Below are 54,574 nucleotides of genomic sequence, written 5' to 3'. Positions count from 1 at the left end.
AGACGGCCCGGCCGCAATTCCGCCCGATTGGCTTGTTGACTAATGTAATAACATCACATATCGAATCCGCCCCTGCAGCACCGATCATCGCCCCATGGATCGTCACATGAGCCAAACCTGCCTGACCTTCCGCGACCTGACGCTGGGCTACAATAGCCATCCTGCGGTCCACCACCTCAATGGTACGATCCGCAAGGGATCGCTGACGGCGGTCGTCGGCGCCAACGGCTCCGGCAAGTCGACGCTGATGAAGGGCATTGTCGGCGTCCTGAAGCCGATGGCCGGCGCGGTGATCCGGGCGCCCGGCGTACGCGCCGCCTATCTGCCGCAGCAATCGGAGCTCGACCGCTCCTTTCCGGCCCGGGTCGTCGACCTGGTTTCGCTTGGCCTGTGGCCGCGGCGCGGCATGCTCGGCCGTTATACGAGGGAAGACCGCGACTCGGTCAGCAAGGCGCTGATGGCCGTCGGCCTCGGCGGCTTCGAGAAGCGCCCGATCGACACACTGTCGGGCGGCCAGCTGCAGCGCACGCTGTTTGCCCGCGTGCTGTTGCAGGATGCCGAGCTCATCCTGCTCGACGAGCCGTTCAACGCCGTCGATGCCAAGACGGTCGGCGACCTGATCGCGCTGATCAAGCGCTGGCACGGCGAGGAACGCACGATCATGGTTGTGGTCCACGATCTCGATCTGGTGCGGCAGAATTTCCCCGAAACACTGCTCCTGGCGCGCCAGCCGATCGCCTGGGGCGAGACCAAAGAGACGCTGCGGCCTGAGAATCTGTTGCGCGCGCGCCGCTTCCACGAAGCCTGGGAGGACAACGCGCCATGGTGTGAGCCCGGCGAGCATGATCACGAGCACGGTGGCCACGAGCACAGCCATGACCACGAGCATTATCACGGCTCCGGGCCGAGGGCAGCATGATGGAGGTGCTTTACGGTCTGTTCGTCGCTCCTTTCGCCGACTACGCCTTCATGCAGCGGGCGCTTGCCGGTTCGATGATGCTGTCGCTCGGCGCCTGCCCGGTCGGCGTGTTCCTGATGCTGCGGCGCATGAGCCTGTCCGGCGATGCCATGGCGCATGCCATCCTGCCGGGTGCCGCCGCCGGCTTCCTGTTCTATGGCCTGGAGATCCTGCCGATGACGATCGGCGGACTGATCGCCGGCATCATCGTGGCGCTCGGCGCCGGCGCCGTCTCGCGCTTCACCATCCAGCGCGAGGACGCCTCGATGGCGGCCTTCTACCTGATTTCGCTGGCCATCGGCGTGCTCATGGTGTCGATCCGCGGCTCCAGCGTCGATCTCATGCATGTGCTGTTCGGCACCGTGCTGGCGCTCAACAACGAGGCGCTGACGCTGATCGGCGGCATCGTCGTGGTGACGCTGGTCAGCCTCGCCACCTTCTGGCGGGCGCTGGTCGCCGAATGCCTCGACCCTTTGTTCCTGCGCTCGGTCAGCCGGATGGGCAGCCCGGTGCATTTCATCTTTCTCGGCCTCGTCGTGCTCAACCTCGTCGGCGGCTTCCAGGCGCTCGGCACCTTGCTGTCGGTCGGACTGATGATGCTGCCGGCAGCGGCGGCCCGCTTCTGGACCTCGCGCGTCGAGCCGATGTGCGTGCTGGCCACAGTAATCGGCTTTGCCTCCTGCATTGCCGGGCTGCTGTTGTCCTACCATGCGTCATTGCCCTCCGGCCCGGCCATCATCCTGTCCGCCGGCGTCGTCTATTTCGCCTCGATCCTGTTCGGCACGCGCGGCATCCTGCGCGCCCGCATCGTCCATCACCGCCACAGAACTGCCTGATCCCAACAAGGAGAAACTGTCCATGCTGAAATCGATCCGCGCCGCTTTGGCCGTGAGCGTTATAACATTAACCGCCTTTGGCGCATCTTCGGCCTTCGCAGAGCCGTTGAAAGTGGTCGCCAGCTTCACGATCATCGCCGATTTCGCCAAGAATGTCGGCGGCGACCGCATCGATCTGACCACCATCGTCGGGCCGGACGGCGACGCCCACGTCTACGAGCCGAGCCCCGCCGATGCTGTGACGATGGCCAAGGCCGACATCGTGCTGGTCAACGGCCTGCATTTCGAAGGTTTTCTGCAGCGCCTGGTCGACGCCAGCGCCACCAAGGCTTCGATTGCCGTGCTGACCAAGGGGGTCACGCCGATCAATTTCAAACCCGAATTCGCCGAGGCCGATGCCGCCGAAGGCGCGGAAACCGATGGCGGCAAGACGGTCACCGATCCGCATGCCTTCCAGTCGATCGCCAATGCCAAGATCTATGTGAAGAACATCGCCGACGCCTTTTGCACGGCCGACGCTGCGGGTTGCGACAGCTACAAGGCCAATGCAGCCGCTTATACGCAAAAGCTCGAGGCGCTTGAGGGCGAAGTGCAGGCGGCGATCCAGTCGATCCCGCAGGAGAAGCGCGTCGTCATCACCTCGCATGACGCCTTCGGCTATTTCGAGCAGGCCTACGGCTTGACGTTCCTGGCCCCGGAAGGCGTGTCGACCGAGTCGGAGCCCTCCGCCGCCGACGTCGCCAAGCTGGTCAGCCAGGTGAAGCAGGACAAGGCGGCGGCGATCTTCGTCGAGAACATCACCAACCCGCGGCTGATCGAGCAGATCGCCAGCGAGACCGGCATCAAGGTGGGCGGCACGCTCTATTCCGATGCGTTGTCGCAGCCCGACGGCCCGGCCGCGACCTATATCGACCTGATGCACAACAACATCGCCCAGATCAAAGGCGCGATCCTCGGCAGCTGAGCTGTCTAGTCACTCCATCCGGTCGGGCTGAAATTGCCCGGCCGGATTTCTATCTAATGGCTGTTGCCGACCGGGTCCGGGAGTGGCAAGACTGCCGCTAGCCAGATTGTGAGGACACTGCCATGGAATACCGTCAGATCAGCGAGGACTATTCGGTCTCGGGCCAGATCCAGCCCGAGGATGTCGCGACCATCAAGGCCGCCGGCTTCAAGAGCGTGATCTGCAACCGGCCGGACGACGAGCAGCCCGGCCAGCCATCGGCCGACACCGTCAAAGCGGCGGTCGAGGGCGCCGGGCTCGCCTTCCGCTACATCCCTGTCATCAGCGGCCAGATCACGGCCGAGAATGTCGAAGACCAGGCCGAGGCGCTTGACGAACTCGAAAGCCCGGTCTTCGCCTATTGCCGCTCCGGCGCCCGCTGCACCAATCTCTATGGGCTGATCAAGCAGTCGAAGGGGTGAGAGGCCTCACGTTCCGAGCGGAGGAAGTCAAGTTCCGCACTGTGGCGATCCTTCATACCCCCCTCCGCCATATCTAACGAAAAGCCGTCTGGGCTAAATCGGCAGCGCGCCGGTTTCCTTCAATGTCTCAAGCACGATCGCCGTCTTCACGTGCTGCACCGATTCGTGCGGCAGCAGCACGCCGTTGACGAACTCCGACAATGATTTGAGATCGGGCGTCACCACTTTCAATATATAATCCATCTCGCCGGTCAGCGCGTGCGCTTCCTGCACTTGCGGCAGCCGCGCCACCAATTCGCCGAAGCGCCGCGCATTGTCGCGGTTGTGGGTGGCGAGCGTCACCGAGATGACATTGACCAGGGAAAAACCGAGCTTGTCGCGGTCGAGCACCGCCCGGTAACCCTTGATATAGCCGTCCTCCTCCAGCCGCTGGCGACGACGCGAGCACTGCGACGCGGACAGGTTCACCCGTTCCGACAGATCGTTGTTGGTCAGCCGTGCATCGCCCTGCAATAGAGCCATTATCTTGCGGTCAAACTGGTCGATGCGCGCCTCATCCATGGATTTTTCCAAACATATGCACAATTCACGCATTATCTGATCATTTCAAGCGTTTGAATGCAAGCACCATGCACCGCGTCCGCGTTATCATTGTGTTGAGATGGCTTTTCCCGGCCAACAACAGCTTTGGAGGACACTGCCATGGGTCCCTTCCCGCACGACGCACCGCCCGCCACGATCAGCAAAACCAATCCCGCCGGTACCGACGGCTTCGAGTTCGTCGAATTCGCGCATGCCAAGCCGGAAAAGCTCGCCGAGTTGTTCACCCGCATGGGCTATGTGCCGGTGGCCAAGCACCGCAGCAAGGACATCACCGTCTGGCGGCAGGGCGACATCAACTATGTCGTCAATGCCGAACCCGGCTCGCATGCCATGAAATTCGTCGACAAGCACGGCCCTTGCGCCGCCTCGATGGCGTGGCGGGTGGTCGATGCAAGGCATGCCTTCGATCACGCGGTGGCCAAGGGCGCGACGCCCTATGAAGGCAACGACAAGACGCTCGATGTGCCGGCGATCGTCGGTATCGGCGGGTCTCTGCTCTATTTCATCGAAACCTACGGCGAGAAGGGCTCGGCCTATGATGCCGAGTTCGACTGGCTGGGCGAGCGTGACCCGAAGCCGGAAGGCGTCGGCTTCTATTACCTCGACCACCTCACCCACAATGTCTATCGCGGCCAGATGGACAAATGGTGGGATTTCTATCGCGACCTGTTCGGCTTCAAACAGATCCATTTCTTCGACATCGACGGCAAGATCACCGGCCTGGTCAGCCGCGCCATCACCTCGCCCTGCGGCAAGATCCGCATTCCGCTCAACGAGTCCAAGGACGAGACCAGCCAGATCGCCGAATATCTGAAGAAGTATAATGGCGAGGGCATCCAGCACATCGCCGTCGGCACCGACGACATCTACGGCGGCACCGACAGGCTCGCCGCCAACGGCCTGAAGTTCATGCCGGGCCCGCCGGAGACCTATTACGACATGTCTTATGCCCGCGTGAACGGCCATGAAGAGCCGATCGAGCGCATGAAGAAGCACGGTATCCTGATCGACGGCGAAGGCGTCGTCGACGGCGGCACGACCAAGATCCTGCTGCAGATCTTTTCCAGGACAGTGATCGGCCCGATCTTCTTCGAGTTCATCCAGAGGAAGGGCGACGAAGGCTTTGGCGAGGGCAATTTCCGCGCCTTGTTCGAATCGATCGAGCAGGACCAGATCAAGCGCGGCGTGCTGAAGGTGGACGGCAAGGCAGCGTAGCCAACTCGGCCGAGGTGCCTTGTGGTTTGATCAATTATGACCTAAATTCTGGTCATAAGAGGTCTGACCATGAATGTTTCAATTGCCGAAGCCAAGGCCAAATTGTCGGAACTCGTCAGCCGCGCGGAAGCCGGCGAGGAGATCGTGCTCACACGCCACGGCAAGGCGGCGGCGCGTATCGTACCTCCGGCAGTGGCCGAACCCCTGCCGCGTATAGGCGCGTTGAAGGGCAAGATCCGGATTGCGGACGATTTTGATGAACTCGGTCCCGAGTGGGATGAGTACGTGAAATGACGGTCGGCCCGTTTCTCGCCGACACACACATCATCCTCTGGTCGATTTCGGACGATCGACGTCTTAGCGAGCACCACCGCGTCATTCTGGCTTCGGAAGCGGTGGTGTTCGCGAGCGCGGCAAGCGTCTGGGAAATTGCCATCAAACGTTCGATCAGAAAACTTAATGCGCCGGACGATCTGCCAGCGCTGCTTCCAAGGATGCAATTTCAGCCGCTCGCCGTAACCTTCCAGCACGCGAACGCCGTCGGCGGCCTACCCCACCACCATGGTGATCCGTTCGACAGACTTCTGATTGCGCAGGCGCAAGTGGAGAACCTCACCATCCTGACATCCGACCCGCATTTCGCTCGTTACGATGTGGCTTTGGCATGATTATCCAAGCAGTTGGTCTCGCAAGCCCAGCCGCTCAACCTCCGCTTTCCTGAGTTTCAGATCATAGCCGAGCAAGAACTCGTCGAGTTGCGGCGGTTTCACCGAGGTGCCGGATAGCATCGCGTGCACCTGGCCGCGATGATGGATGTCGTGGATGAAGAGATGGGCGAGCAGGTCACCGATCCGTTCCGGTATCATGCCGTCCTCGCGCCGGTCGGTGAGAACGCGGCGCTCGAGATCGTCCGCCGACAGGCGGCCGCAAAAGGCGATCAGCCGCCGATCGGCCTCCGCCTGTGCAACAAAAAGCGCCTTGGCATCATTGAACGGCACAAAATCGTCATGGGCGGCGGCGCCGACGCCGCCCTCTTCGAGAAAATCGAGATAGAGGTGATCGACCGCCAGGATGTGGTTCAGCGTTGCCTTGATCGACGGAAAGAAGCTCGTCCGTTCGGCTTCGAATTCGCCGGGCTCAAGCTGCAGCACGGCGCGGTAGAGCCGGTCGTTGGACCACAGATTGTTGGCTGCCATGCGCCGGAAATGGTTCAGCAGGTCCATGACTTCACGGCGCGACCCGGAATAGCGACACACCCGCCCATAGAAGCGCAAACCCAGCCAAAACAGTCAGCAGCAGCCCGATCATGCGCCGCCGCATGGCTTGCGTTTCCTGGTCCAGCGCGACATTCGTGTTGGTGACGGTGTGGAACATCATCGCCTTGCGCGGAAAGCCGCTGCGGTTGGTCAGGCCGGGCGAGCGCGCCTCGACGCGATAGCTCAGCCGGATCGCCAGGATGAAGATCGCCAGCATGACAAGGGCCCAGACACCGCACAGCAGATAGAATGTCTCGCCCGTCATTCTCTTGCCCCCTCGTACTTCTCGACCTTCTGCTCGATGGCGCCGAAGATCGAATGCCCGCCCCTGTCCTTCATCTCGATGCGCACGCTATCACCAAAGCGCAGGAACGGCGTTTTCGGTCCGCCGGTTTCGATGGTCTCGATCATACGCAGCTCGGCGACGCAGGAATAGCCGGCACCGCCCGCCGAGACAGGCTTGCCCGGCCCGCCGTCGAGCTTGTTGGAGACGGTGCCCGAACCGATAATGGTGCCGGCGGCCAGCGGCCGCGTTTTTGCGGCGTGAACAATCAGCGCCGGAAAGTCGAAGGTCATGTCGATGCCGGCGTTCGCCCGGCCGAACGGTTTGCCGTTGAGATCGACCAGCAGCGGCAGGCTGACCTTGCCGCCGTCCCAGGCATCGCCCAGCTCGTCCGGCGTCACCGCAACCGGCGAAAAGGCCGATGACGGTTTCGACTGGTAGAAGCCGAACCCCTTGGCGAGCTCGGGTCCGGTCAGGCCGCGCAGCGTTACATCGTTGACCAGCATGACGAGCCGGATCGCCGCCCGCGCCTCATCGAGGCTTGCGCCTATCGACACATCGTCGACGATGACGGCGACCTCTCCTTCCATATCGATGCCCAAGGCCTCGTCGGCCATCCGGATCGGGTCGCGCGGTGCGAGAAAGGAGTCTGAGCCGCCCTGGTAGATCAGCGGGTCGGTCCAGAAGCTTGGCGGCATCTCGACGCCGCGCGCCTTTCGCACCAGCTCGACATGGTTCACATAGGCCGAGCCGTCGGCCCATTGATAGGCGCGCGGCAGCGGCGAATGGGCGTCATGCTCGTGAAAGCGGACAGACGGCACCGCATTATTCTCAAGCGATTCGGCCATGGCAGCGAGATGCGGCGCGATGCGATGCCAGTCGTCGAGTGCGGCCTGCAGCGTCCGCACCAGGAACGAAGCGTCGGTAAACCGCGTCAGGTCGCGCGAGACGACGACGAGCTTTCCATCGCGCGTCCCGTCCTTCAATGTGGCAAGCTTCATGCGTCCTCCCTATGCGTTTATTCGTAGTATTTGCCGGCATAGATAATTCTGGCCGCGGCTTTCCAAGGATTTTCATCCGCTAGAAACGCCGGGTCGCCGCGCCGACTGTCTTTGCTCCAGGTGACGGCCCAAGCGACAGCCGACTCAAGAAAAGTGGCTAACGAATTGTTTTCCCAGCCATTCCAGCTGATGTCAGGTCCTGCCGACCGCAACGCCTCCTTACGGTCGGCGTCCTCACGGTCGTTTCGCAGCGCATCGAGGAACCGGACGAAAGACGGCAGGTCTTCCACCCTGTCGAGAAACAAGGAGAGCTGCGCCCAGGATGTCTCCTCGGATTTTCGCACCTCTTCCGAAAGCTTGTCGTTGGCCATCTTCACTCCCCAAGCCCCACAACAAGGCCGTCGCGGGCGATCGTCAAGTCGCCGGCCCATGTTTTCCTGACGGCGGCAATCCAGTCGGCCTCGCCGATCTCGGGATCGTCGGCCGGAATGAGGTGGTTGACGACTAGCCTTTTGACTTTGGCATCACTAGCAATGCGGCCCGCCTCTTCGGCAAAGCTATGGCTGGCAAGCAGGTGTTCCCTCAGCCTTGCGCCGTTGCCGGTCTTCGCGACCAGCCGCTCGATGCCTTCTTCCAGCATGGCCTCGTGGACCAGAATGTCGGCGCCCTCGGCGAAATCCGCCAATGGCGGAAAGAACGCCGTATCCGACGAAAAGACGATGCCTTGCCCCGCATGATCGAAGCGCAGCGCAAAGCAGTCCGTCACCGGCGGGTGGTCGACACGCAGCGCCGATATTTTGAGACCGCGCTCTTCGGCCACCTGGCCTTCACCAAATTCGACGATCGAGACCAGGTCGCGGAGATCCGGCCTGCCTTCATCGGCGATGCGGATCTCGATGTCGAACTCCATCGCCTGGCAAAAGCGCTGCCAATAATGGCCGATGCCGGGCGGGCCGAACAAAGTGACGGGCGCCGCCAGGCCGGCGGTCCAGGCGGTGTGGATGAGAGGTCCGAGTTCCAGAACATGGTCGGAGTGCAAATGCGTGATGAAGATCAGGTCGAGCGCCTTCAGGCTGATGCCGGCATCGGTCAGCCCGCGCGTTACGCCCAGCCCGCAATCGACGACGATGGTGCGGCCGCCAATCTCCAGCAGCGACGAACTCGGCCACGGGCCGCCGGGTCGCAGCGCCGGGCCACCCTTCGAACCCAGAAGCACCAGACGATCCGTCACGCGACGGCGCTCAAGACCAGTCGCCCTCTGGCGTGCCGTTGAAGCGCTTCTTCAGGCCGGCCCAGCAGTCGATGTAATTGTCCTGCCGGGTTTCGAGCTCGGCGCCATAGCGGGTCACCATTTGCGGAAAGCGCGTCTCGAACATGAAGGCCATGGTGTTGTCGAGCTTGACCGGTTTCAGCTCCGCGCGCGAGGCTTTTTCGAAGCCAGACGCATCGGGTCCGTGAGCCAGCATCATGTTGTGCAGGCTGATGCCGCCCGGCACGAAGCCCTCTTCCTTGGCATCGTACTGACCATGAATCAGGCCCATGAACTCGCTCATGATGTTGCGGTGATACCAGGGCGGGCGGAAAGTGTTTTCCGCCACAAGCCAGCGCGGCGGGAAGATGACGAAATCGATATTGGCGGTGCCTTCCTCGCCGCTCGGCGCGGTCAGCACGGTGAAGATCGACGGATCGGGGTGGTCGAACAGGATCGCACCGACCGGCGAAAAGGTCGCAAGATCATATTTGTAGGGCGAATAATTGCCGTGCCACGCCACCACATCCAGCGGCGAATGGTCGATTTCGGTGACATGGAACCGGCCACACCATTTCGCGATCAGCCGACAGGGCGTGTCCTTGTCCTCGAACCAGGCGCAGGGCGTCTTGAAATCGCGCGGATTGGCCAGGCAATTGGCGCCGATCGGGCCGCGATCCGGCAGCGTCAGCTTGGCGCCGTAATTTTCGCAGACATAGCCGCGCACTTGCGGATCGACCAGTTCGACCTTGAACACCAGGCCGCGCGGCAGCACGGCAATCTCGCCCGGCCTGAGTTCGATAACACCCATCTCGGTGACGAAGCGCAAGGCTCCAACCTGGGGCACGACCAGCAACTCGCCGTCGGCGTTGAAGAAATGATCGTCGACCATCGAGCGATTGGCGACATAGACGTGTGCCGCCATGCCGGTCTGGCCGAGCACGTCGCCGGCGGTGGTGATCGAGCGCATGCCGGCGATGAAATCGGTCGGTTCCTTCGGCATCGGCACGGGGCTCCAGCGATACTGGCCGAGTGCGAGCTGATGGTCGCCGACGTTCGGCGCGCTTTTCCAAAGCGGATAATTCGCCGCTTTGAAGCGACCGGTGTGCCTGACGCTCGGCCTTATCCGATAAAGCCAGGAGCGCTCATTGGTGCCGCGCGGCGCGGTGAAAGGAGAGCCCGAAAGCTGCTCGGCATAGAGGCCGTAGGCCGGCCGCTGCGGCGAGTTTCGCCCTTGCGGCAGCGAGCCCGGCAGAGTCTCGGTCTCGAAGTCGTTGCCGAAACCCGGCATGTAGGAATAGGCCATGGAATCCTCCCGAATTCATGGTCTCGGAGCATCGTTTGCGCATCCGCAAGGATGCTCCGAGTTGACCATACCGGTTTCATTTGTAACCATTGAAAATGTAACCATCAACGGTGATTTCGGCATGAGCCGCCAGCATGCCAGTCAGGGCCAACCATGGAAATCCTCGAGCTGGAATCCTTCCTGCCTTACCGGCTCTATCGGCTTGCCGATGCCGTCAGCCGCGAATTCTCAAGGATATACAAGGACCGCCACGGCCTGACCCGGCCCGAATGGCGCACGCTTGCGGGACTTGGACAGCACGGCACGATGACGGCGACGGCGCTCGGCGAGCAATCGGCCATGCACAAGACCAAGGTTTCGCGCGCGGTCGCCGAACTCGAGCGGCGCCGCTGGCTGACCCGCACGCCAGACGAGAAAGACCGTCGCGTCGAGCATCTGACGCTGACCAAAGCGGGGCTTGCCGCCTATCGCGAAATGGTGCCGCTGGCGAAGGAGTTCGAGCGGGAGCTGCTGGAGAGGCTTGGTGCGGAAGAGCGGGCGGCGATTGTCAGTGGGGTAGCGGCGCTGGAGGCAAAACTCACAGTGGGTTGAAATCCTCCATGGGTTTGACCGTCGTAGAAATCAGATCGCTATTGCGGCAGGTAACGCTCCTAGACCGTAGTAGGCGCGTTCGGCTACAATGAAGCCTCTGACACGGCTTCGAAATGCTATCGGATCATCGATGTAGCCCAAGAGAAGCTGCGCCTGCGAAGCCGCATGTCTCTGAGCGCTTTCAAACAGCCGCCTTGCCGTTTCAAAATCACCAGCCAAACCGGCCGCCACCCCGGCGTGGAAGGCCGCCCACTCGCCGTAGGCGCCCGGCTGCAATTCATTCACGAGGATTGTCGCTGTCGCCTGCACGGAAGGGAACATTGATCGGTGAACCCGATCGATTTCGACGGCCTTCTTGGCCACTTGATCAACCGCGAGCAGAAACTGTGCCGGGCTCTCGAACGGAACGAACTGTCCAATGCGCTGAGGACGATCGAAGGTAACTGTTTCAGGGAGCGAACCCCAGAGCCAGTGGACTGCTACGTTAAGGTAAGTGCCTTTGGACCAAGAGCTGGGCTGGAACTCGACTACACTTAGCCAGAAGCCGCGATCGGCGATCCAGATTCGAGACTTCCCTTTGCGTTGAAATCCGGCGGGCTTCAGTACGATCTTTGCCTGCGAGGCAATGATGCGACCGTGCTCACTATCCGCCATCTTGCACCCTTATATGCCTCACCAATCCATCACCACCTTGCCGGAATTGCCACTCTTCATCGCCTCAAATCCCGAAATATAGTCGTCGATGCCGATGCGGTGGGTGATCAGGCCGCTGACATCGAGAGGACCCTGCACCAGCGCGATCATCTTGTACCAGGTCTCGAACATCTCGCGGCCGTAGATGCCTTTCAGATGCAGCATCTTGAAGATGACCTTGTTCCAGTCGATCTCGAAGCCGGTCGGCGCGATGCCGAGAATGGCAATCTTGCCGCCATTGTTCATGGTGTCGATCATGTCGCGGAAGGCAGGTGCGGCACCCGACATTTCGAGGCCGACGTCAAAACCCTCGGTCATGCCGAGCGCCGGCATGACGTCGCGCAGCTTTTCCTTCGACGCATCGACGACATGCTGGACGCCGAGCTTTTTCGCCAGTGCCAGGCGCACCGGGTTGATGTCGGTGATGACCACTTTTCGCGCGCCGACGCACTGCGCCACCAGTGCACCCATGATGCCGATCGGCCCGGCGCCGGTGACCAGCACGTCCTCGCCGACGAGATCAAAGGACAATGCGGTGTGAACCGCATTGCCCAAAGGATCGAAAATTGCCGCGATCTCGTCCGGCACATCGTCGGGGATGGGCACGACATTGTGCTGCGGGATCGCAAGGTATTCGCCAAAGGCGCCCGGCCGGTTGACGCCGACGCCGAGCGTGTTGCGGCACAGATGCCCCCTGCCCGCCCGGCAGTTGCGGCAATGGCCGCAGACGATATGGCCCTCGCCCGAAACACGCTGACCGATCTTGTACTCGGTCACCGCCGCGCCGAAATCGGCGACGGTGCCGACAAACTCGTGACCGGTCACCATCGGCACCGGCACGGTCTTCTGCGCCCACTGGTCCCAATTGTAAATGTGGACGTCGGTGCCGCAGATCGCGGTCTTCCTGATCTTGATCAGAACACCGTTCGGGCCGATTTCCGGCACCGGCACTTCTTCCATCCAGATGCCCGGCTCGGCCTTGGCCTTGACCAGCGCCTTCATCATGTTCGACATTCTTTTGTCCCCAGAACCTTAGTCGCTTGAATCTCTTGATCCGGCCGCTCAGGAAATCACGCCGAGTTCGCGACCGACTGCGGCGAACGCCTCAACCGCGCGTTCGATGTCGGCGCCGGAATGGGCGGCCGACATCTGCGTGCGGATGCGCGCCTGGCCCTTCGGCACCACCGGGAACGAGAAGCCGATGACATAGATGCCGCGCTTCAGCATCCGCGCTGCCACTTCCTGCGCCAGCGTCGCGTCGCCCAGCATCACCGGGATGATCGGATGGTCGGCGCCGGCCAGAGTAAAACCGAGCTTGCCCATCTCGGAGCGAAACCGCGCCGCATTGGCATATAGGCGCTGGCGCAACGCATCGCCATTGCGGATCATCTCGAAAACCCGGATCGAAGCGCCAGCGATCGCCGGCATCAGCGTGTTGGAAAACAGATAGGGGCGCGAGCGCTGGCGCAGCCAGTCGACCACCTGCTTCCTGCCCGACGTGTAGCCGCCGGACGCGCCACCTAATGCCTTGCCCAGCGTACCGGTGATGATGTCCACCCTGCCCTCGACGCCGCAATGTTCGGCCGAGCCACGGCCGTTCCTGCCGACGAAGCCAACAGCATGGCTGTCGTCGACCATGACCATCGCATCGTATTTGTCGGCGAGGTCGCAGACGCCTTTCAGATTGGCGATGATGCCATCCATCGAGAACACGCCGTCGGTGGCGATCAGCCGGAACCGACAGTCGCGCGCCTCTTTCAACCGCGCTTCCAGATCGGCCATGTCGTTGTTGGCGTAGCGGAAGCGCTTTGCCTTCGACAGCCGTACCCCGTCGATGATCGAGGCGTGGTTCAGCGCATCGGAGATGACCGCATCCTCCTCGCCGAGCAGCGTCTCGAACAGGCCGCCATTGGCGTCGAAGCAGGAGCCGTAGAGGATCGTGTCCTCCATGCCGAGGAAGTCAGAAATGGTCGCCTCGAGCTGCTTGTGTTCTTCCTGCGTGCCGCAGATGAAGCGCACCGATGCCATGCCGTAGCCGTACCGGTCGAGCGCCTGCTTGGCCGCCTCGCGCAGTTCGGCGCTGTCGGCGAGGCCGAGATAATTGTTGGCGCAGAAATTCAGCACCTTCTCGCCGCCGACCTCGATCTCGGCCGATTGGGTCGAGGTTATCACCCGTTCGGATTTGTAAAGGCCGGCCGATTTCAGTCCTTCAAGCTCGCTGTTGATGTGGGAAAGGAATGCTTCGGTCATGATCAGGCCCTGTTGAGATCGATGAGGACTGTCGCGCCGCGCGGACGAAAAATCCATCGCAAAAGCGACCGCTTCGGTGGCGGCAATGGCACGGCAGAGGCTACGACGTTCAAATGCGGAGGCGCCGCGAAAGATTGCAATAACCACTTTGCGGGTTTCTCGCCACGGTCGCCGCCGCCGGCCTGCTGCCGTCCCAAACCTGTTAACACTTTGAAGCCAAAGGTTGTCGCACAAGAATTCGTTGGCGAGAGGGTCGCCTCAGAAAATGTCACAGCAGCCGGTGCACGCCGTTTCGGGCAGGCTCATACTCCTGATCAAATCCGGCTACTGGCTGGCTCTGCTGATCATCGCCGCCATGGTAGTGGCCTCCTTCATCCTGCTGCAGCAGATGATGGCGGCCCAGCAGCACAACCAGGCACTGCTCGATGTGGTCAGCACACAAAAAGCCCTATCACAGCGCATCGTCTTCCTTGCCGGCGCGACCGGTACCGCCTCACGCGACCAGCAGCCGGCCCTGGTTAGCGCGCTCAAGCAAGCGACGGTGGAGTTCGAGAAGAACTACGATCTGCTGCTCGAACGGACCGCCGCCGATCCGGCGTCGCCGGCAAGGTTCGATCCGAAATCGATCGAGAGCGTGCTTTTCGCCAAGCCGTACCATCTCGACTATTTCTCGGTCGGGCTTATCGCCAACGGCGAACGCCTGATCTCGTCATTCGAATCGCGGCTCAACATGGCCGGCAATGGTGGCTACAAGGGCGGAGAGGAGCGCGTCAACCTGAACGCTTCCGTTGCCAACGCAACATTGTCGGGCTATGCCGCACTTGGCCAGCGCATCAGCGCCTTTGCAGACCAGCGATCCGAAACACTTCTCGATCTTAACCGCACATTGTTCTACTCGACCATCGGCGTCATCGTGCTGGTGGCGCTTTTCATTTTCAGGCCAATGTCGAATGCCATCCTGCGCAGGACGCGCGAGCTGGTCGATGCGCGCAATTCCATGGCCTTTATCGCCGTGCATGACGGGCTGACCGGCCTGCACAACCGCACCTTCTTGACCGAGCATTTCGATACGCTGATCAATGCTGCGCAGCGACGGCGTGAACGGGTTGCCGTGGTGCAGTTCGATCTCGACCGGTTCAAGCAGATCAACGACACGTTCGGCCACGCCGCCGGCGATTATGTGCTGGTGGCGGCTGCGCAGCGCATGCGTGATTCGTGCCGTACGTCGGATCTCAACGTGCGTCTCGGCGGCGACGAATTCGTTGTGGTCCTCAACGACGCCGGCAGCACCGAGGACATCGATATCGTCGCCAGGCGCATGCTGGCCAAACTCAATGAGCCGATCATTTTCCGGGGAACGACGATCCATCCGGGCGTAAGTGCCGGGATTGCGGTCTACCCGATCGATGCCGACAATGCTCAGGACCTGCTCGTCCATGCCGATCTGGCGCTGTATTCCGCCAAGAAGCAGGGCGGCGGCAATTTGTCGTTCTTCTCCGAGGAGCTGAGACGCGAACTCGATTATCGCAAGCAGCTCGAGCTCGACATCAGGACCGCCATCTCCGAGAAGGCGTTCGAAGTCTATTTCCAGCCGCAGGTGTCGCTGTCGAACGGCGCCATCAGCGGCATCGAGGCTCTGGTTCGCTGGAGACACGCCGAGCGCGGCATGATCGCGCCGGGCGAGTTCATTCCGATCGCGGAAAAATGCGGCTTGATGTCCGAGATCGGCCGCATCGTCATTGCCAAGGCGATCAACGAAGCAGCCGAATGGAACCGCGCAGGCATCGCCTTCGGACGGATCGCCGTCAATGTATCCGGCTCGGAGCTGCGCGAGACAGATTTCGAAGTCTTCCTGTTCGACATGCTGGAGAGGGCTGGCCTGCCAGCGCACAAACTATCGCTGGAGATCGTCGAATCCGTCATTCTCGACGATGAGAAGACCGGTATCGCGGCAAAGCTGCGGCACATTCGCGCCGCCGGCATCCATCTTGAGCTCGATGATTTCGGCACCGGCTACGCATCGCTCAGCCATGTCAATCCAAACGAGATCGATCGGCTCAAGATCGACCGCCGTTTCGTCCAGAACATCAACGAGAACAGCGGCAACACCAAGATCGTGCGTGCCCTCACCGAGCTCGCCCGCGGTCTCGGCATCTCGATCGTCGCCGAGGGCGCCGAAACCGAAGCCGAGCTCGACTCGCTGATGGCGATCGGCTGCGACCAGGTGCAAGGCTATTCCATCGCTTTCCCGATGCCGCCGGACAGCGTGCGCGGATGGCTGATGGCGCGAACGCCCAAGAAGGCCAGGCTGACGGTTCTGCAGGGCCGCCTGGCGTAGGAAAGTCGGAACTACTGCAATGGCGGCAGGTTTCTCAGCGGATTGAGCATCGGCACCCCAAGTGGTGCGAAATGACGCTCGTTATCCGTCAGTATCACCAGGCCGTGAACCTCGGCCGTAGCAGCAATCGCTATATCTTCAAATCCCGGCCGATGAGCCCTTGCGCGATCAAGAATAGAACCCGCGGCATGCGCGGCTCGCAAATCGAAGGGCAGAATCCTTGCGCCGTAAAGGTGCTCGACTGCCTGCCACCAGTCGCGTAGCAGCGCGGCCTTTGTGGTCGCGCCGTCGCGCTCCGCCTTCGCTATCCCCGCCGCGATTTCGGACGCAGTCACAACGGATAGGAACAGGTATTCGCTCGCCATATCGAGCCATGCCATCAGCGCCGCCCGATCAACCTTCCTGGCTGGAGCCATTGCCGAGATGATGTTGGTGTCCAGCAGAAACATCAGGGCTGGTCGCCGCGCTACAACGCAACCTTGCGAGCCGGCTTACGGGAACGAGGCGGAATGTCGTCCTTGTCCCCGGGAAAAGCCGCCAGCAGCCGCCCGAAGCTCGGCACCCGAGACAGCCGCTGATAATCTTCGAACGACAGGATGACGGCCTGCTTCCGACCGTGGCGTGTGATAATGGCAGGCTCTCCTGCAACTGCCTGATCGACGACTGCCGAAAGCGTCGCCTTGGCGTCTTTCAACTGAATTTCGCGCATGTTGCCACCCTCGCATATGACTACCATGGTCATATAACATTGCAGACGGCTTGGAACAAGGGTTGCGGTCCAATCGGTATCAACTGACATTGGCCCGCAACGCGGCCAGCACCTGTGCAAACTCTGCCAGCCTGTCGTCGGACAGTCCTTTCCGCAGCCGCTTGTCGAAGGCTAACGCGGCGGTGCGCAATTGCAGGAACAGCGCTTCTCCGGCTTGGGTCAGCTCCACCTGGTGAACCCGGCGGTTCTCGGGATCGCGGCGGCGCATCAGCAGGCCCTGCGTCTCCATGGCGTTGAGGTGGTGGGTCAGCGTTGCGCCCCGGATGCCGATCATGCCGGCGAGCTCGCGTTGATTGGCCAGCTCCCGCGACTTGACCGACAGCAACGTGACCCAGACCGGCAGCGTGCCGCCTGCCTCGACCAAGGCGGCGTCGAAAGCCTGCGCAACCAGCTTGGCGGTGCGCGCGAGATTCATCCCGATCGGCGGGCGGTCAAAGGGCGTCATGATCCGACACTAGAACAAGGGCAAAGCCTATGGAACCGGCTCGAGCTTATGCGTTGACATCTAATCATTTGATATCTATCGATATGCCTGGCGGTGGGCAAGAGAGGAAATGCGGTCATGCAATATGTCTACATCATCGTCCTCGGCCTTCACGTCATGGCGGGCGTGTTCTGGGCCGGCACTACCATCGCGGTCGCCCGCGAACCGGAGATCAGGGCGGAACGTTTCTTCCGGCCGCAAATGGGCGCAGCCGGCGTGGTTTTCCTCACCGGCTTGCTGCTGTGGTATTTCTTCCACAACGGCTCTTTCGGCTCGATGGAGAAGGTCTTGGCGCTCGGCATCTTGACGGCGTTAATCGCCGCCGGGGTTCAGGGCGCGCTGGTGGGTTCCGCCAGCAGGCAGTTGGCCGGCGCTGATGCGGCGAAGCAAACCCAGTTGCGCGCCAAGATGACAAAAGGCGAACGCATCGCTGGCGGCCTGCTGGTCATCACCGTGTTCTGCATGGCCACCGCCAGGATGTTTTGAGCGTCCTGCCGCAATCGCAAGATCGTACGGTGCCCGGCGATGGCCGGCGGCGTGCGCGGCGCGCAGACCGGACCGGACGTGCCTGGTGGCTCTCCGTACGGAGGTTCGGCTGCGCGCCACCAATCAATCCAAAATATTCCTCAGATCCGCAAGCCGAACCTGATGCCGTCATAGATCGCAGCGTGGATATTGCGTGAAGCTACCGCGTCGCCGATGCGAAAGACGACGAAACCGCCTTGCGGATTGCGCGCAGGAAAGATGTCGCCGCCATTGATCAGTTTTTCGTAATCGATCGCGCCGGCGTTCTTCGACAGCGGCTTCAGCGCGAGGTAGAGATCGTCGAGCGGCAGCGTGCCGTGCTCGACCACCACCTGGTCGACCCGCCGCTCGCCGCGCCAGCCATCGGCGAAGTCGGAGGCGAGCTCGGCGATCAGCTGGTTGCCTTCGCGCCGCACAGAACGTAGCCGTGTGTTGATGGTCACCGTGACACCCTTTTCCTGGAAGGCGCGCATGTAGGGCACATGATTCATGCCGCCCATTTCCGGGGCGAAGAAGCGCTCTGGTGAAACCAGCTCCAGCCTGGCGCCGCTATTGGCGATCAGTTCGGCGGCACCCATGCCCTGATGGCCGCCATTGTCGTCATAGAGCAGCACGTTCTCGGCCGGCTTGACGCTGCCGGCCATGATGTCCCAGCTCGAGGTGACGTGATCGTCGCCCGCCGTCAGAGGCGGGTTCTGCGGCAGGCCGCCGGTGGCGACCACCACCACGTCCGGCGACAGCGCCAGCACATCGTCCTTTTCCGCCCAGTTGTCGTAACGGATCTCGACGCCGAGCCGGTCGAGCTCGGCCAGGCGCCAGTCGATGATGCCGATCAATTCCTTGCGGCGCGGGTTTTGCGTTGCCAGCCGCACCTGGCCGCCGGCCTGGCTCGATGCTTCCAGCACCGTCACCTGGTGCCCGCGCCCGGCGGCGACGCGCGCCGCCTCCCGCCCGCCGGCGCCGGCGCCGACGACGACCACCTTCCGCTTCGGTCCCTCGGTTTTCGGAATAATATGCGGGATATCAGCCTCGCGGCCCGTCGCCGCATTGTGGATGCACAGCGCCTCGCCGCCCTCATAGATGCGGTCGAGGCAATAGGTGGCGCCGACGCAAGGGCGGATCTCGTGCTCGCGGCCCTCCATCACTTTTTTGACGATATGCGGGTCGGCAATGTGGGCGCGCGTCATGCCGACCATGTCCAGCTTGCCGGTGGCGATGGCGTGACGCGCGGTGGCGACGTCGGAAATCCGCGCCGCATGGAAGGTCGGGAATTTCGTCGCTGCCCTGATCTCGCCGGCAAAGTCGAGATGCGGCGACGACCGCATGCCGGTCACCGGGATGACCTTGGTCAGCGCCGCATCGGTCTCGATCGAGCCACGGATGATGTTGAGGAAATCGACCTTGCCGGAGCCGGCCAGCCGCCTGGCGATTTCGACGCCCTCCTGTTTCGACAGGCCTTTCTCGAAATCCTCGTCGGCGACCATGCGGATGCCGACGACGAACTTTTCGCCGACCGCGGCGCGCACCGCGTCGAGCACCATTCCGGTGAAGCGCAGCCGGTTGTCGAGCGAGCCGCCGAAATCGTCGTCGCGCTGGTTGGTGGCCGGCGACCAGAAACCGTCCATCAGATGGCCGTAGGCTTCGAACTCGATGCCGTCGAGGCCGGCAGCCTGGCAGCGCTGCGCGGCCGCCGCATAGTCGGCTACGATGCGCTCGATATCCCAGTCCTCGATAGTCTTGGGAAAGGCGCGATGGGCCGGTTCGCGCACCGGCGAAGCCGACAGCACGGGCAGCCAGTCGGCCTTGTTCCAACCGGTGCGGCGGCCGAGATGGGTGATCTGTATCATCACCTTGCAATCGTGCTCGTGGCAGGCATCGGTAAGCTCGGCGAGCCATGGCACGATGCGGTCGTCATAGACATGCAGATTGCCAAAAGCGGCCGGGCTGTCGCGCGAGACGATCGCCGAACCGGCGGTCATGGTCAGCGCCATGCCGCCCTTGGCCTTTTCGGCATGGTAGAGCCGGTAGCGTTCCTTCGGCATGCCGTCCTCGGAATAGGCCGGCTCATGGCTGGTCGACATCACCCGGTTCTTCAGCGTCAAATGCTTGAGCTGATAGGGCTGGAGGAGCGGGTCGTTGCTGGTCATCGTCTTCCTGCTGTTTCAAATTGTGCTAATGAGCGGCAAATTTTGTTTTTACGCATGTCGCTGTCCCAAAATCGCTGCGCAGTTTTGGGCGACATGCAGCAAGGAACCTGCTCATGACCGATACGAAAAACCTCACCCAGCTCGGCACCAACGTCGAGGCGCCACAGAGCCCTGAAGCGGCAGTCCTGGAAACCGTGCCGTTTTCGCGCGGCGACGGCCCGCCGGCCATCGTTCGCTTCACCTGCCCCGAATTCACTTCGCTCTGCCCAGTCACCGGCCAGCCGGACTTCGCCCATATCGTCATCGACTACGCACCCGATGCGCTGCTGGTGGAATCGAAGTCGCTCAAGCTGTTCATGACCTCGTTTCGCAACCATGGCGCCTTCCACGAAGAATGCACCGTCATGATCGGCCGCCGCATCATCGCCGCGACCAAGCCATTGTGGTTGCGCATCGGCGGCTACTGGTATCCGCGCGGTGGCATTCCGATCGACGTGTTCTGGCAAACCGGCGCGCCGCCGGAAGGTGTGTGGTTGCCCGACACCGGCGTCGCCCCCTATCGCGGGCGCGGCTGATCGGACGGAGCGGCTCACCTGATCCCGGTCCGGCACAGGTTGGTCTCCAGGAAAGGCATCACCGCGTCGCGGTACCGCTGTTGGTCATAGCGATAGAGATCAACATGCCGCGCGCCGTCGAACCAGACCAGCTTTGCGTCAGCGCCTGCCGCATCTTTCAACGCCAGTGTCTGGCTGCGAGCGACAAACGGATCCGAATTGCCTGCTAGCAGCAATATCGGCCGATCAATCGCGCCGATGCGATCGACCGGCCTGACATCATCTACCCCGAAGCCAAGGCGGAGCTGCATCTGCGCCAAGAGGATGGTCGCCTGTATGTCGCGCAACATAGGCAAGGGCGCTCGCAACGCTGTGGTTTCCAGCAAAGTCGCGTAGAGCTGCTCCAGGACATAGGCGTCGGCATGCTCCTGCTGAGCGCCAAATACAAAAGCAGCCGCACCGAGCGACGAGCCGATGGCCGCCACCTTGCGACCGGCGAAGCGTTGCCGGGCAAAGGCGAGGATGCGGCTGGCGTCCTGTCGTTCGATGTGACCAAAGCCTCTGATATCGCCGCCGCTTTCGCCATGTCCCGACAGATCGAACAGCACGATCGAGTAGCCGCTTTCGAAAAGCAGCTTCGCTCTTGGAACCATGGCCAGCTTGTTTGAACCACGTCCGTGTAACAGCACGATTGTTCCGCAACTGTCCTGCCGATCCGCCACCCAACCGGCAAGGTCGGGCGCGCCCTCCCGCTTCAGAACGATGCGCTCCACCGGTAACCCCACAGGCAGCGTGAAGCTTTGCTGAGGCACGCGGGCCACCGCGTGGCTTCCTGCCTCCCAGGTGACAGCGCAGGCCAGGACGCAAACCGCCGCGAATAAAGCAACCACGACAGGACCTCTTCTCATCGATCGGTCACGTGCACTTCGCATCAGTTGAGCGGCAGCCGCCGGTAGCGGCTGGGGCTGTTCGGGTCGCTGAAATGGTGCATCGGCCCGTGTTCGGCAAAGTGCGCTGACCAGCGTTTCATTGCCGCCGGATCGAGTTCGACGCCCAGCCCGTCACCCTCCGGCACGCGCACCGTATTGCCCGTCTGGCGGAAAGGACCGTCCTTGATGACGTCGCCGATCTGCCAGCGAAACAACGACTGCGACGCCTCGGTGATCCACGGTGTCGCCGCCACGACGTGCAGATAAGCCGATGTCATGATGCCGAGATCGTTCGAATAGCACCAGAACCCCTTGCCCATCGCCTCACAGGCGGCGATGAATTTCAGAGTTTTCGACAATCCGCCGAGTGCTGCGAAATTGCAGACGAAGTAATCCGGCGCACCGAGCGCGACTGCCCGTCTGAGATCCGGGATGTGCGTCGAGAACGGAATGCGCGAATGCTGGCGCAGCGCAGCCATCTCCTCGAAGGTCGCGACCGGATCCTCGTAGTTGCGGATGTTGAACGGCTCGATCTCGCGCAGCACCCAGCGCGCTGTGGTCAGCGACCACTGCATGTTGGAATCGAGTTTGATCTGCGCTTTATCGCCAAGCGCCTCGCGCAGCATGCGCACTGTCCCGATCTCGAGCTCGGGATCGCCCATGATCAGCTTGCCCTCGAAAATCGTCGAGCCGTGCTGTTCTCGCATGCCGAGACAGTAGTCGACGATCGCTTCGGCGGTCATCTCGCCGCCGGCTCCGCCGTGAGCGGGGCGAAAGGCGAAATATTCCGAAAACGGAATGTCCTTGCGCACCGCGCCGCCGAGCAGCTTGTAGAGCGGCATGCCGAAGACCTTGCCTCTTATATCCGACAGCGCCAGTTCGACGGCGCCGAACGCCACCGTGGCTGCATTCTCGCCGGTGTTGGCGGTAATCTGCCAGGGCGGCACGCAGCGCGCCTCGCAGTCGGCGATGTCGAGCGGATCGGCGCCAATCAGCGCCGGCGCGATCTCGGCCTTGATCACCTCGCCGAAATGCCACCATGGCGCCTCGCCCAGTCCGACCACGCCTTCGTCCGTCTCGACCTCGATGATCGATTTCGAGGCGCCGCCGTAGAGACCAGCCGTCCACCAGAACGGAGCATCGAGCGGGACGTTGACGTGGGTGACGCGGATGTTGGTGATCTTCATCGGTTCCGTTCTCACTCACACTGGTATTGGCTTAGCGCCCATTCGCCGGTCACCGAGAGCAGGTCCGATATCTTCCAGTCGCCATCGATCTTTTTGAACTTCCATTCCAGCCGGTGCGGATTGCCGGAGACGACAAAAGCGACGACGACCTTGGCCTCGTCGCCCTTGACCGCTTCGATGGTTTTCAGGCTCTTGTCGATCTCCGCCTTGTCGTATTCGGAATTGTCGAGCGCCATGTTGGGATCGAGGCACTCGCCCTGCCCCGATTTCCGCAGCGCATCGCTCTTGTCCAGCACCGACTTTGCCGGGTCGGTGAAATGGCCCCGCTGAGCCGGATCGACCTCGAGCCCGGCATGCTCGTAGAACGGCTTCACCACCGCGGTCGGCGAGCCCGGCTGCACGGCTGCGGCCGGCGCGTTTTCTGCCGGCGGCGAAACTGCCGGCGGAGGTGCCGCACTGTCGGCCGGCGCATTTGCGGGCGGCGCGCCGAATAGGCCCTGAGCGGCGGCGCTGCTCAATCCGGCCAGCAGGCACGCAGTCGCCAAAATCCAGGGACGGCAGCGAAGCACGGCATCACTCCGGCGACTGTCCGGCCAGGCATTCGAGCGCACTCAGGGTCCAGCCGCTGGTCTTCGAGGTAATGTCGGCGACCTTCCACTGGCCGTCGATCTTCTTCAACGACCAGACCATTTGGCGTTTGGAACCATCGCCTTCCGGAAAAAGGTTGAACGTCGCCGTCACCTCGGCACTGTCGCCGTCCAGCGTTTCGGCCAGCGTCAGCGTCTTGGCCACGGTCTTCTCGTCATAGTCCTGCGCATCGAGACCAGGGGCGAAGTCGATGCAGGGAACTTCATCCGGATGGTTCTTTGCCGCATTGTCGTTCAATTCGAACAGTTTCGTCACCGGCGCGGTGAAGCGGTCGCGATATTGCGCATCGGCCTCGAACTTGACCGACGGGACATAAAAGAACTTCACGGCGTTGGCAGCAGGGCCGGCAAACGCGGCCGCCGGCACGGCCATCGAAAGCGCGGCAACAAAAAGTGGCAGTTTCATGGGTGTCCCCGATTGTTCACTGACGGAAGCTATCAGTACCACGCATCTTGCCCGTCGGCCTTCTTGCGGTCCATGAAATCCTGCAACGCGTCCTCTGCTGGCAACTCAGGCGTTCAGCCAGACGTTCTGGAGATCCATCTCGAAGGTTTGGTGGACACCGTAGTTCTTCACCTTCTCGTTCATGTGGCTGAACAGCTTCTGCCAAAACGGCTGAATGATGACGCCCGAATCCTGCAGGATCTGCTCGATATCCTTCATGACCTCGCGGCGCTTCTCGACGTCGATGAGCGAAAGAGCCTGCTTGAGCTTGGCGTCGAAATCAGGGTTCGAGTAGCCGGTTTCGTTCCAGGCCTCGCCGGTGCGATAGCCGAGCGCCAGCACCTGTACGCCAAGCGGGCGCATGTACCAGATGGTCATCGAATAGGGGTATTTCGTCCAGTCGTTCCAGAATGTCGAGCCCGGCAGCACGGTGCGCTTCACCTTGATCCCGGCATCGCGCAGCTGGCCGGCAATAGCGTCGCCGGTGTTCTTCTGCCAATCGTCCTCGACGGTGATCAGTTCATGCTCGAAGTCGTCCTGCCCGGCATCGGCCATAAGCTTCTTCGCGCCCGCGGCGTCGCGTGTCTTCTTGGGCAGCGCGTAGTATTCCGGATGAATCGGGCTGACGTGGTGGTTTTCACCAACAGTGCCTCGCCCGGCGTAGCCAAGTTCGAGCACCGCTTTGTTGTCGACGGCCATCTGGAGGGCGTTGCGAACCCGCTTGTCGTCATAGGGCTTGTTCGTGATGTTGGTGCGGGCAACGAGCGTGGTCGCTGTCGCGACCTCCGATTTGACCAGCCCCATCTTGTCGAGGATGTCTATGAAGTCGGCCGGCGTCTCGAAGTTGAGGTCGATTTCGCCGGAGTCGAATGCATTTATCGAGGCGTTGAAATCGGTTCCGTAGTCGATGAATTCGACGCCGTCGAGAAGCGCTTCACCGCCCCACCATTGGCCATTCTCACGACGCCTGACGACCGCTTTCTGGCCGACCGCATAAGACACCAGTTCGAACGGCCCGGTGCCAATCGGCTTCTCAATCGGATTGGCGCCGTCGGCGTCGAAGTTGCGATGGACCACCAGCGCCGGATAGTCGGTGAAGTTCGGGATCAGCGAGATGTCCGGTTCGTTCAGCTTCAGCTTCACCGTGTTGTCGTCGACCTTGGTGATCGCCCCTTCCCTGGCCTTGCCGGTCTTTGCATCGATCAGCGCACCGACGCGCGCGGCCATCGAATTGCCGGCGGCAGCCTTCTCGCACCAGCGCGTCAGATTGTAGGCCACGTCATCGGCGTTGAAAGCATCGCCGTTGTTCCAGGCGATGCCCTTGCGCACATGCAGCACGTATTCGGTGGCGTCGTCGTTGACCTCCCAGCTTTCGAGCAGAACCGGCTCGAATGTGAACTGGCGGGTGTAGAGTACGAGCGGCTCGAGCCAGCAGCGTGAAATGTTCGCAAGTTCCACCCAGTCGTAGGTGCGCGTGTCCTTTTGCGCCTTCACCGACATCGAAACGTGCAGCGTTCCGCCTTTCTTCGGCTCTTCAGCCAAAGCCCGCTCCGGCACGGCAAGTCCAATCATGCCGTAGGCAAGGGCCGTCGATGCGCCGAAAGCGCTTGCCAGGGCGAGAAACTCCCGCCGGTCGACGCGACCGGCGCGCGCCTCGCTGGCCATTGCTTCGATGGCGCTCGGTACGCGATCGCCGTTGCTTCTGAAGAGTGTCATTTTTTCCTCCCTTATGGTTCGCATCGGGTCTTCGCCCGTGATCAACTAACGCTGTCCGGCAGTTTCTCCTCGCGCCGCGCAATCAAATCTTTGAGACCCTCGGCGATGCCCTCATCGAGCTTCGGCTCCTCATAATCGGCGAGCATGTTGCGCGCTTTCTCGCGGCCGCGGGTGTCGTGGTCCTTTGCTCCTTCCGCCTTCCACTGTTCGAACGAATTGAAGTCCATGATGCTCGGTATGAAGAAGGCGGACTCGAAATGTTCAAGCGTGTGCTGGGTGCCGAGGAAATGGCCCTGCGGTCCGACCTCGCGGATAGCCGCCATAGCCTCCTTGAAATCGTCGAATGGCAGCCCGCCAGCATATTTGTACCAGCCGACAAGCTGCTCGCAGTCGGTGGCAAATTTCGAATAGCCGCAGGTCAGGCCGGCCTCGAGCCAACCGGCGGAGTGCCAGATGTAGTTGGCGCCGGCAAGGATGGCGGCATGCATCAGCATGTTCGCCTCGTAGCCCGCCTGGGCGTCGTTCAGCTTCGAGCCGACATGGAAACCGGACGTGCGCCACGGCAGACGATACTTCCGCGCCAGGGCGCCCATGAGATACATCATCTGGGCCGCCTCCGGCGTGCCGCCCATGGGAGCGCCGGTCTTCATGTCGACCGTCACCATGAACTGTCCGTAGATCTGCGGCGAACCCGGACGCAGGAGCTGTGTGAACGCGACGCCCGCCAGCGCTTCGGCATTGACCTGCGCGACCGCACCGACGGCAGAGGCCGAAGTCGAGGCGCCGCAAAGGGCGAAGGGGGCGAGGATCAGCGGCTGGTTGTGGCGCGCATAGACTTTCATCGCGTCCAGCATGGTGGCGTCCCACACCAGCGGCGAATTGCAGTTGGTGATCGACACCAGAACCGGGTTGTCGCGGACAAAATCCTCGCCGAACACGATGCCTGCCATCGCCATCGTGTCTTCGGCTCGATCCCTGGAGGTCACGATGCCCATGAACGGCTTGTCGGAGTGCTTCAGCGCCGAATGGATGATGTGGAGGTGACGTTTCGGCACCGCGATTTCCATCGGCTCGCAGATGATCGAGCTCGACGAGTGCAGCGCCGGCGCCATGTAGGCGAGCTTGTGGAAATTGTTGAGGTCGGCGAGTGTGCCGTAGCGCCGGTTGTTGTCGAGGTCGCGCACGTAAGGCGCTCCGTACATCGGCACGAAGATGGAGTTGTTTCCACCCACACGTACGGAACGCTGGGGGTTCCTCGCATTGAGCGTGAACTCCGACGGGACCTTCGAGATGAGCTCCATCAGCAGGGCGCGGTCGATCCGGACCCTTGTCTCCGAGACATCGGCGCCCGCCGCCTTCCACATTGCGATCGCCTCGTCGTCGCGGAACTCGCATCCGACTTCTTCGAGGATGGAGAGCGACTCCTGGTGGATCAGCTCAACCGCCTCGTCCGGAACCATCTGATAGACGGGAATCTGGCGGACCAGGGTTGGAAACGACGCTATGGGTGCGCCCCGCAGCGCCTTGCGCCCCAGGCGGCCACCGCTGCGGCGGTTGGTGTGTTCGCTCACTTCAACGGCCGGTGCGTTCATGGAGACTCCATCTTCCTGTCTCGACCAATCTAGCCAGACAAAATGCGGCTGTGACGCTGGAAAATCCTGATCTCTTGTATAAGCTCAGCTTATGCGAAGCTTGCGCCACCTGCTGCCGTCGGCCGGCAGCCTGATCGTTTTCGAGGCCGCCGGGCGGCTGTCGAGCTTTACCGCCGCCGGGCGGGAGCTCGGCATGACGCAGGCTGCCGTCTCCTATGCGATCCGCGGGCTCGAAGAGCAGCTCGGCGCCAAACTCTTCCAGCGCCGCCACCGGCAAGTCAGCCTGACCGAGGCCGGCGACCGCTTCCATGCCGACGTCTCGCTCGGCCTGTCGCACATTCGCAAGTCGGCGGAGGATCTGCGCCAGATCGCCGTCGGCGCGCATGTGACACTCGCCGCCTCGACCGCCTTTGCCTCGTTCTGGATGATGCCGCGCCTGCAGCAGTTTCGCGACGAATTGCCGGGCATCGACCTGCGCATCCAGACCGCCGACCGCGATCTCGACATCATCGCCGAAGACATCCCGCTCGGCGTCCGTGGCGGCGAGCCCAGGGAATGGCCGGATTATCATTCGCTGCCGCTGGCCGATGAGGTGATATTCCCCGTTGCCGGCGTTAGTTATGTGGCACGGTTCGGGCTGCCGGAGCGTGTCGCGGACCTTCAATCGCACCGCCTTATTCATCTTGAAGAGCCGTTTCGCGAGGCCGCGAGCTGGGACGAATGGTTCGCCTCAGCCGGTGTCGACATCGCCGATGCCGGACGCGGCTTGCGCATCAACGACTATGCGCTGGTGATCCAGGCCGTCATGGAAGGACAAGGCATCGCGCTCGGCTGGGGTCACCTCGCCGAGCGGCTGCTGGCATCAGGGCTGCTGGTGCGCGTCACCGGCCACACGATGACGACCGGCAAGGGCTTTCATGTCATCTGGTCGAAGAACCGCGAACTCAGCGACAACGCCCGCAAGGTGCGGGACTGGCTGGCGGCGCAGGCGTGAGGCCGATAAATGCCCGGTCAAACGGTCACGACGATCTTGCCGAATTGCTCGTTCGATTCGAGATAGCGGTGCGCCTCGACGATCTGGTCGAACGGAAAGGTTCTGGCGATTGCCGGCTTCAGCGAACCCGAGCTCAGTCCGTCAAGGATGAACGCCTTGGCGGCCTGCAGCCGGACCGGATCGCGCACGATCTCATGGACGAGATAACCGCGCAGCGACAGTGTCTTGGCCAGCACTGCAGGTAGCGGAAAGGATGTCGGGTCGAGGCTCAAGCCGCCATATTCGATGAGAATGCCACCCGGTGCCATCGCTGCCGTCAGTGGCTCGAAGATCGGGCCGCCGACGGCATCGAACACCACGCGCACGCCGTCCGGGCCGGCGATCCGCTTCAGCCCGGCTTCCAGGTCCTCCTCTGCCGAGGCGATGACGTGGGCCGCGCCGAACTCAAGCAAAGCCCGCTTCTTGGCGGATGTCCGTGTGACCGCGATCGGGATCGCGCCAATCATGTTGGCGATCTGGATCGCGGCGAGTCCGACGCTGCTCGAGGCCGCGGTAATGACAACAAAGTCCTCGCTTTGGAATTTGGCAATGTCGATCAGCGCACCGTAGGCGGTGAGATATTGCATCCACGCTGCGGCGGCTTCTTCCCAGCTCAGCGATGGTGGATGCTTGACGACGAGCTCGGCGGGATATGTGGCAATCTCACCATAGGCAGGCCAGCGGGCCATCGATAATGGCGGCACGATGCTGACGGCATCGCCAGGCGCAAACCCGTCCACGCCTTGGCCGACCATCTCGACGATACCCGCCGCCTCGAGCCCAAGACCGGAAGGCAACGGCGCGGTCTGGATGTAGGTCCCCGAACGCAGCAGCGCCTCGGCGCGGTTTATGCCCAACGCCTTGACGCGGATCTGAATCTCACCGCTCGCGGGCGCAGGCGTGTCAACATTCTCGATGCGCAGGACCTCGGGACCACCGAGCTCATGAAAGCGAACGACACGTGCCATCGGTCAAACTCCAAAATATTTGAACTGAATCAGCTATGCCAGCGCTCATTAGGCGGATAAATGGCCGCTTGAGTAGATCAGCAGAAACTGTAGGTTTTGAATATGGATCGCCTTACGAGCATGGCCGTGTTCGTCAAAGCCGTCGACCTGGGCTCGTTCGCAGCCGCGGCGGCGGCTCTCGATCTGTCCGGGCCGATGGTCGGCAAGCATGTCCGGTTTCTCGAGGAGCGCCTGAGCGTGCGCCTCATCAACCGGACCACGCGCCGCCAAAGCCTGACCGATTTCGGGCGCGCCTACTATGAACGCTGCCGGCTGGTGCTTGCCGAAGCGGAGGCCGCGGATGCACTCGCCGCCGATCAGCTTGCCGAACCGCGCGGAAAGCTGCGTGTCCTCATGCCGGTGCATTTCGGCCGGCGCTGCGTTGCCCCGATCCTGTTCGGGTTTGCGCAGCAATATCCGGCGCTGGAACTTGACCTGTCGTTCAGCGATGCCATCGCCGACCTCGCCGAGGACGGCTGCGATCTTGCCATCCGAACGGGCGATCTGGAGGACCAGGCCGGGGTGATGGCGCGTCGCATCGCGCGCCAGCACATGGTCGTCTGCGCGTCGCCGTCCTATCTCGACCGGCACGCCGAGCCACATGAAATAGATGACCTCGGCAGCCATCACGCGATCATCTACCGCCGTTCCGGGCGTGCCGTTCAGCCGTGGCTGTTTCCGCGCAACGGCCACCCCGCGATTGAGGCCAGGCCCATCAGCAGATTGCGGCTCGACGATCTCGATGCCATCGCCGATGCCGCGGCCGCCGGCATGGGGCTCGCCTGGCTGCCATACTGGCTGGTTCGCCAGCGCATCCAGGCGGGCGCGCTTGTCCTGCTATTGCCGGAACAATCCCGGTTTCTCTACGACGTTCATGCCCTGTGGTTGCAGACGCCTCATCTGCCGATGAAAGTCCGCCTTGCCGTCGATGCACTGGCGGCAGCGCTGCCCAAGCTCATGAGTTGAAGTGCACGAGCGGCCAGTCGCGATCAGCTGCGTGGATTTCCTCAATTCCGCCCTCCCGCATCGACCACGAATCCGCCTATAGTGCCCCATGCCGATCCGCCAGCTTTCCGAAACGATGATCAACCAGATCGCCGCCGGCGAAGTCATCGAACGTCCGGCAAGCGTGGTCAAGGAACTGGTCGAGAACGCGCTGGATGCAGGCGCTACCAGAGTCGAGATCGTCACCGCCGGCTGCGGGCTGAACCTGATCCGCGTCATTGACGACGGCTCGGGCATTCCGGAAAAGGAACTGGCGCTGGCGATTGCGCGCCATTGCACCTCCAAGCTCGCCGACAACATTCACGACATCCGCTCGCTCGGCTTTCGCGGCGAGGCCTTGCCCTCGATCGGCTCGGTGGCACGGCTGTCGATCCGCTCGCGCACCGCGTCCAGTGAAAACGCCGCCGAGATCGGCATCGAGGGCGGCCGCGTCTCCGCGGTCAGGCCGGCGGCGGCCAATCGCGGAACCACGGTCGAGGTGCGCGACCTGTTCTTCGCCACGCCCGCAAGGCTCAAATTCATGAAGGGCGAGCGCGCCGAAAGCTCGGCCATCGGCGACGTGGTCAAGCGCATCGCCATCGCCTTTCCCGCCGTGCGCTTCACCCTGGCCGGCCCGGACCGCTCGACGCTGGAACTGCCGGCGACCGACGACAGCCCGGAAGGCCGGCTGCGCCGGGTGGCGCAGGTGATGGGCGCCGACTTTCCGGACAATGCGATCGCCATCGACGCGACGCGGGACGGCGTGCATCTCGCCGGCCATGTCTCGGTCCCCTCCTTCACCCGCGCCAACGCGCTGCAGCAATACGCTTATGTCAACGGCCGCCCGGTGCGTGACAAACTGATCGCCGGCGCCATTCGCGGCGCCTTCGCCGACGTGCTGCCGCGCGACCGCCATGCCGTCACCGTGCTGTTCCTGGCGCTCGATCCGGCGATCGTCGACGTCAACGTCCATCCGGCCAAGGCAGACGTGCGCTTCCGCGACCCGGGGCTGGTGCGCGGGCTGATCGTCGGCGCCATTCGCGAAGCGCTGGCCAATGCCGGCATCCGCCCCGCCACCACAGGGGCCGCCGGCATGATGGCGGCGTTCCGGCCAGGCGCCGCATCCTATGCGCATGGTGGCCCGGCCAACGGTCACCGCAGCTACGAGGCCGCCTATCGGGCATCGGGCTTTGCCGGGTTCGATCCTGCCCGTTCGCCGCAGCGGCCGCTCAATATGGGCGACGGGTTCGGCGAGGACGAGCAGGCGGCCTTCGACGCCGGGCCGCTGCACAGCGCCGATGCGCGCGCCGGGCAAAACGAAGCGGCGGAAACGCTGCTCGGCACGGCGCTGGGCGCGGCGCGCGCGCAAGTGCACGAGAATTATATCGTCGCCCAGACCAGGGATTCGCTGGTCATCGTCGACCAGCACGCGGCACATGAGCGGCTGGTCTACGAGGCCTTGAAGAACGCCCTCCACTCACGCTCGGTGCCGTCGCAGATGCTGCTGTTGCCCGAGATTGTCGATCTGTCGGAAGAGGATGCCGAGCGGCTTGCCAGGCATTCCGAGACGCTGGCCCGCTTCGGCCTCGGCATCGAGCGCTTCGGCCCCGGTGCCGTCGCGGTGCGCGAGACGCCGTCGATGCTCGGCGAGACCAACGTCCAGCAGCTGGTGCGCGATCTCGCCGACGAGATCGCCGACAACGACACGGTCGACACGCTGAAGGAGCGGCTGGACAGAATAGCCGCGACCATGGCCTGCCACGGCTCGGTACGTTCCGGCCGCCTGCTCAAACCGGAAGAGATGAACGCGCTGCTGCGGCAGATGGAGGCGACGCCGGGCTCCGGCACCTGCAACCATGGCCGCCCGACCTACATCGAGCTCAAGCTGGCGGATATCGAGAGGCTGTTTGGGAGGCGGTGAGAAGGTCGCTCGCGCTGGCGCTGTCTATAACTCGCTAGCAAGGCTGGTTCCACAGGCGGCTTTAATCATCATCTGGGGGTTCGAACTTCTGACGGACAAACTTCCCCTCGATTCTCAAAAACGCACTTCCACAAGGCGCCTCTAAACAAGAGGTAATGAGCGGGTCGTAATTCGCAATTGTATTGACATCGTACAACCCGGAATTGTTGGGGTCGTTGATGTATTCGTCAGATTCATCGCCTGCAAAAAAGCACCATCCGCTATCAACCGGATGATCTGGCGTTTCGCGGTAAAGATAGCCTACTTGCGCGCCATCCACGGTGATGCGGTCGGTCGCAATACAGCTGCCGTAACCAACTGCTATTGGGCGAAACGTCGAACCATCCCTGAAAAACGTCTTAGGCATTCAAAGCTCACTGGTGGCAACCGTACTTCTAGTTAAATCAGCCGCGTACGCCACCAGCAGTCAAGCACTAAAGCTCTCATCTCTTCAAATTCACCACAATGACGCCGCCCAGCGCCAGCGCCCCGCCGATTATGCCGAGCAGCGTCGGCACCTCGCCCAGCCAGAAGAAGCCGATCAGCGTCGCCATCGGCGACACCAGATAGAGGAAGGTCGAGGCACGCGCCGCGGGCAGTCGGGAAAGTGCTGTCGCCCACGCGGCATAGGCGATCAGGCTGGGCACGATGCCGAGAAAGATGACGGCGCCGAGCCCGGCGGTGTCGGCGACCGCCGCCTGTGCCAGACCGCTCGACAGGAACGGCGACAGGCAGAGCGCGCCAAGCACCATATTCGAGGCCGAGATCGTCAGCGGGTGGTGGCTACCAAACAGCGGCTTCTGGACGATGGTGTTGACCGCCGAGCACAGCGCCGAGCCGAGGACAAGCAGCGCACCGCTGTTGAAATGCAGCCCTTGCCCCTCGCCCATGGCGATGATCCCGATACCGGCGAAGGACAGGAATGTGCCGGCCCAGGCCAGGCCCGAGAAGCGTTCGCCGAGCAGCGCCATGGCCATGATGGCGGTGAAGATCGGGCTGACATTGATGATGAAGCCGGCCGCACCGGCCGAAACGGTCAGCTCGCCGAAATTGAGCATCACCGTGTAGAGCGCGACGAAGACGGCACCACCGAAGACAAAGCGCCAGAGTTCATCGAGCCTGGGCAGCGCCGGCCGCTTGACCGCGAGGAAGATCGCCGCCGGAACCGCGGCGATGGCAAAGCGCAGCGCGCCAAGTTCCAGCGGCCCGAAAGCGGCAAGGCCGGCGCGGATCGCCGGAAAGGCGGAGGCCCAGCCGACCACCGTCAGCGCCACCGCGATGGCAGCCGTGGCATCCATGCGCTGTGTCGTATTCAACGTGCCGGTGTAAGCGCTCATCTGGGTGTCCTCGCGATCCAATGCCATGAAGTAGAGAAACGCTATTGCGGGTCGGTTGACAAACGAACAAATCGAGGATCACCTGTGACTATGGATCACAGCTTAGACCCGATGCTGCCGCTCGAAACGCTGCGCGCCTTCGACGCCGCGGCTCGGACCGGCAGCTTTTCGGCGGCGGCCGAGAAGCTCAACATCACTCACGGCGCCGTCAGCCGGCAGATCGCCAAGCTCGAGGGTTGGCTCGGGCTGAAAGTCTTCGATCGCGGCGCCCGCGGCGTCTCGCTGACGGTCGAGGGCAATCGCCTGCATCTGCGCACCACCGAAGCCTTTGCCCTGATCGCCAGCAATTCGGATCGCTGGGTCGAGCCGCGCGGCACGGCGGTGGTGCGGCTGACCTCGATCCCCTCGGTCAGCGGGCTGTGGCTGATGCCGCGCATGGCGGCGCTGGAGAACCACCCGTCCAAGCTGCGTATCGTGCTCGACGTCGACATCCGCCAAGGCGATCTTGCCGACGAGGGCATCGACCTGTCGATCCGCTGCGGGCGCGGTCGCATTCCGGGCCGGATCTCGGTGCAGCTTTTCGAAGAATATGTGTTCCCGGTCGCCTCGCCGGGACTGGCCAGGGAGATCGGTCGCGGAGATCCCGCCCGACTGCTCGAATTTCCGGTGATCAATGATTCCGACGCTTCAGCCTGGCGCGCCTGGTTTGCGGCGCAGGAGATGGACTATCGGCCGCGGCCGCACGACCGCCGTTTCGAGGACTACAACCTCGTGCTCGACGCCGCCGCGCACGGGCTCGGTATTGCGCTGGCACGTCCGCCGTTGACGGTGGACCAATTGAAATCGGGCCGCATCGTCGCCGTAGACGAGCGCAGTGCGCTAAGCCCGATATCTTACTGGCTCGACCGGCCGCTGGGGCGCCCGCGCGCCGCCGCCGCCGAACTCGCCCGGCGCATCGCCGTCCAGGCCGGGCTGCCAGCGGAGAAGATCGAGCAGTTTATCACGGCCGAGGAATGAGAAGCGCGTCGCGTTCGACCGGCCTCATGCGACGCGCTTCAGGTTCTTGTGTTTATGCATGTCGCGCAAAACCGCTGCACACTTTTGCGCGACATGCATTGGCATCCGCTTTGCCGGCTTGTTCGAGCAAGTGTCACCAGAAACAGAACCAGGCAAAGCCAACCGAGCTTGACCTCGCCGCAATTTGTGGCGATGACATCGTCATGAATTTCGGCACCACCCCATGATGAACCGTTTCGAAGGACCCGGCGGCAAGGAAGCCCGCATCCGCTATCTCGACGGCGACTTCCAGGTGACCAGCCCCGGCGCCTTCGTGCGCTGCGCGGTGACCGGCGAGAGCATCCCGCTCGACGAGCTTAAATACTGGAGTGTCGCCAGGCAGGAACCCTATGTGAACGCCGCTGCCTCGCTGCGCCGCGAGATCGAAGCGCATCCGGAACTGCGCCGCCGACGCTAGTCCAGCGCAAATGGAAGCAGCCCCGTTGCGATCCTGCGCCCTCTGCCGCGGCGTCAGGCCGGCAACACCGAAACCTTAGAGGCCATGGAAATAAAAAACCCGCCTCAAGTTCGAGGGCGGGCCACCGGCGAATCATCACCATACCCAAATTACTAGCATAGCTGCCGGCACAAAGCAAGAACAAAATACGTTCGACCGGCGGAAAGCCGCAAATTCCAGTCCCGCATTGCCTCGGTGCTCACGCTTCTGGTCAGCCTTTAAGCCGGCGCTGCCGCCAGGCATCCAGCGTCTCGTCGATGATGCGTTGCGGCACATGGTCGAGCTCGAAGACGGTGTCGATCTCCAGCACATCGAGCCCGTCGAGGAATTCCGGCGGTGCCGCGCCGTGACGCAGGCGGGCAGCGTCCTTGGCGGTGGTAATGAGACCAAGCCCGGCTTTACGTGCTGTCGCCGCCAATTCGGCAAGCTCGTCCGCACTGTAGAAATGATGGTCAGGAAACGGTCGGGTCAGCGCAAGCTCGCCGCCGGCCTCGGCTACGGTGTCGAAAAACCTGTCGGGATGGCCAATGCCGGCGAACGCCAGGAACCGCCTGCCGGCCAGCGTCACCTTGCTGCTCGGGGCAGTGTGCGCCTCGAAGATCGGCCTGCCGGCGCGCGCTGCCTGGCGCACGACCGTATCGGCCGCGGTGCCCTCGCCCATCTTCAGCAAGGCGCTGGTGAAGACCAATTGGTCGACGATCTTTGCCCGCAGCGGCCCGCCGGGGATGACGCGGCCATTGCCGATGCCATGTCGCGCGTCGACGACGACGAGCGCATAGTCGATGTGGATGCGCGCGCTCTGAAAACCGTCATCCATGATCAGGAAATCGCAGCCGAGCTTCTCCAGCAGAAGCCTGGCGCCGGCGGCCCGGTTCGGCGTCACCGCGACCGGGGCGTGTTCGGCTAGAAGCAGCGGCTCGTCGCCGACATGCTTGGCGGCATCGTGGTGCGGATCGACGATATGCGGCTGCGCGAAGGAGCCGCCATGGCCGCGCGACAGGAAACCCGGATTAAGCTGCATGCGCCTGGCCTGCTCGGCCAGCGCGATCGCCACCGGCGTCTTGCCGGTGCCGCCGACGGTGAAGTTGCCGACGCAGAGCACCGGCGCCTCGACCTTTTCACGCGGCGCGTGCCGCATGCGGCGACCGGCGACAAGCGCATAGACGGCGGAGAGCGGCGACAGCGCCGTGACCCGCCAGTCCGGCTCTTCCCACCAGAAGGGCGGCGCTTCCGAGGTCACGTCAGCGCCCGTTCGCGCCCTTCAGGCGCGACTTGACGACCAGCGGCTGGATATAGGGCTCGAGCGACCTGAGCGTATGCGCCAGCGCACCGCGCATCTCGTCGACCGTCGCCGCACCCGCCGCCATCATCTCATGGCGGGCCGCCTCGTTGGTCAAAAGGAAATTAACGGCGCCGGCCAGCATATCGCGGTCGCGCACCAGCTTGGCGCCGCCGCTATCGAGCAGGCGCTGATAGGCCTCGCGAAAATTCTGGACGTTGCGGCCGGCAAGCACCGCTGTCTCCAGCATGGCTGGTTCCAGCGGGTTCTGGCCGCCCTCGGAAGTCAGCGAACGGCCGACAAAGGCAATTTCCGTCAGCCTCAGATAAAGCCCCATCTCGCCGATCGTGTCGCCGAGCAGAATATCGGTGTCGGCGGTGATCCTGTCGCCCTTGCTGCGCTGCGCCAGCTTCAGGCCCATGCCGGAAATCTGGGCGGCCAGTTGCCCGGCGCGATCGGGATGGCGCGGCACGATGATCGTTAAAAGCCCGTGGTGGCGCTTGTGCAGCATGGCGTGAACTTCGGCGGCGACCGCCTCTTCGCCGTCATGGGTCGAGATCGCCGCCCAGGTCGGGCGGCCGCCGATCTGGCGTTTCAGCGCCGCCAGTGCCCGCTCGTCGGCCGGCGGCGGCGCGGTGTCGACCTTGAGATTGCCGGATACAGTGACCGGCCGGGCGCCGAGCGAAAGGAAGCGCTCGCCATCGAGGTCCGACTGGGCGACGACATGGGCGAGATTTTCGAACAATGCTTCGGCAATGTTGGCGCGCTTCTTCCAGGACTTGAAGGAGCGGTCGGACAGCCTGCCGTTGACCAGAACCTGCGGCACGCGGCGGGCGCCGAGTTCCAGGATGGTCATCGGCCAGATCTCCGATTCGGCGATGATTGCCAGGTCCGGCTGCCAATGGTCGAGGAAGCGGCTGACCGCCGGCTTGAGGTCGAGCGGCACATATTGGTGGATGATGCGGTCGCCCAGCCGTTCTTCGGCGACCTGCGCCGAGGTGACCGTGCCCGTCGTCAGCACGATGTTGACGCCGTAATCGAGAATGCTCTCGACCAGCGGCACGACGGCGATGGTCTCGCCGACGCTGGCTGCATGGATCCAGATCACCGGGCCTTCGGGGCGCTCGCGTCCGGCGACGCCGTAGCGTTCGCGCCGGCGAATGCGATCCTCCTTGCCTCTGGAAGTGCGCCAGGCGACATAAGGCCCGGCCAACGGGTAGGCGGCCGCCCCCGCGAAACGGTATGCGGTCAGGAAGGCGCGCGCCCAGCGCACACTCATTTCGAACCGTCCACAAGGCGATAGGCCTCGGCGGTCGCGGCATTAAGCGAGGCCGTGACCTCCTGGCGCTTGCGTTCCATTTCGGCGGCGTCGGCGTTGGCCGGCACGAAGACAGGCGTGCCGACGACGATCGAGGAGCGGCCGAAGGGCAGGTTGATCGTCGTCTTGTCCCAGCTGCCCTCGATCACCTTGCGGCGGCTGGTGGCTATCGCCGCAGGCAGGATCGGCCGGCCGGACAGCCGCGCCAGAAGGACGACGCCGAGCCCAGCATCGCGCGGCGTGCCGTGGGGAATATCAGCAATCATGGCGACATTCTTGCCGGTGGCGAGCGACTTTTTGAGGGCGATGAGCGCCTTGGCCCCGCCCTTGTCGAGATGCCTTGCGCTTTCGCGCCCGCCAGAGCCGCGCACCGCCTCGATGCCGAATTTCTCGACCATCAGCGCGTTGAGCTCGGCATCGGCGCTGCGCGATACCATGGCAACCAGCGGCCGTCCCTTGGGATAGTAGGCCGGGGTCAGCAGGTGCTGGCCGTGCCAGAGCGCGATGATGCCAGGCTCGAGCTGCGCATAGGCGCCGCCGGAAAACTTGGCCGATCCGTCGACCATGCGGTTGGTCAAGCGGACAAGGCGGACGAAATACGCAAACAGCGCGGCAAGCGCATTCTTGACGAATCGCGACTGCGCCAGCGGTTCGCGGATCTTGCGCCAGAACGTCTTCGGCTTGCGACGTCTGACCGCCGACCGCGGGGCTGATCGCTTGACCGCTTCATGGTTCATCGATGTCAACCGACAGCCTTGTTTTCGGGGTCGAGGAGGCGGTGCAGGTGAACGACGAAATAGCGCATATGGGCATTGTCGACGCTAGCTTGCGCCTTGGCCTTCCAGACGGCGTGCGCCGATTGGTAATCCGGATAAATGCCGACAATATCGAGCGCGTCGAGATCGCGGAATTCGGTGCCGCCCAGCTTCTTGAGTTCGCCGCCGAACACCAGGTGCAAAAGCTGCTTCTTTCCGTCTTCAGCGGCCATGTCGATCCTTCACATATCGTGAGTTTGGGACAGGTCTAGACCAAAGCCGCCGACTTTGGAACTATTGATAGTGGTCAATTGTCCAGCCCGGCGATGACGCCGGCGAGCACGGCGAGGAGTTCGCCGCTGCCGGCGGCGAGCGGTCCGTGACGGATCACTTCGCCGGCATAGAGCGGCGCGCGGCCATGCCGATCGAGCAAGGCTCCGCCTGCCTCGCGCAGGATGAGATCGGCCGCGGCGATGTCCCAGTCATGTGCGTTGGCCTTGACGAAGGTGGCATCGAGCTGGCCGCCGGCGATCATCGCCAGCCGGTAGGCGAGCGAAGGAATATAGGGCACGCGCTTCAGCCGTTTGTGCCATTTCGCCGGCAGCAGGTCGATCATCGCCTTCGGTCCGGCGATTTCGGCCGTTTCCGCCGGCGGACGCACGCTGATGCGCCTGCCGTTCAGGAACGCGCCCTCGCCCGGCAGCGCCCAATAGATTTCGCCCTTCGCCGGGCAGTCGAGTACGCCGGCAAGCGTTCGGCCGTTCTCGACCACAGCGACGCTGACGCACCATGTGGGCAGGCCCTCGAGGAAGCCGCGCGTGCCGTCGATCGGATCGACGACGAAGGTGCGGCGCGCGACAAGCCTTACCGGGTCGTCGACGGTTTCCTCCGACAGCCAGCCATAATCCGGCCGGGCCGCCAGCAAGGTCTCGCGCAGATATTTGTCGGCGGCGTGATCGGCTTCGCTGACCGGCGAGGTGCCGCCCTTCATCCACACTTGCGGATTGTTGTTGAAGTATTGCATGGCGATGAGCCCCGCCTCGCGGGCGGCATCGCGCAACAGCTGCAGGTCTTCAGTAGCGCCGGCCGAGACGGCCGGGTCAAGCTCCGGCAAGGGTCATTCCTTCGATCAAAAGCGTGGGCGCGGCGGTGCCGAAATTGCGGTCGAGATCGCTCGCCGGAACCATGTTGAGGAACATCGTCTTCAGATTGGAGGCGATGGTCACCTCGGCGACGGGATAGGCCAGCTCGCCATTTTCGATCCAGAAGCCGGAAGCGCCGCGGCTATATTCGCCGGTCACCATGTCGACGCCCTGGCCGAACACTTCGGTGACGTAGAAGCCGGTCTTGAGCGACTTGATCAGCTCTTCCGGCGTATTTTCCCCGGGCTCGATGGCGAGATTGGTCGACGACGGCGAGACCGACGAGCCGCTGCGCGAGCCGCGCCCATTGGTGACGAGGCCGAGTTCCCGAGCCGCCGAAGTCGACAGGAACCAGTGGTTGAGCACGCCCTTGTCGACCATGAACAGTTTTTCGCCCTCGACGCCTTCGCCGTCGAACGGGCGCGAGGCCTGTCCACGGCGCCGGAGCGGCTCGTCGGTGACGGTGATTGCGGCCGAAGCCACCTTCTTGCCCATCATGTCGCGGAGAAAGCTGGTCTTGCGCGCCACCGCGGCGCCATTGATGGCACCGGCAAGGTGGCCGGCAATGCCGCGCGCCACACGCGGATCGAACACCACGTCGACAGGCCCGGTCGCCGCCTTGCGCGCGCCAATGCGGCGTACAGCGCGCTCACCGGCCTTGCGGCCGATGTCTTCCGGCGCGTCGAGATCGGAAAAATGCTGGCGCGAGGAGAATTCGTAGTCGCGCTCCATGCCGGTGCCCTCGCCGGCGATCACGCTGGTCGAGCGCGAAAAACGCGAGGCGACGTAGTGGCCGACGAAGCCGTGCGAGGTGGCGAGCACCAGGCCGCCAAGCCCGGCACTGGCGCCACTGCCGGCCGAATTGGTGACGCCCTTGACGGCAAGCGCCGCCGCTTCGGCGGCAAGCGCTGCTTCCTTCAACTGGTCCGCCGACACCTCGGTGGCGTCGAACAGATCGAGGTCGCGCGGTTTCTTGACCAGCAAGGCCGGGTCGGCGAGGCCCTGATAGGGATCCTCGGGGGACACCTTGGCCATGGCGACCGCGCGCTCGGCCAGCATATTGGGGTCGGATGCCGCTGTTGCCGAAACGCTGGCTACCCGCTTGCCGACGAAGACGCGCAGCGAGACGTCCTCGCTCTCGGACGCCTCTGTGCCTTCGACCTTGCCAAGCCGCACCGACACGCCGGTCGAGCGGCCGCGTACCGCAACGGCATCGGCGGCATCGGCGCCGGCCCGTTTGGCAGCCTCGACCAGGGCCGCGACGCGATCGGTCAGTTTCGCTGCGTCGAGCGTATCGGTCATGCGCATGATCCTGTTATTTCCGGCCGGCTGAAGGGCAGCCGCTGCTGCACCATCTATTGTCCCGATGCCGCTTCTGCAATGGGAGAAGCGGACAATCAGGAGGCATCTAGCCCCAGGTCAGCGCGACCGATCCAGAGATGGTGCGTCCTTCCAGACGCACAAAGGACGGCTTAGATCCGAGGTGGCCGTGACCGAAAGCCGCGACGGCGGCACCGCTGCCGGCGACGAGTCGAAGATGCGGCGTGTGCGAACGTCAGCCTGTAGAGTTGGGATCGGCTGGATCCACCCACGGGCGGCCCAACCGTGTCACCATCGCCGCGTACCCGACGGCACCTGCCGCCCAAAGGAAGATGCCAAGCTCTTTGACAGCGTCTTCGGCGATGTCGACCGCCGAACCCGGGCTAGGAAACAGCTCTCCCAGCTGGTCGATCGCTGCTGACATCGCGAGTAGGAAGCCTGCGGCCACAAATACGATCGAGCCGTCGAATGTCTTCCGTCGCAGCCGAAAGAACCAGAACAACCCGGCGACGGCGTAGGCAATCATCGTAACAATCTCTGGTATCGCGACAAACGGCAGCACGTCCTCATGGATCAACAACAGGTCATCGAGGCCCATGACCAAGGTAAGGCCGCCGAGAAACGTGCAATCCCATCGGTGCGTGAGCAGACCGGCAAACAGGGTCGCCGCGCCGGTGCCGATCCACAGTGAAGCACCTAGGGACGAAATCCACCCCGTATAGAAGCCGACATCCGCGGCTGCAGATGGATCTCGATAGAAGATTGTAGCGTCCAGACCAAGAGTTTGCGCGACGAACAGCGCGGCCAAGAGCATCACAACATTAATCGCCACGGCCGCAAGTATGACCAGGCGCCAGGACATTGTCCATTCGCTGCTATGTTTTGCGTTCAGCGCGTTTTTGTCTGGCATTGTGCCGAAGGCCATTCTGAGTACGACGGCCGATAGCTCCGCGGCGCCGAGAACCCCGCCAGCACTATGCCGGCCCACCATGATCGTGGCAACACACGGAACGGTTGCAGCGTCTCGCACATGACGAGGTCGTCGCGGTGCAGTTCCTGGCCAGCGCCAACCAACGCACCATGCCGCTCGAAATGTTCATCGGCTTGCGCGAAAAGCTCTCCCCGGCAATAGCGCCGCCACGCTGATGATGGGGCTGTCGATAATCCTCCTGGTCGTCGCCAATCTTCTGGCTCGACGGAGCCGGCGGCGGCCTGGACCGACCATCTGATCCTGGCTTTCAAGCCGGGCGAGATCGGCTTGTCCAACCTTCCTCAGGGACCAGCCACCGGCGTCCAGATCACGTCGTCGATCCTGAGCGCGCCGGTGGCGAGCATCACCAGCCGGTCGAAGCCGAGCGCCGCGCCGCTCGCCTGCGGCATGATGGCGAGCGCGGCGAGGAAATCCTCGTCGATCGGGTAGCGTTCGCCATAGACGCGCTGCTTCTCATCCATTTCGGCGGCAAAGCGCCGGCGCTGCTCGGCCGGATCGGTCAATTCGCCAAAGGCGTTGGCGAGCTCGACGCCGCAGCAATAGAGCTCGAAGCGCTCGGCGGTGCGTGGATCGTCGGCGCTCGGCCTGGCCAGTGCCGCCTCCGAGATCGGATATCCGAAAAGAATGGTAGCGCGCCCCTGCCCCAGCGCTGGCTCGATTTTTTCGACCATCACCCGGCTGAACAGGTCGGCCCAATTGTCGTCGGGCGCGGTCCGCAATCCGGCCTGGACCAGGGCGGCATGCAACCGCGCGCGGTCGGTGCTGCCATCGGCTGCAACCGTCGCCAGCAGATCGATGCCGGCATGGCGCATGAAAGCTTCGGCGACGCTCAACCGTTCCGGCCCGGCGAACGGATCGGCCTCACGGCCGCGGAAGCTAAAACGCTTCGCTCCGGCCCGTTCGGCCGCCAGCGCTACGAGCTCGGCGCAATCGCGCATCAGGCTCTCGTAGGTCTCGCCGACGCGGTACCATTCGAGCATGGTGAACTCAGGATGGTGCAAGGGGCCGCGCTCGCGGTTGCGCCAGACAGCCCCGAGGCTGAAGATGCGCTCCTCGCCGGCGGCAAGCAGCTTCTTGCAGGCGAATTCCGGCGACGTGTGGAGGTAGAGCGGCTGGCGCTGCCCGTCCGGCCCGATCGCCTCGGTGGCAAAGGCCGACAGGTGCGCTTCATTGCCGGGCGAGACCTGCAGGGCCGATGTCTCCACCTCGACGAAGTCGCGGCGGGCGAACCAGTCGCGCATCCCGGCGGCAATGGCATTGCGCAGGATCAGCCGCGGCCGGCGGTCGGCGTGGACATGCGGCGTCCACCACGGCGAGGCGGCGGTCATCGGCTTCAGGGGAATTGCACAGAGGGCTGGCGATTGCGGCCAAGATGCGCTAGGCCGCACGCAACGGCCTCTCCAGCCGATTTGCGCCAACAAATTTTATCAGGATGGAAACCCGTGAAGGTCATCGCCAGCTCCTTACGCAAAGGCAACGTCGTCGAAAAGGACGGCAAGCTTTATGTGATCCTCTTTGCCGAAAACATTCATCCTGGCAAGGGTACGCCGGTCACCCAGCTCGACATGCGGCGTATCTCCGACGGGGTAAAGGTTTCCGAGCGTTACCGCACCACCGAGCAGGTCGAGCGCGCCTATGTCGAGGAGCGCGAGCACACGTTCCTCTACCGTGACGGCGAAGGCTTTCACTTCATGAATCCGGAGACTTACGACCAGGTCGCGGTGCCGGAAAGCGTGGTCGGCGACATGGCGCCCTATCTGGTGGAAGGCATGCCGGTGCAGATCTCGCAATACAACAACATCGCCATCTCGCTGGTACTGCCGCAGCGCGCCACTTTCGAGGTGGTCGAGACCGAGCCGGTGACCAAGGGCCAGACGGCGTCCTCGTCCTACAAGCCGGCAACGCTGTCCAACGGCGTGCGTACCCTGGTGCCGCCACACATCAGCGCCGGCACCCGCGTGGTGGTGATGACCGCCGATGGCGCCTATGTCGAGCGCGCGAAAGATTAAGGCGCGAAGTCTGACACGCCTCGCCGAAGGCGTCGCGGCGGCCGGTCATCGTCTACCGCTTTGTGCCAGGGGTTTTCGAGCATTGGGACGCTGAACGCGGACCGAAGCGTCAACGCCCTGCCAGTTCTTTCCTATTGCACGACGCCAGCGGGCAATCTCTGAGCCTCGAGCAACGCCGACCGTCCCTTTCGCCAGGTGCCAGGTGGAATGCCGACGAACTTTTTGAAGGCGCGATTGAAGGCGGCTTCCGACTCGTAGCCGACCTCGGCACCCGCTTGCGCGATGCTCATTTCAGGGCGTTCGAGCAAGCGTCCTGCCAGTTGTAGACGCCAGCGAGCAAGATAGTGCATGGGCGAGACCTCGACATAGTGGGTAAAGCGGCTCGCAAACGCCGTGCGCGAGAGCCCTACTTCGCGGGCGAGCCGGTCCAATGTCCATTCCTCCCTGGGGCGAGCGTGGATGAGCCGGAGCGCCTCGCCGACATGTGGATCCCGTAGGCCTGACAGCCAGCCGCGCGAATCGTCGGGCAGGGTCTCGAGATGGCGGCGGATGATCTCGACAAACATCAGCTCGCTCAGCTTGGCGAGTATCGTCTCACAGCCCGCCCGCCCACTGCCACCTTCTGCCAGCGCCAGCCGAAAAAGGTCGATAACCCAGCTGCTTCCATCGGCGGGCTTGCGGGCGCACAGGATGGCCGGCAATGCGGCCAGGAGAGGATTGAAGGGACGTGCATCGCAGCCAAGATACCCGCAAATGAACCGGGTCCGCTCGTCTCCGCCGCCACCATGGATCACCGCGAACGGCAGGCTCTCGTCAATCGGCCGATAATACATCGCCATATTGGGCTCGCCCCGTGCCCCGGGCGAGGAGCTCAAGACGTTCGGAACACCACCGGGGAAGACAACGACATCACCGGCGTTCACGAGCACCGGGGGCACCGAATCGTCTCCCAGCGCGGCCCAGCACGAGCCCGACATCACGGCATGAAAAGAAATGATGTGCTCTGCCTCCGGCATGATGGCGGCGGCAATGTCGGCCGTGCCCGGCGACTCGCCGACCCAGGGAGAGCTGGCGTCAACGTCGAAATAGATCGCACCGGTGAGGCGAACGGCTCGGAGCACATCGGAAAGGACATCCATGCACTACACCTCCGGAAACGATCGGCTACTCCCTTTGACAACGAGTTTTTCCGCCAGGCATCTCGAACTATCCGGCAATATGGCCGCCCGAGCAACTATCCATCCGGTCTAATCCTACTCTGAACGATCGGGCAACAGAAATGGACGATGTGACATTTGCGGGAACAGCGGACGGGATTAGCGTTTCATCGGCCGGCCGACAGGTCCAATAACAGGGAGGAATGTCATGAACGATGAAGACATCACCAAATTCGCAGCAAGCCTGCGAGGCGAAGTCATCCGCGCCGGCGACGCCCGCTATGACGAGGCCCGCAAGCTCTACAACGGCATGATCGACAAGCGGCCGCTGATCATCGCCCGCTGTGTCGACGTCGCCGACGTAATCACAGCGGTGAATTTCGGCCGCGACAACAATTTGCTGGTTGCGGTACGTGGCGGCGGCCATAATGGACCAGGATTGGGGAGCTGCGATGACGGTCTGGTGATCGACCTGTCGGCGATGAACGGCGTGCGCGTCGATCCGGATGCCCGCACGGCGCGGGTAGGCCCGGGCTGCACTCAGGGCGACCTCGACCATGCCACCCATGCCTTTGGCCTGGCCGTACCGGCGGGCATCATCTCGACCACCGGGGTCGCCGGACTGACGCTGAGCGGCGGCCATGGCTATCTGACGCGCAAATATGGCCTGACCATCGATAACCTGGTCGAGGCCGATGTCGTGCTTGCCGACGGAAGCTTCGTCACCGCCAGCAAGGAGCGGAACCCCAACCTGTTCTGGGCGCTTCGCGGCGGCGGCGGCAATTTCGGCATCGTCACCAGCTTTGTGTTCAGGCTCCACCGGGTCAGCATGGTCTTTGCGGGGCCGATCGCATGGGATCAGCGCCACGCCCGCACCATCATGCAGCATTATCGCGAGTTCCTGCCGAACGCGCCCGAAGAACTCGGGATCTTTCTCGGGCTCAAGACCGTCCTCTCGAGCGCACCCTTCCCGGAAGAGTTTTGGGGAAAGCGGATGTGTCTGCTGATGTGCTGCTACAACGGCCCGGAGGAAAAGGGCAGAGAGGCGCTGGCCCCGCTGCTCGATGCGCTGCCCGCGCCCTGGTTCAACTGGATGGGAACGATGCCCTATCCCGCGGTGCAGAGCATGTTCGATGGGCTCTACCCGAAGGGAATGCAGTGGTACTGGCGGGGCGATTTCGTCAAGACGCTGTCCGACGAGGCGATCGACGCCCATCTCGAGCAGGCGGCGAAGACGCCGAGCGAGCTATCGCTCATGCATCTCTACCCGATCGATGGTGCGGTCCATCGCGTCGGCAAAGACGAGACACCCTGGAATTACCGTGATGCGACCTGGTCGATGGTCATCGCCGGGATCGATCCGGACCCACAGAAAGCGGGGCCGGTGACGCGCTGGACCAAGGCCTACTGGGAGGCCGTGCATCCGTTCGATCTGGGTGGCGCCTACCTGAACTTCATGATGGACGACGAGGGCGATGCAAGGCTCAAGGCGGCTTATGGCGACAACTATGAGCGCCTGGCTACGCTGAAGAAGAAATACGACCCGAACAACCTCTTCCGGGTCAACCAAAACATTCGACCGGCTGCTTGACGGCGGCTCTTGTCAGGCCGGCAAGCGTACCGGCCGGCCCAGCTAAGGCTCGGCCGGTACGATAGCTTGCCGGTCAGGACGCTCTGATCCAGACCAGCATCTCGCCGGAATCGTGGTGTCCCGGGCGAAATACGGCATGGTGACTTTTGCTGCCTCGACCGCCGGTGATTTTTCAAACGCCTCTTTCCTGTCAACAGCCGACAGCGTGACGACGCCGCGGGGCACGTTCGAGAGCTGACTACATTTGAAACCAGGCCAGACGACCGCCGAATGGCGTCCAATGAGCCATGCCGGGCTGCTTTTCAGGCTACCCCGCGTTTCTGATCGTGGTGGGCCGCGTACTGTCCATGCACAAGTCCGGACCTGTTTGGCGACACCCCATCATTGACTGGATCGTTCGCACATGATCGACAAAATGACCCGGAAATGACCGAGATACAAAGCTTTCCTTCAGTTGTGCATCAATAAGCCGCGACAATTTTTTAGCAATCTTTAGGCAAATTCTCAGGTTTATCGACAAACAGCAGACAATTCGGCAGCAGACAATTCGGCACAACGGTCTTTACTGGATTTATGTGGATGGCAATGCATCCCTACTTGACACCGGGACAAGCTGAAGAGCTATGCTGAACATCGGTCGCAAGTTTGCGCAGAGGGAATCTGTTCATGGATTTCATCGAGAGTTGGTTTGGTATTTCCCCTGACGGCGGCGACGGATCGACCGAAGCTCTCTACATACTTGCCGTTGTCGCAATATTGGCGCTCGCATTCCACAAGCACATCGTGCAGTTCGCGCGCGGTTTCTTCGCGCGGAAATAGCCCGCGTACCGTTCGAGCCCAGCTTTATTCGTCTGACCAGAGTACAAACGGCACCAGTCGTCTGACACTCCAATACACTGTTGCCGCGCGAATCCCGTTGTTATCAGAGCGTTGCCCTGCGTTAGCTTCAGAGGGGAAGTCGATGCGAGGAATAGCGGCAATCCTGCGAGCACTGTTCTCCGCCTGGATTCCGGCACTGATCGAGATGGCTCGCCGTTTCTGTCGCCGGTGGCGGCTAGGGGGTGACCGCCGGGTCGACCAGAAAGGATCCCGGGCGCATTGCGTACCGATCGATCACCCTGCTTTCTGCCGGCCTGACCCGCTGATCTACGATCAGTATTATCTGATCGGTCTTGGTCTCGCGGTCACCTGGGATAATCCCGATATCGAGCTACGCCAGGGTGGTGTGCCCGTTCCCGCCGGCAGGTTGCAGGCGGATACCGACTACGAGGTGCGGGTTCGCGTCTGGAACGCCTCCCCGGATGCCGTCGTCGTCAAGATGCCGGTCCATCTGTCCTATCTGTCGTTTGGCATCGGAACCGTGTCGAATCCGATCGCCACCAGGCCGGTCTCGGTCGGGGTGATCGGATCCGCCAGCCAGCCTGGGTTCGTCTCCTTCGACTGGCATACGCCGCGGCAAGCAGGTCACTATTGCCTGCAAGCTTTGCTCGACCCGGCCGATGACGCCAATTTCGCCAACAATCTCGGGCAAGAAAATACCGATGTCGGACTTGCCCAGTCGCCAGCAACATTTCAATTCGAGTTGCGCAACGCTACCCGTCGGCCGCATCGGTACCGGTTCACCGTCGATGCCTACACCATTCCGCCGCTCGGCCCCTGTCGCGACGACCGGCAGCCAACGGAAGAGACCGCCAAGGCGGAGCAAAAGCGCCGGCTGGCGGCACACTTGCCGTCGGCTCATCCCCTGCCGCCGGGCTGGAAGGTCGAGATTTCGCCTGACCTGCCGTCGCTGGCGCCGGGCGAACAGGTGACGATCACGGCGGTCGCTACGCCGCCGGACGGCTGGACCGGCCGGCAAGCCCTCAATCTGAATGCGTTTGACGAGGGTGACCGCGCCAGCGGCGGCGTCACCTTGACCGTCCTCAGCAGCTTGGAGCCGTGATGGCCACCGACGACAAATCCTGGACCAAGTGCACGACCGCCGACGAGGTGATTTCGGTCAACCAGTACATCAGCGCGGCGATTACCAGCGGCATATTCGCAGCCGTGATGGTCGTGGTGGTGGTCGCAATGGGCGAACCGTGGTGCATACCGATCGCGCTGGTGGTGACTGAGATTGTGTGGATTCTCGCTTATTGCGACTGGTGGCTCAACAAACGGCTGGTTTGCCTGGGCGAGCCGGTGAGTATCGTCGGCATGGTCATCAGCATCGAGCCGCCGTCGGAAAAGACCTGGCCAGGAAGCCTGGACTCCGACTACAGCCTCAATTTGCTGCTGCCGAACAACCCGGTGGGCGTCTCCCAGGCCGTTGCCGCCGCCAGTGCCCCGTTCGGCTATCTGATGGCCGAAAACGCAATCACCTCCTCGCACGGCTTTCTGTTCACGGGGAACCCGGCGGAGGACAAGGTGACCGGAGTAAAGTCAGAGGCGCTGCATGTGGAGTTCGAAGGGGCATCGATCCATGACCTGCAGACCGTCAACATCCTCGCCCTGATCGCCGCCCTGGCAGCGCTGGCGCTATGCATGTCGGGCGTCGGCGCGGTCGTCGCCTACGTATTGGCGCTTCTCGCCTTGCTCGCTTCGCTGCTCGGCGCGGCCTTCAGCAGTTCGGACACCGCCAGTCCGAGCGATGCCGGCTTGCCGAGCATCGAGACCAACAAGGGCGACGGAACCGGAGCGACAATCCTGGGGGTGACCGGCCGGTGGGTCTATGATGCCGGACACATCCACGACAGCTTTCATGAAGGCCACAACGAACTGCATCCGGTCCAACAGGCCCAGATTCTGGGACGGCCATGGGACGGCGACTGGCCCGACGATATCGACGAAATCGTTCGAGGCTACCAGGACGGCTACGCGCAGTCCCAGGATCCGCTCACCAAGGCGCAACAGGCCCGGCCCGGCTCCCGGTGGTCGGTCCATCCCTATGTTGACGGCTGCAACGACACCGTCCGGCCAGATCAGCCTCCGCACTAAGCCAGTCAAGCTGTTGTACACGACAGTTCGAATCCTGATACCGCGCTGGTTTACTCGGCCCTTGAGAATCCTTCAGCCTTCGGCAACATGGCGGCAAGGCTGAGAGCATGAGGATGAGCAAGGTCATTTCCGCCGCATCACGGCGTTCGCCGCGCAAGACACCGATGGCGCTGACCGAGGCGCTGGTCGCCCGCACCTTGCGTGCGGTCGAGGATGCCGGGCCGACGCCGGGCATGGTCTACATGACCGATGCCGATTACGCGCGCATTCGCAACGAGGTGCTGGCCGGCGCGCCGGGCGGGCCGGTGAAGCTGTTCGCCTATGGCTCGCTGCTGTGGAAGCCGGCCGGCGAGGTCAGGGGTGGCGAACGGGCCGTGGCGACGGGCTGGCACCGTTCGTTCTGTTTTACGGTGCAGCGCTTCAGGGGCACCATCGAGCAGCCCGGCCTGATGATGGCGCTCGACCGCGGCGGCCAGTGTCAGGGCATGGTATTCGAGATCGCCGAGCCCGTGGGGGCCAATCTCGAAACGCTGCTGCGCCGTGAGATGACCATCCTGCCGGCCGTCAACGTGCCGCGCTGGCTGCAGGTCAGGACGGGCGACGGCACGGGCCAAGCGCTTGGTTTCGTTGTCGATCCCGCCAATCCGCGCTATGCCGGCAAGCTCGAAAAGCGAGCGATAGCGGCGACCCTGGCCACGGCCGTCGGCCATTGGGGTTCGGGCGCCGAATATCTGTTCGAGACCATTCGCCATCTCGACGCCTGCGGCATCCGCGACCGCAATCTCTGGCAGTTGCAGGAACTTGTGGCCGAGGAGATCGGTCGGGCGCTGCGATCGGGCTTCATTCGTCCCTGAGCCAGACCAGCATCTCGCCGGGCTCCCAGGCGAAATCGATGTTGTGCAGGTCGACGAGATGTCCCGCGTGCTCGCCGATGGCAGTATCGAGCATCGTGTGTCCTTCCTTCGGTTCTATGCCAGTGTGTTCGCCCATGCGCCGACAAAGGGCGGCAGCATGATGCACGTCTGCTGCTCGACAGCCTCGTTGCGCAGCCGCTCGGCGAGGGTATCGACTTCCACCTCGGCGGCGGTTGCGGTACCGACTGCCTCGGCCATCGGCAACAGGCTGCGCAACGTGCCGGCAATGTAGTCGTAGATCGGCGAGTCGGGTCCGCTGCCGGCGAGGCCGGCGGAGTTCATCCGCGGCGCCGGCAGCCCTGCGCCGGCGAACACCATGGGCAGCCTGCCACCCATGTCGACCTCGAAACCCGCGCGCTCGATCGTGTCGATGATCCAGCCGCGGCATTTGCCGAACAGCGGCGCCTCTGGAAAACTGCGGGTGAGCGGCATCGCCATTTCCTGGACGGCGACGATGCCGCCAGGCCGCAGGAAACCGGCAAGCCTGCGCAGGGTTGCGGCCGGGTCGGGCAGATACATCAGGACAAGCCTGCCGATCACCGCATCGAAGCTCCCGTCGGGCGAGAATGTATCAAGCTCGGCCGTCGTGAAACGTGTCCAGTAACACTGGCCGGATTCAGTGGCGCGCCGCTCGGCAATGTCCACAGCCTCTGCCGAGCGATCGACACCAAGCACGCTTCCCGCCGGTCCGACCAGCCTTCCGGCCAGCAAGGAGACATCGCCTACGCCGCAGCCAATGTCGAGCACGCGCATGCCGGGTCCTATGCCCGCACTGCGCAGGACATGCTCGGTAAGGTCGTGAATGAGCGCTCCCTGCAGCTCCAGGCGCTTGAATTCGCTTTGCGTGTAACCCAACGCATAGGGACGCGGATCCATGGGGCTCTGATCACGGCCGGTCTTCGGCGCATGTTCGGCAAGCAGATTGTACATGTTTGACTCCATGATCGATTTATCCGGGATTTGTGACCGCTGGGCAGCCTGATGACCGCCCGGGGCCCGACCGTCACCATCGGAGATCGGTGCTACAACGTGATTTCCGGAATCGGGAATTGCGTTACGACTGAAACAGGCGCCCGTGCCTGGCGTACCACGCAAGCGGACAACACCCTGCGCCCGGCGTTCGGACGCCACTATGATTTCGGCGCCCGCGGAACGAACACGATATGCGGCGTCTTCGGCGGACGACCGGGCGGCACATAGTCCGGAACCGGCGTATCGTCTGCCGGGAGCGAAAGCACATATCGGTGGATGGCGCGCAGGTCGGGCTCGCTCATGGCACGCAGGTTGAACCATGGCATGGGCGGGCGCGTCTCGATCGTGCGCGCGAACTGTACCCAGTCGTCCTCATCCATGGTCCGCAAAAATTGGCGAAGATTGGTCGGGTAAGTCGTACCCCACGGCCCGTTGAAGCCGAGCGAATCGCCGATCAGCCATCGATCCTGCGGAACGTTGCCGGCCTTCTCCAGGTACCCTGGCGTGTGGCAGTCGTTGCAGCCGCCGATTTTCACCAGGTATCGACCGTGCTCGATCGAAGCGGTCGCGGACGCCGCGCCGACCTCACCCTGGTTGAGCGTTGCGGCGGTGAATGCTGCGGCCAGGCCAAGGGCGGCAATTGCGATGAGAGCTCTTCGTGTCATCAGCTTCTCCGCTGCTATTTGATGCCGACGATCATCGAGTGAGGCCCGGCGAGATGCTCGCAGCGGACCTCGGCAAAGCCCGCCTCCCGCATCCAGCCCATGCCGTCGGCGCGCGTGTAGTCGAACCCGCCATTGGTGTTGACCAGCATGTTGAGGCTCATCAGCAGACCCGCAGCGTTGTCCCGTCGCTCGTCATCGATGATCTGGTCGTAGACGATGAGCACGCCTTGCTTCGGCAGCGCGGAATGCGCCTTTGCCAGCAGCGCGCGCTTCACCTCCAGGTTCCAGTCGTGCAGGATATGACCCATCACCAGCACGTCGGCGGAAGGCAGCGGCTCGGCAAGGAAGTCGCCGGGATAAAACCGAAGCCGGTCTGCAAGTGCGTGCCGCTCCACATAGGCCTCGAACACCGGCCGCATCGGCGGCAGGTCGAAACCGCCGCCGGTGAGATGCGGATGGGCGCGGCCGACCTCGACCGGAAGCCTGCCTTCGGCTGTGCCGATATCGATGAAGGTACAATGGTCCGCCCAGGGAAAATGCCGGGCGAGCGCCTCCGCCACCTGGAGGCTGCCGCCGGTCATCGCCTGCGCGAACATCTTTACCTTGTCCGGGTCCGAAAACAGCATGTCGAACAGATCTTCGCCGTCCTGGGTGCCGTTTTGCGGTTTGCCCGTCCTGAGCGCGTCGGTGAGCGAGCCCCAGTTCGCGTAAAGCAGCTGACCGGCCCTGGCGAGCATCCCGCCAACATAGGTCGACTTGTTGCAGTCAAGGTAGCGGTCAGTCACGGGCGTGTTGCAGTAGACGTTGCCCTCGCGCTCAAGCATGCGCAGCGCAACCAGTGCGTCGAAGAAATCCTGCGCTCCCCGCTCATGCAGCCCGAGCCGGTTTCTCAGCGTTTCCCCTTCGAGGGGTCCGGCCGCCAACTCCGTGAAAAGGTCAAGTTCGACGGCGCTCAGCAACGTCTTCGATGCCCAGAAGCCGAGGCCGAGTTGCATAAGGCTTTCGGGCGACAGTTCTGCGACGTCATTCGCCTGTTTCGTTACCTCGGTGATGGTTGCGTCCATAAGATTTCTCCTTCCTCAAGAGACCATGACCTCCCAAAAAACCGGTTCCCGGTTTTTTGGGATCATGGTCTGGGCGCGGGAGGACCATCGACTGGCCCGGCTACGGGTCGATTTCAGCCAGCTGGGATTTTGGTTACGGTTGTAACGAAGAAATCCGGCCGGCCGTGATCAGCCTGAATGCAGATGGCGGGCAAGACATTGTGCGACGGCGGCCGACAGCAGCGGCTTCTTGATGACTTCGCTTATGCCGGCCGCCGTCAGTTGGCGCGACCGCAGCTGACGGCCGTAACCGGTCATCAGCACGACCGGAAGGTCGGGCCGGATCTTGTGCAACCGGCCGGAGAATTCGATCCCTGTGATGTCGGGCATGACCTCGTCGGTCAGCACCAGGTCGAAGCGTTCCGGATCGGCGCGGAATGCGCTGAGAGCCGCGGGGCTGCGGTCGAACCCGACCGGCTCGTAGCCGAGCGCGGCGAGCATTTCCTCCGCAAGTTGCATCAGCGGCGTGTCGTCGTCGACGACGAGGATCGTCTCGCCGTTGCCATGCTTGACCGGCACCTCGGCGGCGTCGCTCTCGTCCTCGTTCTGGGTTGCTTCGGCGGCCTCGATCTGCGGAAAATAGATCTCGAAGGTCGTGCCTTCGCCGGGCTTGCTGTTCACGTCGACCGCGCCTCTGTGCGCCATGACGATGCCGTGCACCGTCGACAGGCCGAGCCCGGTGCCTTGCCCTGCCGGCTTGGTCGTGAAGAACGGCTCGAAGATACGCTCGAGCGTCGCCTGATCCATGCCGCTGCCGGTGTCCCTGACGGCAAGGCGGAGGTAGCGCCCGGCAGGCAGGTTGCCGTGCGACAGCATCCGCGCCTCGACGAATTCCGTCGTGTCGAGACCGATTTCCAATGCGCCGCGGTTGTTCATCGCCTGCGCCGCGTTGGTGCCGAGGTTCATCACCACCTGCTGAAGCTCGGTCGGATCGCCCATCATCGCCGCATCCGCGGCTGCAAGACGCGTCTGCACTGAAAGCGTGGCGGGGAACGAGGCGCGCAGCAGGTCGATCGCTTCGGCAACCACGGCTTCCGCCCGCAGCGCGTGATGCTGCCGCTCGTGACGACGGCCGAAGGCGAGGATCTGCTCGGTGACGTCCTGCGCCCGCCTGCCGGCCTGCATGATCTGCTGGACGTAGCGCCGCGCGCGCGACTCCTTCAGCAGCACCGCCAGCGCCATCTCGCTGTAACCAAGGACGGCACCGAGGATGTTGTTGAACTCGTGCGCTATGCCGCCGGCGAGCGTCCCGATCGCTTCCAGCCGTTGCGACTGATTGAGCCGCGCCTGCAGTGCCTCACGCTCGCGTTCGTTGTGCTCGCGCACGATGGCATTGGCGAAAATCTCGGCCGCGGTGCGCAGCAGTGCAATGTCGTCGTCGGCCCAATGCTTTTCGTGCGTGACGGTATCGAGAGCCAGAAAACCCAACCGCTCGCCGGCATGCCACATCGGTATGCACAGCCACGATCGAAACTGGTGCGCCTGCAGGGATGCCTTCTCCCGCCCCTCGGGAAGCTCGCCGACGCGGGGAACGTCGATGCAGCCCTGC

The 54,574-nt window shown here is 63.0% G+C and carries 59 protein-coding genes (1 of these 59 only partly in view); 23 read left to right on the top strand and 36 right to left on the bottom strand.

Features of this window, described 5'->3' with window-relative positions:
- Positions 1-106 precede the first annotated feature (106 nt).
- The 4 genes from aztA (at position 107) to NKH28_RS03800 (ending at position 3,219) form a co-directional block, all read left to right on the top strand.
- Complete coding sequence (gene aztA / locus NKH28_RS03815) at positions 107-919, top strand: zinc ABC transporter ATP-binding protein AztA (RefSeq protein WP_352682126.1); 813 nt, start codon at positions 107-109, stop codon at positions 917-919.
- The gene (aztB, locus tag NKH28_RS03810; protein ID WP_352542391.1) at positions 919-1,794 is read left to right on the top strand and encodes a zinc ABC transporter permease AztB; all 876 of its coding nucleotides are present in this window, start codon (positions 919-921) and stop codon (positions 1,792-1,794) included. Before aztA ends, aztB begins: the two co-directional genes overlap by 1 nt.
- Positions 1,795-1,816: 22 nt before the next feature.
- Positions 1,817-2,758 (top strand): zinc ABC transporter substrate-binding protein AztC, encoded by a 942-nt coding sequence (aztC, locus tag NKH28_RS03805; RefSeq protein WP_352473647.1) that lies wholly within the window; start codon positions 1,817-1,819, stop codon positions 2,756-2,758.
- A 122-nt stretch (positions 2,759-2,880) separates the two neighbouring features.
- Positions 2,881-3,219 (top strand): protein tyrosine phosphatase family protein, encoded by a 339-nt coding sequence (locus tag NKH28_RS03800; RefSeq protein WP_352473646.1) that lies wholly within the window; start codon positions 2,881-2,883, stop codon positions 3,217-3,219.
- A 93-nt stretch (positions 3,220-3,312) separates the two neighbouring features.
- Here the strand turns inward: NKH28_RS03800 and NKH28_RS03795 are convergent, their stop codons facing one another.
- The gene (locus NKH28_RS03795) at positions 3,313-3,780 is read right to left on the bottom strand and encodes an Lrp/AsnC family transcriptional regulator (protein WP_023674409.1); all 468 of its coding nucleotides are present in this window, start codon (positions 3,778-3,780) and stop codon (positions 3,313-3,315) included.
- A gap of 141 nt (positions 3,781-3,921) precedes the next feature.
- Here NKH28_RS03795 and hppD point away from each other — a divergent pair, with 141 nt between their 5' ends.
- From hppD to NKH28_RS03780, 3 genes are all read left to right on the top strand, one after another.
- Positions 3,922-5,037: a 4-hydroxyphenylpyruvate dioxygenase gene (gene hppD, locus NKH28_RS03790; protein ID WP_352542358.1), complete on the top strand. Its 1,116-nt coding sequence runs from the start codon at positions 3,922-3,924 to the stop codon at positions 5,035-5,037.
- Positions 5,038-5,106: 69 nt separating this feature from the next.
- Complete coding sequence (locus NKH28_RS03785) at positions 5,107-5,331, top strand: type II toxin-antitoxin system Phd/YefM family antitoxin (RefSeq protein ID WP_352542357.1); 225 nt, start codon at positions 5,107-5,109, stop codon at positions 5,329-5,331.
- Positions 5,328-5,705 (top strand): type II toxin-antitoxin system VapC family toxin, encoded by a 378-nt coding sequence (locus tag NKH28_RS03780; protein ID WP_352542356.1) that lies wholly within the window; start codon positions 5,328-5,330, stop codon positions 5,703-5,705. Before NKH28_RS03785 ends, NKH28_RS03780 begins: the two co-directional genes overlap by 4 nt.
- On the opposite strand, the gene NKH28_RS03775 is transcribed toward NKH28_RS03780, so the two are convergent.
- Genes NKH28_RS03775 through hmgA form a run of 6 tightly spaced genes read right to left on the bottom strand, consistent with a single transcriptional unit; the run spans position 5,706 to position 10,132 of the window.
- Positions 5,706-6,260, bottom strand: a complete 555-nt coding sequence (locus NKH28_RS03775) for a DinB family protein (protein ID WP_352542355.1) — start codon at positions 6,258-6,260, stop codon at positions 5,706-5,708. It lies immediately after the preceding gene.
- 4 nt (positions 6,261-6,264) lie between these two features.
- Positions 6,265-6,558 (bottom strand): hypothetical protein, encoded by a 294-nt coding sequence (locus tag NKH28_RS03770; RefSeq protein ID WP_352977861.1) that lies wholly within the window; start codon positions 6,556-6,558, stop codon positions 6,265-6,267.
- On the bottom strand, positions 6,555-7,577 hold the full coding sequence (locus tag NKH28_RS03765; protein ID WP_352542353.1) for a fumarylacetoacetate hydrolase family protein: 1,023 nt from the start codon (positions 7,575-7,577) through the stop codon (positions 6,555-6,557). Before NKH28_RS03765 ends, NKH28_RS03770 begins: the two co-directional genes overlap by 4 nt.
- A 17-nt stretch (positions 7,578-7,594) precedes the next feature.
- A complete protein-coding gene (locus NKH28_RS03760; RefSeq protein WP_352542352.1) occupies positions 7,595-7,948 on the bottom strand; it encodes a DUF7660 family protein in 354 nt (117 codons plus the stop codon).
- Positions 7,949-7,950: 2 nt separating this feature from the next.
- Positions 7,951-8,808: an MBL fold metallo-hydrolase gene (locus tag NKH28_RS03755; RefSeq protein ID WP_352617754.1), complete on the bottom strand. Its 858-nt coding sequence runs from the start codon at positions 8,806-8,808 to the stop codon at positions 7,951-7,953.
- 10 nt (positions 8,809-8,818) lie between these two features.
- Positions 8,819-10,132 carry a homogentisate 1,2-dioxygenase gene (gene hmgA / locus NKH28_RS03750; RefSeq protein WP_352977858.1) on the bottom strand — a complete coding sequence of 438 codons (1,314 nt, stop codon included), beginning with the start codon at positions 10,130-10,132 and terminating at the stop codon, positions 8,819-8,821.
- 153 nt (positions 10,133-10,285) lie between these two features.
- Here hmgA and NKH28_RS03745 point away from each other — a divergent pair, with 153 nt between their 5' ends.
- Positions 10,286-10,723 carry a MarR family winged helix-turn-helix transcriptional regulator gene (locus tag NKH28_RS03745; RefSeq protein WP_352473669.1) on the top strand — a complete coding sequence of 146 codons (438 nt, stop codon included), beginning with the start codon at positions 10,286-10,288 and terminating at the stop codon, positions 10,721-10,723.
- Between the two features lie 30 nt (positions 10,724-10,753).
- On the opposite strand, the gene NKH28_RS03740 is transcribed toward NKH28_RS03745, so the two are convergent.
- From NKH28_RS03740 to NKH28_RS03730, 3 genes are read right to left on the bottom strand one after another with little or no spacing between them, the layout of a single operon-like run.
- Positions 10,754-11,377: a DUF4304 domain-containing protein gene (locus NKH28_RS03740; protein WP_352977856.1), complete on the bottom strand. Its 624-nt coding sequence runs from the start codon at positions 11,375-11,377 to the stop codon at positions 10,754-10,756.
- 18 nt (positions 11,378-11,395) lie between these two features.
- Positions 11,396-12,430 carry an L-threonine 3-dehydrogenase gene (gene tdh / locus NKH28_RS03735; protein WP_352977854.1) on the bottom strand — a complete coding sequence of 345 codons (1,035 nt, stop codon included), beginning with the start codon at positions 12,428-12,430 and terminating at the stop codon, positions 11,396-11,398.
- A gap of 48 nt (positions 12,431-12,478) precedes the next feature.
- Positions 12,479-13,666 carry a glycine C-acetyltransferase gene (locus NKH28_RS03730; protein ID WP_352977852.1) on the bottom strand — a complete coding sequence of 396 codons (1,188 nt, stop codon included), beginning with the start codon at positions 13,664-13,666 and terminating at the stop codon, positions 12,479-12,481.
- Positions 13,667-13,931: 265 nt separating this feature from the next.
- On the opposite strand from NKH28_RS03730, the gene NKH28_RS03725 reads away from it, so the two are divergent.
- Positions 13,932-16,004 (top strand): putative bifunctional diguanylate cyclase/phosphodiesterase, encoded by a 2,073-nt coding sequence (locus tag NKH28_RS03725; RefSeq protein ID WP_352977850.1) that lies wholly within the window; start codon positions 13,932-13,934, stop codon positions 16,002-16,004.
- Positions 16,005-16,015: 11 nt separating this feature from the next.
- Here the strand turns inward: NKH28_RS03725 and NKH28_RS03720 are convergent, their stop codons facing one another.
- From NKH28_RS03720 to NKH28_RS03710, 3 genes are all read right to left on the bottom strand, one after another.
- Positions 16,016-16,453, bottom strand: coding sequence for a type II toxin-antitoxin system VapC family toxin (locus NKH28_RS03720; protein WP_352473630.1), 438 nt, complete (start codon positions 16,451-16,453; stop codon positions 16,016-16,018).
- A 17-nt stretch (positions 16,454-16,470) separates the two neighbouring features.
- A complete protein-coding gene (locus NKH28_RS03715) occupies positions 16,471-16,713 on the bottom strand; it encodes a type II toxin-antitoxin system Phd/YefM family antitoxin (RefSeq protein ID WP_352473667.1) in 243 nt (80 codons plus the stop codon).
- A 79-nt stretch (positions 16,714-16,792) separates the two neighbouring features.
- Positions 16,793-17,218: a MarR family winged helix-turn-helix transcriptional regulator gene (locus NKH28_RS03710; protein WP_352473629.1), complete on the bottom strand. Its 426-nt coding sequence runs from the start codon at positions 17,216-17,218 to the stop codon at positions 16,793-16,795.
- Between the two features lie 117 nt (positions 17,219-17,335).
- On the opposite strand from NKH28_RS03710, the gene NKH28_RS03705 reads away from it, so the two are divergent.
- Positions 17,336-17,743 carry a hypothetical protein gene (locus NKH28_RS03705; protein ID WP_023674396.1) on the top strand — a complete coding sequence of 136 codons (408 nt, stop codon included), beginning with the start codon at positions 17,336-17,338 and terminating at the stop codon, positions 17,741-17,743.
- A gap of 140 nt (positions 17,744-17,883) precedes the next feature.
- Here the strand turns inward: NKH28_RS03705 and NKH28_RS03700 are convergent, their stop codons facing one another.
- Positions 17,884-19,929, bottom strand: a complete 2,046-nt coding sequence (locus NKH28_RS03700; RefSeq protein WP_352977848.1) for an oxidoreductase — start codon at positions 19,927-19,929, stop codon at positions 17,884-17,886.
- Between the two features lie 113 nt (positions 19,930-20,042).
- Between NKH28_RS03700 and queF the strand changes: the two genes are divergently transcribed.
- Entirely contained in the window at positions 20,043-20,504 is a 462-nt protein-coding gene (gene queF, locus NKH28_RS03695; RefSeq protein ID WP_023674394.1) for a preQ(1) synthase, read from the top strand.
- Between the two features lie 14 nt (positions 20,505-20,518).
- Here queF and NKH28_RS03690 read toward each other — a convergent pair whose 3' ends face one another.
- From NKH28_RS03690 to NKH28_RS03665, 6 genes are all read right to left on the bottom strand, one after another.
- Entirely contained in the window at positions 20,519-21,304 is a 786-nt protein-coding gene (locus tag NKH28_RS03690) for an alpha/beta hydrolase (protein WP_352977847.1), read from the bottom strand.
- A gap of 110 nt (positions 21,305-21,414) precedes the next feature.
- Positions 21,415-22,599, bottom strand: coding sequence for a mandelate racemase/muconate lactonizing enzyme family protein (locus NKH28_RS03685; protein ID WP_352977846.1), 1,185 nt, complete (start codon positions 22,597-22,599; stop codon positions 21,415-21,417).
- A gap of 11 nt (positions 22,600-22,610) precedes the next feature.
- Positions 22,611-23,168 carry a hypothetical protein gene (locus tag NKH28_RS03680; protein WP_352724502.1) on the bottom strand — a complete coding sequence of 186 codons (558 nt, stop codon included), beginning with the start codon at positions 23,166-23,168 and terminating at the stop codon, positions 22,611-22,613.
- A 4-nt stretch (positions 23,169-23,172) separates the two neighbouring features.
- Positions 23,173-23,652: a DUF3828 domain-containing protein gene (locus NKH28_RS03675; protein ID WP_352724501.1), complete on the bottom strand. Its 480-nt coding sequence runs from the start codon at positions 23,650-23,652 to the stop codon at positions 23,173-23,175.
- Positions 23,653-23,757: 105 nt separating this feature from the next.
- Positions 23,758-25,407 carry an ABC transporter substrate-binding protein gene (locus tag NKH28_RS03670; protein ID WP_352977844.1) on the bottom strand — a complete coding sequence of 550 codons (1,650 nt, stop codon included), beginning with the start codon at positions 25,405-25,407 and terminating at the stop codon, positions 23,758-23,760.
- 41 nt (positions 25,408-25,448) lie between these two features.
- The gene (locus NKH28_RS03665; protein ID WP_352542341.1) at positions 25,449-26,999 is read right to left on the bottom strand and encodes a trimethylamine methyltransferase family protein; all 1,551 of its coding nucleotides are present in this window, start codon (positions 26,997-26,999) and stop codon (positions 25,449-25,451) included.
- A gap of 91 nt (positions 27,000-27,090) precedes the next feature.
- Between NKH28_RS03665 and NKH28_RS03660 the strand changes: the two genes are divergently transcribed.
- Positions 27,091-27,993: a LysR substrate-binding domain-containing protein gene (locus NKH28_RS03660; protein WP_352569797.1), complete on the top strand. Its 903-nt coding sequence runs from the start codon at positions 27,091-27,093 to the stop codon at positions 27,991-27,993.
- A gap of 17 nt (positions 27,994-28,010) precedes the next feature.
- Here NKH28_RS03660 and NKH28_RS03655 read toward each other — a convergent pair whose 3' ends face one another.
- Positions 28,011-29,000, bottom strand: a complete 990-nt coding sequence (locus tag NKH28_RS03655) for a zinc-dependent alcohol dehydrogenase family protein (RefSeq protein ID WP_352977841.1) — start codon at positions 28,998-29,000, stop codon at positions 28,011-28,013.
- A gap of 102 nt (positions 29,001-29,102) precedes the next feature.
- Between NKH28_RS03655 and NKH28_RS03650 the strand changes: the two genes are divergently transcribed.
- Together NKH28_RS03650 and mutL are read left to right on the top strand one after the other, a co-directional pair.
- A complete protein-coding gene (locus tag NKH28_RS03650; protein ID WP_352977839.1) occupies positions 29,103-30,005 on the top strand; it encodes a LysR family transcriptional regulator in 903 nt (300 codons plus the stop codon).
- 88 nt (positions 30,006-30,093) lie between these two features.
- On the top strand, positions 30,094-31,944 hold the full coding sequence (gene mutL, locus NKH28_RS03645) for a DNA mismatch repair endonuclease MutL (protein ID WP_352977837.1): 1,851 nt from the start codon (positions 30,094-30,096) through the stop codon (positions 31,942-31,944).
- Positions 31,945-32,005: 61 nt separating this feature from the next.
- On the opposite strand, the gene NKH28_RS03640 is transcribed toward mutL, so the two are convergent.
- Positions 32,006-32,350 carry a DUF2185 domain-containing protein gene (locus tag NKH28_RS03640; RefSeq protein WP_352541554.1) on the bottom strand — a complete coding sequence of 115 codons (345 nt, stop codon included), beginning with the start codon at positions 32,348-32,350 and terminating at the stop codon, positions 32,006-32,008.
- A 76-nt stretch (positions 32,351-32,426) separates the two neighbouring features.
- Positions 32,427-33,320 (bottom strand): DMT family transporter, encoded by an 894-nt coding sequence (locus tag NKH28_RS03635; RefSeq protein ID WP_352685488.1) that lies wholly within the window; start codon positions 33,318-33,320, stop codon positions 32,427-32,429.
- 90 nt (positions 33,321-33,410) lie between these two features.
- On the opposite strand from NKH28_RS03635, the gene NKH28_RS03630 reads away from it, so the two are divergent.
- Complete coding sequence (locus tag NKH28_RS03630; RefSeq protein ID WP_352977835.1) at positions 33,411-34,337, top strand: LysR family transcriptional regulator; 927 nt, start codon at positions 33,411-33,413, stop codon at positions 34,335-34,337.
- A gap of 223 nt (positions 34,338-34,560) precedes the next feature.
- Positions 34,561-34,794 carry a DUF2093 domain-containing protein gene (locus tag NKH28_RS03625; protein ID WP_031211156.1) on the top strand — a complete coding sequence of 78 codons (234 nt, stop codon included), beginning with the start codon at positions 34,561-34,563 and terminating at the stop codon, positions 34,792-34,794.
- Positions 34,795-35,044: 250 nt separating this feature from the next.
- Here the strand turns inward: NKH28_RS03625 and lpxK are convergent, their stop codons facing one another.
- From lpxK to NKH28_RS03590, 7 genes are all read right to left on the bottom strand, one after another.
- A complete protein-coding gene (lpxK, locus tag NKH28_RS03620; protein WP_352474385.1) occupies positions 35,045-36,073 on the bottom strand; it encodes a tetraacyldisaccharide 4'-kinase in 1,029 nt (342 codons plus the stop codon).
- Between the two features lies 1 nt (position 36,074).
- Positions 36,075-37,391: a lipid IV(A) 3-deoxy-D-manno-octulosonic acid transferase gene (waaA, locus tag NKH28_RS03615; protein ID WP_352474386.1), complete on the bottom strand. Its 1,317-nt coding sequence runs from the start codon at positions 37,389-37,391 to the stop codon at positions 36,075-36,077.
- The gene (locus NKH28_RS03610) at positions 37,388-38,167 is read right to left on the bottom strand and encodes a lysophospholipid acyltransferase family protein (RefSeq protein ID WP_023717166.1); all 780 of its coding nucleotides are present in this window, start codon (positions 38,165-38,167) and stop codon (positions 37,388-37,390) included. The genes waaA and NKH28_RS03610 overlap by 4 nt, the downstream gene beginning before the upstream one ends.
- Positions 38,168-38,172: 5 nt before the next feature.
- Positions 38,173-38,418 (bottom strand): DUF4170 domain-containing protein, encoded by a 246-nt coding sequence (locus NKH28_RS03605; protein ID WP_023674378.1) that lies wholly within the window; start codon positions 38,416-38,418, stop codon positions 38,173-38,175.
- Positions 38,419-38,492: 74 nt separating this feature from the next.
- The gene (locus tag NKH28_RS03600) at positions 38,493-39,299 is read right to left on the bottom strand and encodes a 3'(2'),5'-bisphosphate nucleotidase CysQ (RefSeq protein WP_352831747.1); all 807 of its coding nucleotides are present in this window, start codon (positions 39,297-39,299) and stop codon (positions 38,493-38,495) included.
- On the bottom strand, positions 39,286-40,629 hold the full coding sequence (locus tag NKH28_RS03595; RefSeq protein WP_352457105.1) for a TldD/PmbA family protein: 1,344 nt from the start codon (positions 40,627-40,629) through the stop codon (positions 39,286-39,288). Before NKH28_RS03595 ends, NKH28_RS03600 begins: the two co-directional genes overlap by 14 nt.
- A 253-nt stretch (positions 40,630-40,882) precedes the next feature.
- On the bottom strand, positions 40,883-41,572 hold the full coding sequence (locus NKH28_RS03590; protein WP_352685493.1) for a DUF8692 domain-containing protein: 690 nt from the start codon (positions 41,570-41,572) through the stop codon (positions 40,883-40,885).
- A gap of 89 nt (positions 41,573-41,661) precedes the next feature.
- Here NKH28_RS03590 and NKH28_RS03585 point away from each other — a divergent pair, with 89 nt between their 5' ends.
- Positions 41,662-41,793 (top strand): hypothetical protein, encoded by a 132-nt coding sequence (locus tag NKH28_RS03585; protein WP_352685494.1) that lies wholly within the window; start codon positions 41,662-41,664, stop codon positions 41,791-41,793.
- A gap of 126 nt (positions 41,794-41,919) precedes the next feature.
- Here NKH28_RS03585 and epmA read toward each other — a convergent pair whose 3' ends face one another.
- Positions 41,920-42,966 carry an EF-P lysine aminoacylase EpmA gene (gene epmA / locus NKH28_RS03580; protein ID WP_352685495.1) on the bottom strand — a complete coding sequence of 349 codons (1,047 nt, stop codon included), beginning with the start codon at positions 42,964-42,966 and terminating at the stop codon, positions 41,920-41,922.
- A 114-nt stretch (positions 42,967-43,080) separates the two neighbouring features.
- On the opposite strand from epmA, the gene efp reads away from it, so the two are divergent.
- The gene (gene efp, locus NKH28_RS03575; RefSeq protein WP_023674374.1) at positions 43,081-43,647 is read left to right on the top strand and encodes an elongation factor P; all 567 of its coding nucleotides are present in this window, start codon (positions 43,081-43,083) and stop codon (positions 43,645-43,647) included.
- 131 nt (positions 43,648-43,778) lie between these two features.
- Here the strand turns inward: efp and NKH28_RS03570 are convergent, their stop codons facing one another.
- Positions 43,779-44,786, bottom strand: coding sequence for an AraC family transcriptional regulator (locus NKH28_RS03570; protein ID WP_352685496.1), 1,008 nt, complete (start codon positions 44,784-44,786; stop codon positions 43,779-43,781).
- A gap of 226 nt (positions 44,787-45,012) precedes the next feature.
- Here NKH28_RS03570 and NKH28_RS03565 point away from each other — a divergent pair, with 226 nt between their 5' ends.
- The 5 genes from NKH28_RS03565 (at position 45,013) to NKH28_RS03545 (ending at position 50,225) form a co-directional block, all read left to right on the top strand.
- Positions 45,013-46,395 carry an FAD-binding oxidoreductase gene (locus NKH28_RS03565; protein ID WP_352541563.1) on the top strand — a complete coding sequence of 461 codons (1,383 nt, stop codon included), beginning with the start codon at positions 45,013-45,015 and terminating at the stop codon, positions 46,393-46,395.
- A gap of 666 nt (positions 46,396-47,061) precedes the next feature.
- Positions 47,062-47,214 carry a hypothetical protein gene (locus NKH28_RS03560; RefSeq protein WP_352474399.1) on the top strand — a complete coding sequence of 51 codons (153 nt, stop codon included), beginning with the start codon at positions 47,062-47,064 and terminating at the stop codon, positions 47,212-47,214.
- A 142-nt stretch (positions 47,215-47,356) separates the two neighbouring features.
- On the top strand, positions 47,357-48,337 hold the full coding sequence (locus NKH28_RS03555; protein ID WP_023674370.1) for a hypothetical protein: 981 nt from the start codon (positions 47,357-47,359) through the stop codon (positions 48,335-48,337).
- Positions 48,337-49,371, top strand: a complete 1,035-nt coding sequence (locus NKH28_RS03550) for a hypothetical protein (RefSeq protein WP_352541565.1) — start codon at positions 48,337-48,339, stop codon at positions 49,369-49,371. The genes NKH28_RS03555 and NKH28_RS03550 overlap by 1 nt, the downstream gene beginning before the upstream one ends.
- Before the next feature lie 113 nt (positions 49,372-49,484).
- Positions 49,485-50,225 carry a gamma-glutamylcyclotransferase gene (locus NKH28_RS03545; RefSeq protein WP_352685500.1) on the top strand — a complete coding sequence of 247 codons (741 nt, stop codon included), beginning with the start codon at positions 49,485-49,487 and terminating at the stop codon, positions 50,223-50,225.
- A gap of 114 nt (positions 50,226-50,339) precedes the next feature.
- Here the strand turns inward: NKH28_RS03545 and NKH28_RS03540 are convergent, their stop codons facing one another.
- From NKH28_RS03540 to NKH28_RS03525, 4 genes are all read right to left on the bottom strand, one after another.
- Positions 50,340-51,227, bottom strand: a complete 888-nt coding sequence (locus NKH28_RS03540; RefSeq protein WP_352474404.1) for a class I SAM-dependent methyltransferase — start codon at positions 51,225-51,227, stop codon at positions 50,340-50,342.
- A gap of 188 nt (positions 51,228-51,415) precedes the next feature.
- Positions 51,416-51,922 carry a hypothetical protein gene (locus tag NKH28_RS03535; protein WP_352474406.1) on the bottom strand — a complete coding sequence of 169 codons (507 nt, stop codon included), beginning with the start codon at positions 51,920-51,922 and terminating at the stop codon, positions 51,416-51,418.
- A gap of 14 nt (positions 51,923-51,936) precedes the next feature.
- Positions 51,937-52,986 carry a methyltransferase gene (locus NKH28_RS03530; protein ID WP_352977831.1) on the bottom strand — a complete coding sequence of 350 codons (1,050 nt, stop codon included), beginning with the start codon at positions 52,984-52,986 and terminating at the stop codon, positions 51,937-51,939.
- Between the two features lie 168 nt (positions 52,987-53,154).
- Positions 53,155-54,574 carry the 3' portion of a two-component system VirA-like sensor kinase gene (locus NKH28_RS03525; protein WP_352977829.1) on the bottom strand. 1,097 nt of this gene lie beyond the right edge of the window, so 1,420 of the gene's 2,517 nt are visible here — the last part of the coding sequence; the start codon falls outside the window, past its right edge — the gene reads right to left on this strand; the stop codon is at positions 53,155-53,157.

Origin of the sequence: Mesorhizobium sp. M1227, assembly GCF_040318315.1 — a bacterium.
Classification (GTDB): domain Bacteria; phylum Pseudomonadota; class Alphaproteobacteria; order Rhizobiales; family Rhizobiaceae; genus Mesorhizobium.
This window is presented reverse-complemented; position numbering and strand designations above follow the sequence as displayed.

What these genes read in the sequence shown, in the direction of transcription:
- aztA (WP_352682126.1), top strand. Translation starts at nt 107, where the DNA reads ATGAGCCAAACCTGCCTGACCTTCCGCGACCTGACGCTGGGCTACAAT.
- aztB (WP_352542391.1), top strand. Translation starts at nt 919, where the DNA reads ATGGAGGTGCTTTACGGTCTGTTCGTCGCTCCTTTCGCCGACTACGCC.
- aztC (WP_352473647.1), top strand. Translation starts at nt 1,817, where the DNA reads ATGCTGAAATCGATCCGCGCCGCTTTGGCCGTGAGCGTTATAACATTA.
- NKH28_RS03800 (WP_352473646.1), top strand. Translation starts at nt 2,881, where the DNA reads ATGGAATACCGTCAGATCAGCGAGGACTATTCGGTCTCGGGCCAGATC.
- NKH28_RS03795 (WP_023674409.1), bottom strand. Translation starts at nt 3,780, where the DNA reads ATGGATGAGGCGCGCATCGACCAGTTTGACCGCAAGATAATGGCTCTA.
- hppD (WP_352542358.1), top strand. Translation starts at nt 3,922, where the DNA reads ATGGGTCCCTTCCCGCACGACGCACCGCCCGCCACGATCAGCAAAACC.
- NKH28_RS03785 (WP_352542357.1), top strand. Translation starts at nt 5,107, where the DNA reads ATGAATGTTTCAATTGCCGAAGCCAAGGCCAAATTGTCGGAACTCGTC.
- NKH28_RS03780 (WP_352542356.1), top strand. Translation starts at nt 5,328, where the DNA reads ATGACGGTCGGCCCGTTTCTCGCCGACACACACATCATCCTCTGGTCG.
- NKH28_RS03775 (WP_352542355.1), bottom strand. Translation starts at nt 6,260, where the DNA reads ATGGACCTGCTGAACCATTTCCGGCGCATGGCAGCCAACAATCTGTGG.
- NKH28_RS03770 (WP_352977861.1), bottom strand. Translation starts at nt 6,558, where the DNA reads ATGACGGGCGAGACATTCTATCTGCTGTGCGGTGTCTGGGCCCTTGTC.
- NKH28_RS03765 (WP_352542353.1), bottom strand. Translation starts at nt 7,577, where the DNA reads ATGAAGCTTGCCACATTGAAGGACGGGACGCGCGATGGAAAGCTCGTC.
- NKH28_RS03760 (WP_352542352.1), bottom strand. Translation starts at nt 7,948, where the DNA reads ATGGCCAACGACAAGCTTTCGGAAGAGGTGCGAAAATCCGAGGAGACA.
- hmgA (WP_352977858.1), bottom strand. Translation starts at nt 10,132, where the DNA reads ATGGCCTATTCCTACATGCCGGGTTTCGGCAACGACTTCGAGACCGAG.
- NKH28_RS03745 (WP_352473669.1), top strand. Translation starts at nt 10,286, where the DNA reads ATGGAAATCCTCGAGCTGGAATCCTTCCTGCCTTACCGGCTCTATCGG.
- NKH28_RS03740 (WP_352977856.1), bottom strand. Translation starts at nt 11,377, where the DNA reads ATGGCGGATAGTGAGCACGGTCGCATCATTGCCTCGCAGGCAAAGATC.
- tdh (WP_352977854.1), bottom strand. Translation starts at nt 12,430, where the DNA reads ATGTCGAACATGATGAAGGCGCTGGTCAAGGCCAAGGCCGAGCCGGGC.
- NKH28_RS03730 (WP_352977852.1), bottom strand. Translation starts at nt 13,666, where the DNA reads ATGACCGAAGCATTCCTTTCCCACATCAACAGCGAGCTTGAAGGACTG.
- NKH28_RS03725 (WP_352977850.1), top strand. Translation starts at nt 13,932, where the DNA reads ATGTCACAGCAGCCGGTGCACGCCGTTTCGGGCAGGCTCATACTCCTG.
- NKH28_RS03720 (WP_352473630.1), bottom strand. Translation starts at nt 16,453, where the DNA reads ATGTTTCTGCTGGACACCAACATCATCTCGGCAATGGCTCCAGCCAGG.
- NKH28_RS03715 (WP_352473667.1), bottom strand. Translation starts at nt 16,713, where the DNA reads ATGCGCGAAATTCAGTTGAAAGACGCCAAGGCGACGCTTTCGGCAGTC.
- NKH28_RS03710 (WP_352473629.1), bottom strand. Translation starts at nt 17,218, where the DNA reads ATGACGCCCTTTGACCGCCCGCCGATCGGGATGAATCTCGCGCGCACC.
- NKH28_RS03705 (WP_023674396.1), top strand. Translation starts at nt 17,336, where the DNA reads ATGCAATATGTCTACATCATCGTCCTCGGCCTTCACGTCATGGCGGGC.
- NKH28_RS03700 (WP_352977848.1), bottom strand. Translation starts at nt 19,929, where the DNA reads ATGACCAGCAACGACCCGCTCCTCCAGCCCTATCAGCTCAAGCATTTG.
- queF (WP_023674394.1), top strand. Translation starts at nt 20,043, where the DNA reads ATGACCGATACGAAAAACCTCACCCAGCTCGGCACCAACGTCGAGGCG.
- NKH28_RS03685 (WP_352977846.1), bottom strand. Translation starts at nt 22,599, where the DNA reads ATGAAGATCACCAACATCCGCGTCACCCACGTCAACGTCCCGCTCGAT.
- NKH28_RS03675 (WP_352724501.1), bottom strand. Translation starts at nt 23,652, where the DNA reads ATGAAACTGCCACTTTTTGTTGCCGCGCTTTCGATGGCCGTGCCGGCG.
- NKH28_RS03670 (WP_352977844.1), bottom strand. Translation starts at nt 25,407, where the DNA reads ATGACACTCTTCAGAAGCAACGGCGATCGCGTACCGAGCGCCATCGAA.
- NKH28_RS03665 (WP_352542341.1), bottom strand. Translation starts at nt 26,999, where the DNA reads ATGAACGCACCGGCCGTTGAAGTGAGCGAACACACCAACCGCCGCAGC.
- NKH28_RS03660 (WP_352569797.1), top strand. Translation starts at nt 27,091, where the DNA reads ATGCGAAGCTTGCGCCACCTGCTGCCGTCGGCCGGCAGCCTGATCGTT.
- NKH28_RS03655 (WP_352977841.1), bottom strand. Translation starts at nt 29,000, where the DNA reads ATGGCACGTGTCGTTCGCTTTCATGAGCTCGGTGGTCCCGAGGTCCTG.
- NKH28_RS03650 (WP_352977839.1), top strand. Translation starts at nt 29,103, where the DNA reads ATGGATCGCCTTACGAGCATGGCCGTGTTCGTCAAAGCCGTCGACCTG.
- mutL (WP_352977837.1), top strand. Translation starts at nt 30,094, where the DNA reads ATGCCGATCCGCCAGCTTTCCGAAACGATGATCAACCAGATCGCCGCC.
- NKH28_RS03640 (WP_352541554.1), bottom strand. Translation starts at nt 32,350, where the DNA reads ATGCCTAAGACGTTTTTCAGGGATGGTTCGACGTTTCGCCCAATAGCA.
- NKH28_RS03635 (WP_352685488.1), bottom strand. Translation starts at nt 33,320, where the DNA reads ATGAGCGCTTACACCGGCACGTTGAATACGACACAGCGCATGGATGCC.
- NKH28_RS03630 (WP_352977835.1), top strand. Translation starts at nt 33,411, where the DNA reads ATGGATCACAGCTTAGACCCGATGCTGCCGCTCGAAACGCTGCGCGCC.
- NKH28_RS03625 (WP_031211156.1), top strand. Translation starts at nt 34,561, where the DNA reads ATGATGAACCGTTTCGAAGGACCCGGCGGCAAGGAAGCCCGCATCCGC.
- waaA (WP_352474386.1), bottom strand. Translation starts at nt 37,391, where the DNA reads ATGAGTGTGCGCTGGGCGCGCGCCTTCCTGACCGCATACCGTTTCGCG.
- NKH28_RS03610 (WP_023717166.1), bottom strand. Translation starts at nt 38,167, where the DNA reads ATGAACCATGAAGCGGTCAAGCGATCAGCCCCGCGGTCGGCGGTCAGA.
- NKH28_RS03605 (WP_023674378.1), bottom strand. Translation starts at nt 38,418, where the DNA reads ATGGCCGCTGAAGACGGAAAGAAGCAGCTTTTGCACCTGGTGTTCGGC.
- NKH28_RS03595 (WP_352457105.1), bottom strand. Translation starts at nt 40,629, where the DNA reads ATGACCGATACGCTCGACGCAGCGAAACTGACCGATCGCGTCGCGGCC.
- NKH28_RS03590 (WP_352685493.1), bottom strand. Translation starts at nt 41,572, where the DNA reads ATGGCCTTCGGCACAATGCCAGACAAAAACGCGCTGAACGCAAAACAT.
- epmA (WP_352685495.1), bottom strand. Translation starts at nt 42,966, where the DNA reads ATGACCGCCGCCTCGCCGTGGTGGACGCCGCATGTCCACGCCGACCGC.
- NKH28_RS03570 (WP_352685496.1), bottom strand. Translation starts at nt 44,786, where the DNA reads ATGGATGTCCTTTCCGATGTGCTCCGAGCCGTTCGCCTCACCGGTGCG.
- NKH28_RS03565 (WP_352541563.1), top strand. Translation starts at nt 45,013, where the DNA reads ATGAACGATGAAGACATCACCAAATTCGCAGCAAGCCTGCGAGGCGAA.
- NKH28_RS03560 (WP_352474399.1), top strand. Translation starts at nt 47,062, where the DNA reads ATGGATTTCATCGAGAGTTGGTTTGGTATTTCCCCTGACGGCGGCGAC.
- NKH28_RS03555 (WP_023674370.1), top strand. Translation starts at nt 47,357, where the DNA reads ATGCGAGGAATAGCGGCAATCCTGCGAGCACTGTTCTCCGCCTGGATT.
- NKH28_RS03550 (WP_352541565.1), top strand. Translation starts at nt 48,337, where the DNA reads ATGGCCACCGACGACAAATCCTGGACCAAGTGCACGACCGCCGACGAG.
- NKH28_RS03545 (WP_352685500.1), top strand. Translation starts at nt 49,485, where the DNA reads ATGAGCAAGGTCATTTCCGCCGCATCACGGCGTTCGCCGCGCAAGACA.
- NKH28_RS03540 (WP_352474404.1), bottom strand. Translation starts at nt 51,227, where the DNA reads ATGGAGTCAAACATGTACAATCTGCTTGCCGAACATGCGCCGAAGACC.
- NKH28_RS03535 (WP_352474406.1), bottom strand. Translation starts at nt 51,922, where the DNA reads ATGACACGAAGAGCTCTCATCGCAATTGCCGCCCTTGGCCTGGCCGCA.
- NKH28_RS03530 (WP_352977831.1), bottom strand. Translation starts at nt 52,986, where the DNA reads ATGGACGCAACCATCACCGAGGTAACGAAACAGGCGAATGACGTCGCA.